Raw genomic sequence first — 57,671 nt, forward strand, 5'->3', positions numbered from 1 at the left:
TTCATATGCGCTGGTGGGTGTGGTACTCATACTCCTTGTAAAGAAGCTTTGCACGATTCCGCATGAATATCGTTTGCAGTACAGCAGTGTCATTCTGGGACTCTCTGTGCTCGTTGGGATAAATGCAGTATTTCTCTATGTTCCGGGTGCTGAGGTGTACAAGCTCCTGGATTATTCCATCTGCGGCTACAGTCTTACATCATATATTCTGTACTGGAGCTGCTTTAATTATTCAACCCACGGAATGCTCAACAAACTAAAGACGAATATATTCGAGAATATAGGTCAGGGAATAGTTTTGTTTGATTATGACAATCATTTGATCCTGCACAATGACAGAGCGGATGATTTTCTTGGAAAGGAGTTCCTCTGCAGATGTGAGAATCTTCAGCAGTTTCTTGAGACGTACGATCTGTCCGTTGATCTTGCAGCTGATGATGACAGTTTTTCTCTGCAGTGTTATATAAAAGGTGATGATGGAGACAGACCTTTAAGGTGTGATATCAGAAGGCTTGACAACAAGGAAGGCCGCAGACTTGGTCAGATGTTTGTATTTTCTGATATATCTCTGGAGACGGATATGCTTACAGGATTTCAGAAATGGGATAGCTTTCAGAGACTTGCCATGGAAGAGGTGGACCATTTTACGTTTCCGGTTGGAGTGGCAATATGCGATATCAACGGATTGTCTGTGATCAACAGCACCCTGGGTAATCAGGCGGGTGACCAGAGGATAAATGCACTTGCGGGCATCATGAGAAAGAACTTTCCAGAGAGAACATATTATGTCAGGGGTATTGATGCGCACCTGATAGCACTTTGCAGTCACAGCAGTGAGGAAGAGATGGCGGCATGTGTCGAAAAGGTCAAAGAACAGTATGATGGAAGTATACAGTATGCAGTGGGGGTGGCTGCGGATGAGGGACAGAGCATCGTCGCTGCAATCACTGATGCGGCAACAGCCATGAAGACAAAAAAGCTTGTGGACAGTGAATCATCGCACTCAGATATGCTGACATCGCTTATAAGGGCTCTTGAGGAGTGCGACAGCGATACGGAACAGCATGTGCGTCGTACACAGGAGCTGGGGGCTGAGCTTGGCAGACGAATAGAGCTGTCAGATAGCCAGCAGAGCAAGCTGGCGCTGCTCTGTCTGCTCCATGACATAGGAAAGGTAGGAGTTCCTATGGAGATACTTAACAAACCGGGAAAACTCACGGATGAGGAATGGAAGATCATGCGTTCCCACGTTGAGAAGGGTTATGAGATCGCCATGAGCAACACAGAACTCAGACAGATCGCGGAGGAGATAAGGCATCATCATGAGAGATGGGATGGAAATGGATATCCGGATGGACTGAGCCGTGAAAGCATACCGGTTCTGTCACGTGTGATCGCGGTGGTCGATGCATTTGACGCAATGATCAATGACAGACCTTACAGAAAGGGCATGCCGATATCAAAAGCGATAGAAGAATTAAAGAGCTGCGCGGGCAGCCAGTTTGATCCATATATAGTTTCGGAGTTTATAAGGCTTGTATCAGAGAAGTATGCAGATTCGCTGGCAGCTGACTCAAAGCAAGGGGCTGCTGATGGTGGTGTCGGTGCAGATGGTAATGGAGAGAATGTTGGTGATCGAACTGCCCCAGGAGATGGTCTGGCGGACGCTGATGGTGATGGCGCCAGCACAGACGACGAACAGACAGAGATCCGGATTATGGCGCGCAGACAGATGGTGGATTCTACTGAATATGGCAAGGATGCGTTTCGTGTACATACAGTCAAATATAGCAGATATCTGGTGGATGAAAACTGGAGGATCATATCTGTAGACGATAATTTTGAGGAGCTTACGGGTTACAGCAAGGAGGACATAGAGAATAATATCATAACCCAGATCGACCTTATACCGGACGAGGATAAAACAGAATATCTCTGTCAGGTAAATGCGAATCTGGCAAAGAGCACATTTGTATTTCAGGAACACAAGATACACCGGAAGGATGGCAGGGATATATATGTATTATGTACTGGAAGAATGTTTTATGATTCGGCACTTCAGAAAGACAGAGGAGAAATAGTAATAGTGGATGTATCAAGTACATATGCTTTGAAGATGCTGACAGATGCGGAGCAGAATAAGGCGGATGTGAGACTCAGAAACTGGGAGAATACCTATCGTACAGATCCCCTCACAGGACTTTTGAACCATGCGGCATTTAGAAGTGACATGGAGCAGAGACTTCTTGAGTGTACGCACACAGCGGTGATGATCATGATGGATGTGGACAAATTCAAGCAGTACAACGACACTTACGGACATCACAACGGTGACAAATATCTTGTCCTTGTGGCACAGGCACTGCAGGCAGCACTTCGCGGTGATGACCATGCATGCCGTATGGGCGGTGATGAATTTGCAGCTATGCTGTTCTTCAACAAGAGTGTGTCTGATGATGTGATAAGGGAACGTGCCCAGCAGATATTTGACAAGGTGAACCTGACTGTGAAGGCCACAGAGGGAGGAACAGGAATCTCCATGGGTGCGGTGATCGCAAGAACTGAACTGACATTCAACGAGATGTATGAGGAGGCGGATAACGCCCTCTATGATGTTAAGGAGAGTGGAAGAGGCAGGATTGAGGTGAAGAGGCATGGGGAGTAGATTTAAGGGTGCATGATTTGTGAAAGTGACGAGGTATTGCTTATGATAAAACGAAAATTTGCAACATTTATGTTGACATTAATACTGGTGATGACAGGTGTATCGACGATTCGTGTGATAGGCTATGCGCAGGAAGAATCTTCTGGTTCATCAACAAATCCCCAAGATGGAGTTACAGAATATAAGTACAGTGCTGAAAGTGATTCTCAAAAAGGTGTCGCATTAAAGGTTGAATGGAACGAACCCAAATTAGGAGAGGATACAACATTCCACGTTTCGGCGGATGGTGGCAGTGGCCGGTATTTGTTTAGAATGGATGCACCGAGTTATTCCAACCCGGGTGAGTATAGTTTTGAATCCGTGGCGGATCCAAGCCGCGGAGCGTGGATTCAATACACAGATGAGTGCGAATCTCACGACTTTGAATTCACAATGGCTGCTTCGGGAGTCTATAACTTCAGGTTTTATGTAATGGATAAAACCTCAGGGGTCTATTATATGCGTGTGAGCACAAATATACAGGTATCTGACAGGGCTTATCCGAGCGTGGGTGACATCGTGAATGCTGCGGTAAAAAAGTGCAGCAAGGAGACTGATGGTTCAGACTATGAAAAGGCATTGTGGCTGCATGACTGGCTGTTGCAGCAGCTTGATTACGATCATTCCCTGAAATGGTCTTCGGCAGAGAGCGCACTGACACGAAAGCTGGGGACATGTCAAGCCTATGAGAGTGCCTATTCAAAACTGCTTACTGCAGCCGGCATAACAAATGCTGAGACAAGGGATACCTATGATGGACATACCTGGAATGCCATGAAGCTGGATGGCAAATGGTATCAGGTGGACTGTACATGGGATGATACAAAAGACAATTATTATAACTTTGATCCTACGCATTTGTATTTTGGACTGACGGATGAACTCATGGCGTTGGCACACAACGGTCATAATAAGATTTATATGGCAAGCGGTTATGGTACACGTTCTACAAGCCTGGCAGACAACTACTTTGTCAGAAACGGAGATGCCGCAAAGTGGGCGCGGGCCTACGCTGACAGGATTCAGAAAAATCTCAATGCAGGTAAAACCAAATTCGAAGTTAGCACTGACAATGCGTCATATCCGCCGAGCATTTCGGGTATTCAAAATGGGATTATCGCATATGCCTTAAATCAGATGACGTGGAAGGCGGGAAGTAAAAAAGTTACATTGCGTGTGGCGGGAGCATCCACCAAGCTTTCTTTTACTGCAAAATATACGGACACAGTAAAGCGCGTGAGAATAGCATTTGCTCCAAATGGAGGGCGTGTGAGTTCTGGAAGTAAGACAGTCATTTGTGGAAAAACTTACGGAGCACTGCCGGCACCGACCAGAAGGGGATATACATTTGCAGGCTGGTACACAGCAAAGAGTGGCGGCAGCAGGATCGGCAGCAGCTCGGTTGTGAGGACCACCAGGAATCAGACATTATACGCAAGATGGAAGCTGGTAAAGTATAAGATCCAGTACAGGCTTGGCAAGGGGACAAACAGCCGGTCCAATCCAGCCGGTTATACCGTCAGATCTAGGACTATAGTCTTGAAGAAGCCGGTCAGAAAGGGTTATACATTCAAGGGGTGGTACAGCGATCCAAAATTCAAGAAAAAGGTTACGAAGATTGCAGCCGGCAGCACCGGCAGCAGGAAACTCTATGCCAGGTGGGTGAGAAAATAAATTCGTATAAATCGATGCAAAACGAAGAATAGCCCCTTTGTTGTCGAATTGTGAAAAATATGCGATAATGAGTGCTGGAGAAAATATTTGGCGCCAAGGAGGCATAAAGGGGATTATGGCAAAGATTGCGTTTTGTGATGATGATGTTTCTGTGCTTGCTGAGATGCAAAGGCTTATGGAACAGTATTGTGCGGAGAGAGACTGCAAAATAGAATACAGTATTTTTAATCATCCTTTTGACCTGGTGGCGGAAATAGAGAAGGGAAACAGATATGATATCCTGTTTATGGATGTCTTGATGCCGGGAGAGAATGGAATTGAAGCGGCAACGGAGATACGAAAATACGATAAAAACGTCAAGATCATATTTGTCACTTCGTCCTCTGAGTTTGCGGTGCAGTCTTACGTTATAGGTGCATACTATTATCAATTAAAGCCCATCTGGGCAGAGAGCTTTTTCCGTTTGCTTGATTCTGTGCTTGCAGCCTGTAAAAAGGAGGCGGAGACCAGCCTCATTCTGCGATGTAAGAGTGGAATCACCCGTATAGATATAAAAGCCCTGGAATATTGCGAAGTCATTCACCGCACCCTTATATTTCACCTGAATACAGGAAAAGTACTGGAAAGCGCCGGCAGCATGGATGAGCTTGTAAAGCAGCTTTCCACGTATCCTTTTTTTCACAGACCTCACCGTTCTTATCTGGTAAATCTGGAATATGTGCAAAACATAACATTTAGGGGGATTACCATGTCTAGTCTTGCAGAAATACCGGTTCCACGGGGAAAATACAATGAAGTAAAGGATGCATTCCTTGAATATGCGTTCCAGAACAGGCAGGTAATGATATGAGCCTATATATTTCGCTTCTTAACAATATGGCTGTGAGCTTTTTTGGGGGAATATTATCAGCGTCTTTTTGTAATGCGCTGTCCACCAGGAAAAGAAAACTCATTTTCATAGGATGCATGGTTTTACTCCCGCTGATACAGAGCATATTATATTTCAGCAAGGGCGCTGATTTTGTAAGACATATTTATCCGTTGGCGGTGCATCTTCCATTGGTCATTGTTCTCTGGATGTTGACGGGAAAATTGCTGTGGTCTGTTTTTTCTGTACAGGCGGCATACTTGTGCTGTGAACTTAGAAGATGGGTTGCACTTGCCACAGTTGCTGCATTTTCGGGAAGGCAGATGATGCAGGATATTACCGAACTTGTGGTTACAATCCCTGCATTGCTGCTTCTGCTTCATTTTGTGTCACCTGCAGTCAGAGGATTGTCAGATAAAAGTCTCAGGGAGCAATGGCAGTTTGGAATCATACCGGCGCTATATTATGTATTTGACTATTTTACAATAGTGTATACGAACCTTCTTTTGAGTGGTAGTTACGTTGTAGCGGAATTTATGCCTTTTGTATGCTGTGTTGCATATCTGGCCTTTCTCTTATATAACTCCAAAAAGGAACAGATGCAGAATGAGATGAAGCTGATCCGGAATAATCTGGATCTGCAGTTAAGTCAGGCGGTGAGGGAAATCAGCAGTCTGCGTGAGTCGCAGACATTGACCAGACAGTATCGCCATGATATGCGTCATCACCTGCAGTATGTGTCTACATGTATAGAAAATGGTGAAGTTGAACAGGCGCAGGCTTATATATCGGGAATATGTAAGGAGATTGAGGCGCAGAAGGTCCAAATATACTGTGAAAATGAGGCAGTGAATCTGATCCTATCTTCATTTGCGGGTAGAGCCAGGAAGAAAGAAATTGAAATAAAGATACAATGTGCAATTCCCGCAGATCTTACGGTGTCGGAAAGTGATCTGTGTGTGCTCTTATCTAATGCCTTGGAAAATGCCTTGCATGCATGTGTGCCTTTGGCTGCAGAGGGAAGATCATGCGAGATTGATGTGAATTTTTATGAAAGAAATAAACACCTTTTTTTACAGGTGGTAAATGACTGTAAAGCTCCCATAAAGTTTCAAAATGGAATACCTGTGTCTGATATGGAAGGACATGGTATAGGCGTTCAGAGCATATGTGCGATCGTGCAGCGTTACGGCGGGGTTTTCAGCTTTGCAGAAAATGATGGCAAGTTTACGCTCAGACTGTCATTGTAAAAGAGTGTCGATTCGATACATTTTTGGTACGATTCGTGCATTTAGACCTCACTGATTGCAAATACATAATAAAATATACTCAGATTATGTGATTGCAATAAAGAGGAGGAAATTATTATGAAAAAGACAATGAAAAAACTGATGGTTCTCATAATGACCATGATGATGGGAATGTCGCTGGTGGCGTGCGGCGGTGCAGATAAGCAGCCTGCGATTGATGCGTTCAATAAGACAAGTACATCTTTTAATGAGGTTGCAAACATTATCAACGAAAATCCACAGGCTTATGATCAGGATTTGGTTGATACAATGGTCGACATGGCCGGAGTGCTCAATGAGCATAAACAGATCTTAGAGAGCGATGATGATGTTGAGGAAGAAAAGCTTCAGGAAATGATCGACTGGTATGGTACGGTTGATGAGTGGGTTGCTCAGGTTAAGGAAGAAATTTCAAAATAGTTTATTATTAGATCATGTGGTGAAGACTGTATACCAGAGGGGCGGGCGCATTGGAGTGCCTGCCCTTTTTTAATAGCAAAAATTAAATTTCTCTTGCTATATTGCAAAAAGACGTATAAAATGCATGTGTATTTTTATGTTTTATATCTCAGTCTGGACTCTCTATCTTCGACGGAGATATACACTCCGTGAGTATTGCTGAGCCGCTGATATGATATATGTCAGCAGAGCTGACTGGCAGCTTGCGGCAAGATTCGCCAGCGAATCTTAAGAAGAAAGACATTCAAATAAGAATATGGCAAAGGAAATAGTGGAATTATGAAAAAGGTAGTAAAATTTGGCGGAAGTTCATTGGCAAGTGCAGAGCAGTTTAAAAAGGTTGGAGCAATCATCACATCAGATGAGAGCCGTGTATACGTTGTTCCTTCTGCACCTGGAAAGAGATTTTCAGATGATACAAAGGTAACAGATATGCTCCTTCATGTGTATGAAACTGCGAAGGCAGGGAATGATTTCACAGAGGAAGTGAAGGCGATCAAGGCCAGATATGATGAGATCATCACAGGCCTTGAGATTAAGGATTTTTCACTTGATAAGGATTTTGAGGAGATTACAAAGCAGTTGGAGGATCTTACCAATCCGGACCCAATGTGCACACTGGACTATGTGGCATCAAGAGGAGAGTTCCTCAATGGTAAGATTATGGCTGCATATCTTGGCTTTGAGTTTATAGATGCTGCAGAGGTTATCTTTTTCAATGCAGAGGGCAATCTCAATAGCTATAAGACGGAGAAGGTACTTGGTGAGAGACTTGCCAAGACACAGCATGCGGTTGTTCCAGGATTCTATGGACTTGGCAAGGATGGCAAGGTAAAGACATTTTCCAGAGGCGGTTCAGATGTAACGGGCTCGATAGTCGCACAGGCAAGCAGAGCCGATGTATATGAGAACTGGACAGATGTCTCAGGCTTCCTTGTAGCTGACCCACGTATTGTTCCAGATCCAAAGCCGATCAAATATATTACTTACAGAGAGCTTCGTGAGCTTTCATACATGGGTGCATCAGTTCTCCATGAGGATGCGATATTCCCTGTACGCCACTGTGGTATCCCAATCAATATCCGCAACACAAATGCGCCTGAGGACGCAGGAACATGGATCGTTGAGAGTACCTGCCAGAAGCAGGATTATGTTGTAACAGGTATTGCAGGTAAGAAGGATTTCTGTACAATATTTATTACGAAGGCTATGATGAATTCAGAGATAGGATTTGGAAGAAAGGTGCTTCAGGCATTTGAGGAGAATGATATCTCATTTGAGCATATGCCATCAGGTATTGACACGATGACTATCGTAGTTCATGCAGATGAATTCGTACACAAGGAGCAGAGAGTTATATCTGCCATCCATAGACTTGCAGAGCCGGATTCAGTTGAGATTGAGTCAGGACTTGCACTTATAGCTGTTGTAGGCCGTGGGATGAAGTCAGCAAGTGGTACAGCAGGCAAGTTGTTCAGTGCACTTGCAAAGGAAGGCATCAACATAAAGATGATAGACCAGGGTTCATCAGAGCTGAATATCATAATCGGAGTAAAGAACAGTGATTTTGAGACAGCCATAAAGGCAATATATAACACATTTATAACAGACAAGTAATAACAGATTGCTAAGCATCGTAGGGGTGGGCACGTATTGATAATGCATACCTTTGCAGAATGGGGCAGCACAGGGCAGAATATGGCGGAAAACCTCCAAACTGATGTAAGATAAAATTACTCAGTTTGGAGGTTATTTTTATGGCAATAAGAAAAAACAGCCCACAAAAAGCAGCAATGAGAGAAATGACGGTAGAACTGTTCACAAGTGTTATGGTATAATTTGAATGCAAATTGAGCAAAAAATCTGGGGAAACGTAATCATCAATGTGTAAAATGTGATAGTCATGAGGAAAAAACGAGAATTACCGAAAGGGTGTGGGAGGCATTGTGCGGGAAGAGGACCAAACAACTAGTAGCCTTGGCTGTATTATTTGTTCTAATGTTTATTGGTGGATGTTTTTTTGTGAAAGCCAATCAAGCAAAGGAATTTGAGAAAAACGATTATGGGGTGTTTTTAAATGCGGACGCCTCATCTTTGGAACGATTTAAAATGTATGAAACGATTGTAATTGATGCACAGTATTTTACAAAAAGGGATATTGAATTGCTCCATCAAAATGGAACAGTCGTATATACATATCTAAATATTGGGTCGATTGAAAACTTCAGGGAGTACTATACAACCTATGCGGAACTGGCAATCGGTGAGTATGAGCACTGGGAGGAAGAAGAATGGGTAGATGTAGCAAACCCAGACTGGCAGAAGTTTATAGGACAGCTTTCTCAGGAACTATATGAAAAAGGTGTTGACGGATTCTTTATAGATAATTGTGATGTATATTATTACGATCCGCACGAGAGTATTTTTGAAGGCATTACAGCGATTCTACAAAACATAATGACGTTTGGAAAAGCGGTCATCATCAACGGTGGAGATACTTATGTGGCGAAATATAGGGAACGCTATGGGGCGATTGATCAGATTATGACAGGTGCAAATCAGGAATCAGTATGGAGCAGTATTGATTTTGATAGCGGAACTTTTGGTGAACAAACGAGCGAGACGAGAGATTATTTCTGCAAATATTTGGAAACGTGCAAGGCGGATGGGGTGGAAGTGTATCTGTTGGAATATACAACTAATCAAAAACTGATTAAAAAAATAAAAGAATACTGCAAGGAGCAAGATTTCCATTTTTATATTTCCAGTTCCCTTGAACTTAGATAATGAGTGTTGAGAAATACGAAAAAGATGAGCAAATTAAAAAAGTTCGACCTATGAATACTAGCAGAGAAGGTGAAATTTGATTAGGCGACTGCGCTCAACTCTATCATCGAAGCGGGACGCCAAAGTGAGAATGCTGCTGTTGCTGAAGAAAAAATGTAAAGAAAAATAGTGACTGGGTATGCGATTGCTTTTCCTGGAACGGGATATTGATAAGGCACTGCGTAGAATGGCACTGGAAGAAGAGAAGCGCAGGACAGTCCGCTATCGCTTCTGCCGCCTACCGAGCCGGGGAGTGTTGCACCCGGCATTTCAGATGGCGGTGGATGATGACATTCTTGTAAAGAATCCATTCGGATTCCAGCTTGCCGGGGTATTGGTAAATGACGCAGTTACAAGAGAGGCAATCACAAAAGACCAGATGAGAATGTTCCTGAAGTTTGTGCATGACGATGTGGTGTACTGTAAATATTATGAAGTGGTGTACATACTCTTTCATACGGGAATGCGAATATCGGAATTTTGTGGACTGACGTTGAAGGACATTGATCTTGAGAACAGAACTGTAAATATTGACCACCAGTTGCAGAGAACATCAGATATGCGGTATATCATAGAAACCACAAAGACGGATGCCGGAACAAGAGTATTGCCAATCACAGAGGAGGTGGCACAAATGTTTCAGGCAATCATTGAGGACAGAAATGCACCGAAAGTGGAGAAATCCATAGACGGATATAGCGGATTCCTGTTTTACGATGATAATGGAATGCCACTTGTTGCGATGCATTGGCAACATCGATTCAATCATATGGTCGGCAGATACAATGACATCTACCGGGTGCAGATGCCAAATATTACACCTCATGTATGCCGACACACCTATTGTTCGAATATGGCAAAATCGGGAATGAATCCAAAGACATTACAATACCTCATGGGGCATTCGGATATTAGCGTTACCATGAATGTGTACACGCATATTGGGTTTGATGATGCAGAGGAAGAATTGAAACGGATGGAAGAGTTTAGAAAGGCACAGGCGGAGGTTGAAAAGAAGGACGAAAAACCGATGTCACAGAAGATGTTTAAGGTAGTTTAATATGGAAGTGGGATGACGCTCTGGCTTAGGCTGGGGCGTTTTTTCTATGGAAAAGAAGTGAAAATGACGATATAATATTTGAGATATTGTGATGGAGGCAGATGGATAATGAATATAAAGGATGTTAATGACAAGATTAAAAATATAGAGAATGAAATAGGAGCAATGGTTGAACAAAAGTTAAAGTTTTCAGATGCATCAATGGAACAGGTTGTGATTGTAGCAATTGTAAATGATAGCATAGATTTAATAGAAGATATACAACGAAATATATATGCATTTAATCTTTCGTATGAAAATTATAACAATGCCGTGTCGTTTAATCCTAATTATTATTTTGAAAATATTATTTTACAAGATGACATGATATGGGAACGAATAATCTTTCTTGTTGGTGTGCTTGATCAACTAAATGTGAATATTATTTTTGAACAGAAATCAGTAGAACCGTTGTATGATATGATAAAAAAGAAACATTCAACAGATGATGATATAATTGTGGATTTACGATGCATAAGAGGCGATTATAATAGCAAAAGAATTAAATGGAAACGAAACAACAACGAACATTTTGTTTCTACGCATTTAGATACAAAAGAAACTGAGAATGATATTGGAGAATTAATCTTTATAAATAATGATCAAATAAAAATGAATATGGAAAAATGTTTTCAGTTAACGGATAGAATTAATGAAATTGCTATGAAAGAATTGAAGGAGTGGATTCAACCGATTGAAAAGAAGCAAGGTATATATATAAGATTAATGAAGAAAATTATAAATGAGTTTTCCATTAAAAATAGGAGATGTTCTTTTAACTGCACAGAAAGATTGTCTTGCGAGACAGAGGTGCTTAATAAGAATATTGTTAATGATGTTGCAAAGTTAGAAAAAAGGTATGAAACATTACGAGAAGAATACAGAAACGTAATAAATCAAATAAATGAGTGGTGCATTGATATGGGTGATGAGGCTAGTAATATTCGAAATACTCTTTTAATAGATGCAATTTTTCGTGCAAAAGAAATTGTAAGATCATTAAATTTATATTTTTGTTGTTTAAATTATGATATGGATAAAAAAATACTGTTTGCGTTTTCGGAAGAGGATTTTATTAAGTTTCTTTATAATGAAGTGATAACACCAAATATATATTGTTTTCATGCTATTATGAAAACTTATTCAGTATGTGAAAAAATAGCAAAATTTATATTGTGCAAATATGATTTTGAACATGAATATATTACATCAGAAAAATTTAAAAATATGTACATTGAAGATATAATTGCAAAGATAAATGAAAAACAGATAACTTCAGATATCATAGAGAAATTTATGGAAATAATGGAGGGGAAAGTATATTCACATTATGAAAAAATTCGTAATTTAGAGTATCATTGTCTTAGACAGGAATATTTGAATTGTCAGAGCGCACTAGAGATAAATCTAGGAAAAGTTTATGAAGTGTTTGTGCTATTAAATCAACTATTTGAATTGTTAGAATTATTAGTTGGAGAGGAAAAAGTAATATTATCTAAACGGATTAAAAAGAGGGAGATCGATCTTTAGTAGTAAAGTGATAAAAAACTTAGTAGTAAGCCTACCTCGTTTTACTACCAATTTTACTACTAACAGCCTGCAATAACTTGCTCCATCTTGCCCAATTTTGCCAAGATGTCAGCCAATACACACATTCACAAATCCCAGAAATCCCTCGCAAAACAGGACATTTCCGGGCAAATCAAGGAGAAACAAAACAATGATAAAAATACTTTTCATCTGCCACGGCAACATCTGCCGTTCCCCCATCTCTGAGTTCGTCCTCAAGGACATGGTAGAAAAACTCAGCATAGCAGATAAATTTGATATAGCTTCTGCGGCCACCAGCACTGAGGAGATCTGGGGCGGAAAAGGCAATCCGATATATCCACCGGCGCAGGAAGTGCTGAGGGCGCATGGCATAGGTAAGACGGCTTATACAGACTTTAGTGGCAAGCGGGCAAGACAGGTTACAAGGCGGGATTATGAATATTATGATTACCTGCTCTGCGCAGATACAGCAAATGTGAGGAACACAATGCGCATAACCGGTCCGGACTACCAGGACAAGATACATTTGCTGCTCGATTACGCGGGAAGACATGGACAGTCTATAGCTGATCCATGGTATACGGGACGATTTGATGAGACATACAGGGATGTGTGTCAGGGATGTGAGGGCTTTCTTGATCATCTCAGGCAAGGCAATAGGTTGTAGATATGTGTTTACACTCTCGAAGGCATGGTTTTATATTGGTTTTATATTGCTTGTTTTATATGGCAACACCACAAGAAACGTGATATGATTTACGCGTAAATGCATGAGAGAAAATATATAAACCACCAACGGAGGGCACACAAATGGAATTATACAAAGGCAGACCGGATACAAATGAAGGACGACTTGAGAGGGAGATCAGAGTTTATGATTTCCTTGATGATCACGGCATAGAGTATTGGCGCACAGATCATGCTCCAGCAGACACAATGGAAGTTTGCAGCGAGATAGATGCGGTGCTTGGGGCAACCATTTGTAAGAATCTGTTTCTGTGCAACAGGCAGAAGACACAGTTCTATCTGCTCATGATGCCGGGCGACAAGCCGTTCAAGACAAAGGAGATCACATCGCAGATAGGCAGCGCGAGACTTTCATTTGCATCGCCGGAGGATATGGAGAAGTATCTGGATATCAGACCGGGGGCGGTCAGCGTCATGGGTCTCATGAATGACCATGAGAATCATGTGCAGCTGCTTGTTGACGAGGATGTTATGAAGGGCGAGTATCTTGGATGCCATCCGTGTGTGAATACATCAAGTATGAAGGTCAGGACGGAGGATATATTTGGAAAGTTTCTTGAGGCGGTTCACCACGATATGATCAAGGTGACTCTCACTGGAGAATAGGAGCGATAAAAATGATGGCAGAGCGAAGAAACGGGGGCAAACCTCGCAGAGAAGAAAAAAATAAAACGAGTGGCAGCGTAAACGAAAGAAAAAGACAGACACATAGCAGAAAGTACGATGTAACAGGTGGAGAGAAACAAATAAAAACAGGAAGCAAAGGTAAAAATGTACAGGGAAAACCGCGACAGGCACACTCATCACAATATAAGCTCAACCCGAACAGTAAATGTCCTATATCCCACCTGTGCGGTGGCTGTCAGTATGTGGATATGCCATATGAGCAGCAGCTTGCTGAGAAACAGAAGTATATAGATGACCTGCTCAGCGTATTTGGTCCTGTGGACAAGATAATAGGCATGGAGAATCCGTATCACTACAGGAATAAGGTCACTGCGGCATTCAGGAGAATGAAGAGCGGAGAAATAATTTCCGGGGTGTACGAGGAGGGAACACACAATATACTTCCAGTCGAGAACTGTTATGTGGAGGATGAGAAGGCTGCGGCCATCATCAGGACATTTGCCGGACTGATAAAGTCGTTCAAGCTCAAGATATACAACGAGGATACAGGAACCGGACTTATCAGGCATTTGCAGATAAGAGTTGGAAGAAAGACCGGGCAGATCATGGTGATCATAGTTACAGCGTCGCCGGTATTTCCGTCCAAGAAGAATCTTGCAAATGCACTTGTGACAGCTCATCCGGAGATCACAACGGTTGTCCAGAATATCAACATGAAGGACACGAGCATGGTCATTGGAGACAGGAACCAGGTCATTTACGGCAAGGGGCATATAGAGGATATTCTGTGCGGAAAGCGTTTCCGTATATCGCCGGGCAGCTTCTATCAGGTCAATCCGGAGCAGACTGAGGTTCTATATGGAAAAGCTATCAAGTACGCGGATCTCAAGAAGAAGGAGACTGTGATAGATGCCTACTGCGGTATAGGAACCATAGGCATAGCTGCAAGCGACCGTGCAAAGAAGGTCATAGGCGTGGAGTTGAATGAAGCCGCTGTGCACGATGCCCGGGTGAATGTGAAGATGAACAAGATACAGAATGTTGATATTTACAGCAACGACGCCGGCAGATTTATGGTCGATGTCGCTGAGGAGGGTGACAGCATAGATGTGGTATTCATGGATCCTCCGAGATCTGGAAGTACAGAGGAGTTCATGTCATCGGTCATCACACTTGGACCTAAAAGGGTTGTGTATATATCCTGCGGACCGGAGAGTCTTGCCCGGGATCTGAAATATATGACAAAGCACGGCTATCAGGTAATCAAGATGACCCCTGTGGACATGTTCCCGCTCACCCGCGGGGTAGAGACCGTGGTGCTCCTCACAAGGGCGGGTACGGTACATCGTGGATAAAATTAACAAAAAGCCGGTTCTCTATGAGTGAGAACCGGCTCCGTTTATAAAAATGGAAGGTTTTATCGTAAATTAAATCACGTTACATATATTTGACAAGCTCATCGATGATAGGAGCGTAGTGTTCGCCTTCAAGACCATAGTCTTTTTCTTTGTAGTTCCATGCGGCGCGGCCTATTCCGTACTTTTCAAATACAGAATGGATATCTTTGTACCAGTTCAGAGTTCCGTCAAGTGGTGCCTGATCTATAACACCATATTCGCCGCAGTACATAAATCCGTCTCTTTCTTCAACAGCCTTGATGCCGTCGAGGAACATTCTTTCGAACAAATCAGGGCCGATGGAATTAAGTCCAAGGCTACTCTCGGTGATGGCCCCATGCATACACCCTTCGATCTGGCGGGATTTCTCCATGTAGTCATTGAAATCCCCCGGATATTCGATATGGAAATCTGAAGGCATACCTGTTACCCAGTAAGCAGACTGGTGGGTAAATACCATTGGCTCGTAACAGTGGAAATTGTAAACTATGTTCTCATCGTTGTGATGAGGGAGAAGTTTTATAGATGTAACAGCATTGTAGCCAACCCCACCGAGCAGGATCTTGGCAGTAGGTGCTTTAGCTCGGATGATCTCGATGAATTTGCTTGATATTTCGTTCCACTCGTTTACAACGGTTGGACTTACGACCTCGTTCAACGGCTCGAACATTATTATGTCTGCATCCTTTGCATATCTGTCTATAAGCTTTCTCCATATTCCATAGAATCTATCCTGAAGAGGTTTCTCATGGAAGAATTCAAGAAGATGAGCCTCGTCGTCAAATATATATCCATATGTCTTGTGCAGGTCAAGGACCATGTTGAGTTTGTACTTCCGGCACCACTCAATGCATGAATCGATGTAAGCGTAGCCGTATTCCTTATCACTTCCGTCCTCATTTTCAAAATTATCGTAATCGATAGGAAGACGAACATGGTCAAGTCCCCAAGATGCTATTCTTGCAATATCTTTTTCTGTGATAAATGTGTCAAGATGCTCCTTGTCAAGTGGTCCCTGTGAAAGCCATCCACCTAAGTTTACACCTTTTTTGAATCCGTCTAAAGTTCTCATAATCTTTAACCTCCTGTGAAATAGTAAAATATATATTGCACTCATTGTCTGTTTCGTTTTCTGTGAGTTTATAGTAGCATTTGCGTTGATAAGAGAATATAATAAATGTGTCAATTATATAATAAATGTGTTGTAGCAATGTAGTTAGGACAACAAATTACAAAAATGTAAATCGCAAATGAAAGTATATGATAAAAATGTGCGATGAAGGAACATGAATATCACAGAGGAAAGGCAGAAAGACAATGAAGATATCGAATGAGATAGTAAAACAGCAGTTTGTCCAGAGGGAATATGGACTGGCACATTCCACATACGACAATGAGCTTGATTTTTATCAGCTTGTGAGCAGCGGTGATGTGAAAGCTTTGTCTGGAATGTTGCTGACAGGTGATGAGGATGAGGCTGTTCTTGCGTCAAGAGGAATATTGTCAGATGACAAGGTTCGCAATAGGAGATATCACGAGATAGTGCTAGTGGCAATGATTTCCAGATTTTGCATAGAAGAGGGGATGGAGGAGATGGAGAGTTACAATCTCAGTGACTTCTATATTAATAAGCTGGACAAGGCGCAGACAGAACGGCAGATCATAGATGTACATAACCAACTGATTATGGACTATGCCAGGCGGATGAAAAAGGTGAAAAAGAAAGCTGCTATATCACCTCATTGTGTAAGGGCGATGGACTATGTGTATGATCATCTGCATGAAAGAATAGAAATTACAGAGATCTCAGAATTTGTGGGAGTGGAACGCTCATATCTGAGCAAACTATTTCATAAGGAGGTCGGTCAGACAATCTCAGATTACATCATGGAGAAGAAGCTTCAGACTGCCAGAAATATGCTTCTATATTCAGATTTTTCCTGTACGGAGATATCGCAGTATCTGGCATTTGCCAGCGGAAGCTATTTTGCAAAATGCTTCAAGACAAAATATGGATCGACTCCGAATTCATATCGCAGGATAAATTACAGGAAACACTGGAAAGAGGCGAAATCATAGTCTTGTTATGTGCTGGTATAATTGACAACATCTGTCAAAGGTTGTAGAATTACATGAGTTTTATTTGTATATATAAGGAGAATGAATAGCTATGTCATCTTTTAGATTTCATGTGGCTCTCGCAGCCGCAAAACTGAGCAAGGGACTCATCCAGCTCCTGGGTAGGAACGGTACGCATACACCTGGAGTTATCGCCCTGAAGATATGTCCGGATTTCCTGGCACAGGCGCCCAAGGCACCGCTTACGATATGTGTCACAGGAACAAATGGTAAGACCACCTGTAGTAACCTGATAACTGATGTTTTGGAGAAGGATGGAAGAAGAGTTGTCAGCAACAGAACAGGTTCCAATATCGTCCCTGGCTGTACGACAAATGTCATCAACAGCCTTACATTTACGGGAAAGGTCAGAGTGGATGCCACTGTATTTGAGGTGGACGAGCGTGCTTCAAGGCTGATACTTCCATATGTGAAGCCGGATTATCTTGTTGTAACAGGACTTTTCAGAGATTCACTCAAGAGAAATGCTCACCCTGACTATATTTTCAGTGTCATAGATACCTACTGCCCTGATTCTGCAAAGGTTATCCTGAATGCGGACGAGCTTTGCTCAAGCATGTTGAAGAAAGACAGCTACAGAGTGTTCTATGGAATCGGCAAGCAGCCTGATGACAAGACCGAGCCATACAACCTTATCGCGGATTACCAGATCTGCCCTAACTGCGGCGAGAAGCTGAAGTACAATTACCTCAGATATCATCACATCGGCGATGTGGTATGCCCGAAGTGTGGACTTCACTCCCCGGACAAGAAGTATCTGGCAACCGACATAGACAGAGAGAAGATGACAATTACTATACAGGAGGGAGACAAGAAGACAGTTTATCCACTGATCCACACAGCTCTCTTCAATATATATAATGAAGTTACTGTTATATCTGCACTGCGCGAGATCGGCCTCTCAGCTGAGAGAATCAAGGAACTCATGGGTCAGATCCATATACCGGATTCCCGCCACAACGAGACCACAGTGAATGGTGTTACAGTAATCCAGGCGCTCTCAAAGGGACAGAGTGCGGTTTCTTCATCCAGAACATTTGAGTATGTGGCAAATGAGGAGGGCAAGAAGGCTATCCTCCTTGCGATGGACGATCTTGAGGACAGACAGAAGAGTATAGAGTTCTCAGGCTGGATATACGATCTGGAGTATGAGCAGTTCAACAGGGATGATGTTGTACAGGTCGTCTGCACAGGACCTAGATGCTACGACCACAAGGTGAGATGCTTACTGGCTGGTATCCCTGAGGAGAAGATACTCACAAATCTCAGCGAGGTCGCTGCGGCAGACGATGTGACTATAGATGGTGTTGACAGAATATATATCCTGTACGACTGTGAGAATTACGGAATGTCATGTGAGATGAAGAAGAAGATAATCAAGAGACTGGAGGGTGACAAATAATGAAGATTGAGATTTTATATCCGGAAATATGTACACTCTACGGTGACAAAGGAAATACAATGTACCTGCAGAAATGTCTGCCGGATGCGGAATTTGTGACAACAGGACTTAATGAGAAGCCACTCTTCCTCAAAGAGAATATAGACATGGTGTATATGTGTTCCATGAGCGAGAAGAGCCAGGAGCTCGTGCTTGACAGACTGATGCAGTACAAGGACGAGATCGCAGCATGCATGAAGGATGGAAAGGCGCTTTTCCTTCTGGTTGGCAATTCCATGGAACTCCTTGGTGATTATATCAAGAGAGAGGATGGAACCAGAGTTACAGGACTTGGCGTTGTTCCGGGCATGTACTCAGTCCGCCAGGCTCCGAATCGTTTCAACACGCTCATCAAGGCGAAGTTCAACGATATGACACTCATCGGATACACAAGCCGATTTGCCCACACTTACGGAATACCTGATGATATGACATTCTGCAAGGTGGAGATCGGACAGGGCAGCAATCCTGATACCATGAATGAGGGAATCTGCAAGAACAGAGTAATTGCGACATACATTCATGGACCACTGCTCATTCAGAATCCTGATTTTGTACATTATCTGTTGGAAAAACTGGATGCTCCTATGAAAGAGATACCATTTGAGGCAGCTATGCGCAAGGCATATGATGTGAAGCTTGCTGAGTATGGCAAGCCTGATCTGGAGCTGTCATAATATAGAGAATTATAGTGATAATTAAGCCCCGGTGGCCTTTGATATGTACCTGAAATCCAGGACACATGTCAGTATGCTGCCGGGGATTTTATATGTAGTAATGTATAAAACTATACATTTTGTATAGTTATGTAAACCCATTGAAAAGAAAAAGATAATATGTCACAATACAGATGTTGCCACCCCTAGACAGGCTAGGAAAGGGGGGAGCGCAGTGACAGAACGGAGATAAGTAAGTGGTAATCAGCCCAAGGAGTACGTCGCCTTTAAAAGACGGAGAAAACCCCAGTAGCGCCAACTACTGGGGTTTTCGTTATGCTTTTGGGAAAGCATATGTCAGAATTTCTTGTTTCATTGTTGCTGACATTATATCATATGAATTTTACCTTCGCAACATTCATTTTCCTCACATATCTTAATGTTTTTTCAGATGTATCAACTCAAAAGAAAGTAGTATAATGATATCGCAAGAAGGAAAAAGCACGACGCGAAGCGGCATTTGTATTAGTAAATGCGAAGCGGCATTAGTTTCTGTAAATCGGGGTATATTATTCATAAAAACAAATGAAGAGACAATGTGAAAGGAGCAGTGGGTTACATGTTAAAGGACTGGAACAAGCCGGAGCGTCCATCGGATGAGGAGATAGGCGCGAGGTTGAAGATCGCCAGAGAGAATCTGACACGCAATCAGATCAAGGTAAAGGAAGGTAAGATACCTGTATTTGTCATATTTGAGGGCTGGGGAGCCGCAGGTAAGGGAAGTCTTGTGGGAAGGATCATAAAGAATATGGATCCGAGATTTTTCAACGTTGAGTCAGTGAAGTATTCCACAGATGAGGAAAAACGCAGACCATTCCTGTACAAGTATTTTACGAGAATACCGGAACAGGGGGAGTTTGTATTTCTGGATGGTGGATGGATGAGGGACATAGTAGGTGGCAAGATGTCTGGAGAATTGTCAGACAAGGAATACCGGAAGAGAGTTGACAGCACCAAGAGATTTGAGAGGACTCTGGCGGACAACGGATATCTGGTCATGAAATTTTTCTTCCAGATAGACAAGCATGAGCAGAAGAAGAGGCTTGAAACACTTCTTGAAGATGATACTACAAGCTGGAGAGTGTCTAAGCATGATCTGAAGCAGAACAAAAAGTATGACGAGTATCTTGAGGCATTTGACAGCTTTATGTATGACACCAATTTGTCAAATGCACCGTGGTACATGATAGATGCAAAGGAGAGAAAATGGGCAGAACTTCAGATACTCGATATCATCAATCAGGGAATAGATACTGCGCTGCTCAATCAGGGGCATGCTGTACCTATACTGCAGAATACATTTGCGCTCAAGAAGATCCCGAAACTTTCCGAGGTGTCTCTCGACAAGAAACTGACGGATGAGGAGTACAAGGAGGAACTTGACAAGCTGCAGAAGAAACTCGGCAGACTGCACAATGAGCTTTACCAGAAGAGGATACCTGTTATCATAGGCTACGAAGGTTGGGATGCGGCAGGCAAAGGTGGAAATATCAAGAGGATAGCGGAGGCACTTGATGCGAGAGGTTATGTGGTAAATCCTATAGCAAGTCCGGAGCCACACGAGAAGGCAAGGCATTTTCTGTGGAGATTTTGGACAAGACTTCCAAAGTCTGGGCATGTGGCTATATTTGACAGAACATGGTATGGCAGAGTCATGGTTGAGCGACTTGAGGGTTTCTGCTCGGAGAATGATTGGCAGCGGGCGTACAATGAGATAAATGAATTTGAGAAGGAACTCCACGACTGGGGTGCGATCGTCATCAAATTCTGGGTTCAGATCGACAAGGATACACAGCTTGAGAGATTCACACTCAGACAGAACACGCCTGAGAAACGCTGGAAGATCACAGATGAGGACTGGCGCAACCGTGACAAATGGGATGACTATGAGACTGCAGTGGATGAGATGCTGGAAAATACCAACACCAGCTTTGCGCCATGGCACATATTGGAGTCAAATGACAAGAAGTATGCCAGAATAAAAGCCCTCAAGATCGTTATCAAGGCGATAGAGGATAAGCTGGAGCAGGTTGAAAAGAACTAAAAATGCATATAGGACTGAGAGTCCATGCTGGAAATAGAACACATAAGGCGGTGATACACAACAGAAGTATCACCGCCTTTTTCAAAAAGGTTTAAGGAAGGAAAAAGTTATTATCAGATTTAATTATTTTCCTTGATGATGGATACTCCAAACGGAGCCAATTCCATTTTGCCATCAAATATATTCTTCGTCTGAATGTCGGTTCCGTGAACTTCAGATATTGTCTGAGGTTCGTTGGTGTTGTTCAGGAAAAATCCATATGCAGTTCCGTCATCTGCATATCTGCAGTGATACTGAACTCCGTCAGGGAGATCTTTTATGGCGATACCGGCGTTCACCATCATCTGCTCCATGATCTCACCGAGTTTACTGTAATCTATTCTTGCAGCCACGTAGTAGGCCTTGCCCTCGCCGTAGCTGTTCACTGTCACTGCTGCATTTCCGGCGTAGAAATCAGAATCGTAGGTTCCAAGTACATCCGCCGTTCCGACTCTCAGGATCTCAGCATAGTCACGGAGTTCACATGAACTTCCATCTGTGAAAGTTACGCTGTTTCTGTCGGATGGATACAGAGTATCGATCTCCTCACTGATGATTCCGAATACATCTGCAAGCCCATTTCCCGGGAATCCCCCAAGGATGCAGAGCTGATCCTTGTCTACATAGCCCGTAAAGTAAGTGGATAGAAGCTGTCCGCCCCTCTTTACAAATGCGGCAAGAGACTCGGCTGCGCCATCTCTCAGCATGTAGAGCATAGGTGCAACAACCACATCGTAATCGTCGAGTGGTTCATCGGATGCAATGACGTCCACGTCAACGCCGCGCTTTGTCAGCTCTTTGTATACAGACATACAGGTCTCAGGATATTTTTTGGACTCCTGACCTAATGCCTTGACATCATCTATAGCCCACATATTGTCCCAGTCGAACAGCAGTGCCACTTTTGATCTGATAAGCGTTCCGGTTATCTCGGAGAGCCCGGCAAGTTCGCTGCCAAGAGCGGCAACCTCCTTAAATATCCTGGTGTCATTTGTTCCGAGATGGTCGACAACGGCACCGTGATACTGTTCAAATGAGCCCCTGCCCTTTCGCCACTGGAAGTACTGAACAGTGTCAGAACCGCAGGCTATAGCGTTGTATGAGAACAGCTTGTGGATGCCCGGTCTTTTGAGTTTGTTATATGGATGCCAATTTACAAGCCCCGGAGCACTCTCCATAAGCATGAAAGGCTTATCCTTCTTCATGGATCTCATGACTGCGTGGTCAAATGTGTTCTGCCCCATGACATCCGCAAGGCTTTCATAGTCGTTGTGGAATCTAGGGTATGAATCCCATGAGATCACATCAAGTTCCTTTGCCATTGGTCTGTAGTCAAGACCATCGTAGAGCTGCATAAAGTTGGTTGTTATAGGTATTTCAGGGGTGAGTTCACGGAGGAGTGTTATCTCTGATTTCATGTAATCGTTCATGTTCCATGTGGTAAATCTCTTCCATTCGAGGTTCAGCCCCATGATACTGAAATCACCATTTTTGTATGGCGGCTCAATCTGTGAGAAGCTGTTGTATGAGTGACTCCAGAAGGCGGTCCACCATGCTTTGTTCAGCTTGTTTATGTCGTGGTCGAACTTCTCTGCGAGGTAATTCTGAAATCTCTTCACACAGATACGACAGTAGCACTCCCCGCCAAGCTCATTTGACACATGCCACATGATGAGTCCCGGATGGTTTCCCACATGGGCGTGGAGCTGACGGATGATATTGGCAACTTTTTCTCTGTATACAGGTGAGCTCATGCAGTGGTTCTCACGGACGCCCTGATGTTCTCTGACGTCATATGAATCCACACGCCTGATCTCAGGATACTTCTGTGCCATCCATGCCGGTTTGCCGCCCGATGGCGTGGCAAGAACGGTGTAAATGCCTGCATTATACAGGTTGTCCATAACATCCTTCAGCCAGTCAAAATGGTATTCGCCCTCAACAGGCTCATATGCTGACCATGAAAATACACCAAGTGTAGCGGAAGTCATTCCTGCCTCCTTCATCATCTCGATATCCTTTGCCAGAATATCAGGGCGGTCGAGCCACTGTTCAGCATTGTAATCACCGCCGTGTAGTATTCCGTTTATCTGCGGAAAAAGCTTGTTTTTGTTCATTTATCTGTCATCTCCTATAAATAAAGGTAATGTGCTCTATGTTATATGTTTTTAGTGTAAAATATATGCGCAAGCGGTTGCACAGCTTGCTATCTAAAGGTAGCACAAATAGACAAATAATTCAATTGTAATTTGATAATACATTCTAATTTGTGCAAAATACACAAAATATATACATTGCCATTCATCAGGGCAATATTGTATATAATTAAGAAAAACGGCTTGGAATAAGAGATATAATTGCTTATGATTAAGATATCATGAATTGCTCAAAGTTGCGCAATTTGTCAATTCCTACAAGATGTACAAAAGTGAGGTAAAAAGCTATCGAACAGTGTCAAAAATCTATATAATAAAAGTATTGAGGGATGAACAGAAATATAAGGTTGGAACGTATCGTTTAAGGAGGAGTTTTATGATAAAAAAGAGGAAATCATATAGAGTGGTGGCAGGCAGTATAAAGTCTGAGTTGTTAAGGGGGCTGAGCAGAAAAATCTGTATCGGTGCCTTGGCATTTTCAGCGGCGGTTGTGCTATTGACAGGCGGTAAAGTGGGAGCATATGCATCTGATCAGACACGGGTAAGTTCAGATGAGAGTCAGGTTACGGTAGGGTATGATGATCTGGACGACACTTTGCAGAAAGGCGGACTTGGCGTTGTCGTTGAGCAGCAGGATGGTGCGGCTTCACTGGCATCTACATATGATGCAACAGCACTTGAGAAGCTTATTGTTGAAGGAATCAAGGCGGGGCAGACGAGTATAGATGTATCGGAACTTGGCCTTACGAGAGACGATATTAATAACGGGGCAGTAAGATCTATTATCAATTCTCATCCCGAGTTTATCAGTCTATCGGGAGGCTATACATATTGGACTTCTGGCTCTTCAATCACCAAAATAGCATTTACATATTTGACAAATGCAAAGGAGGAGCAGCAGGAGCTTGATGCTGCACTTCAGGAAGTTAAGAGTAAGATAGATACCAGTGGAATGAGCGATGAAGAGATAGTACTTGCATATCATGAGTATCTCACATCCACAGTTGCATATGCATATGAGGATTATTTCAATGGAACGATTGCTGCAAATCACGGGTACGATATGTATGGAGCTTTGGTTAAACATAGTTGTGTGTGTCAGGGATATGCCGAGACTATGTTTTATCTGCTAAGAGAGGCTGGTCTTTCATGTGCAATCGCATCAAGTGAAAATATCAATCACGCATGGAACATAGTTAAGATCCGTGGCAACTGGTATCACATAGATGCGACATGGGATGATCCGGTGTGGGATATGCCTGGAAGATCATATCATGATTATTTCCTTGTCAGCTTTGATACAATGAATAAGAATACACTCATCAACCATACTAAGGACAGAACGGATATGGTTGTCAGCGCACAGTGGGGAGATACATATACGACAGCGGTGGACACCACTTATGAGAGTGGTAAGTTCTGGAATGGTATTGAGAAAGCTATTTTTTATAAAGACGGTTATTGGTACAGCATAAGTGAGGGCAGTTCGAAAACATCATTTAACATAAATAAGTACCAGTATTCGACTAACATAAACAAGGTTTTGTATTCGGGCACTGCAAAATGGACAACTCCGAGTGGTGGGTATTATCCTGGTGTTTATAGTTCAATATATCTCCGAGGTGATAATTTATATTTTACTACTCCGGATAGCTTGAACAAGATAGATATAACATCAACAAATGTAACTCCTACAGAGCTTATAAATATACGAACACAGTATAATAGTTCAACAGGAAATAATTTATATGCGTTTGGAGAACAGTATGGTAAGCTGGTGTATTTTATTACAGATTCTCCTAATATAAAGAAAACTAAGGATTCAAGCAATTCAAGCAAGTATAACAAGGAGTATGCCGAGTATACATTCGAGATGTGCATAAGCCACAAGTGGGATGCTGGAGTGGTGACAAAGGAGCCGACCTACACAAGTACAGGAACCAAGAAGTACACCTGTACAAACTGCGGTGAGACCAAGATCGAAACGATAGCCAAACTTGTATGTACGAGCCACGTGTGGGATAGCGGCAAGGTTGTGACAGCGCCGACATACAAGACAGAGGGAATCAAGAAGTATACGTGTAAGAATTGCGGAACAACCAAGACCGAAACGATAGCCAAGCTGGTATGTACAAAGCATGCATGGGATGCCGGAGTAGTGACAAAACAGCCGACATACAAGACAGAGGGAACCAAGAAGTATACGTGTAAGAATTGCGGAACAACCAAGACCGAAACGATAGCCAAGCTTGTATGTACGACCCATGCATGGGATAATGGAACGGTTACTAAGAAAGCTACATATACAGCTACAGGAGTCAGGAAATATACGTGCAAGACATGTGGCGCAGCAAAGCAGGTCACAATTGCAAGGCTGAAGCTTGCGAAGGTAACCGTAAAGTCTGCACAGCAGGCCGGCGCGATAAAGCTTACCTGGAATAAAGCGTCAGGGGCATCTGGTTACAAGATATACAGGAGAACCGCCAAGGGAAGATATGTATGTATCAAGACAGTCAAGTCGGGAACGACAAGCTATGTAGACAAGACAGTCAAGTCAGGAAACAGGTATTACTACTGTGTAAAGGCATATAATGGAAATGTACTCAGTGGATATACAGAGGCAAGTATTCTCTACATCAAGGCTCCTGTTGTCACGGTCAGGAAGTCAGCACAGGGAGTGAAACTTTCCTGGAAAAAGTCTGCCGGTGCAAAAAAATACATTGTGTATAGAAAGACACCAACAGGCAAATACAGGGCAGTCAAGACTGTAACAGCGAAAACTCTCAGTTGGACAGACAAAACGGCAAAGAAAGGTCAGACTTATTATTACATTGTGAAGGCAGTGAATAATAAGACATACAGTGCAGCGTCACCGCAGAAGAGAATAAAAAGGTAGATGCTTACTGCGTAATTATAAGGGAGAAAAAGAATGAAATATGAAAATGTAAGACTCACAGAAGCTGTGCGGCGTATCAGGATGATATTTGTGGTGGGCGTCATCGCTGCGTGTGTGCTGTACGGCGGAAAAATACCAGCATTTGCGGAAGATACTCAGGAACAGTATGACTCATCACAGAGCAGCTATGGTCAGTTGCTTGAGCAGGAGGGCGATACTTCAGGTATCCTGCAATTTGGCGGACAGATAATAGAAGATGAAGCATCGGATTCATCGGAAGCGTCACTGGCAGCGGCAAATTCAAAGAAATATGAGAGTGCCATTGTCGGCGCTGTGGAGAAATTTTCACCGAGACTCAATGTAAAGAGCTGGGGATTGACCACACGAAATGTTGCAAATGTAGTCACAACCGCAATGAATGCGCATCCCGAGGTCGTGTATGTGGCAAGATACAGTTATCTGTATGACCAGACCACAGGAAAGGTCGTGTATCTGAAGTTCTCATACAAGCCAAATGCCCGAACCGAAAAGAAGCAGTTGGATGCAGCCATAGCGGAAGTGAACAAGCAGATAAATACAAAGAACATGAAGCCGGCAGAGATCGTGCTTGCATATCATGAGTTCCTGACATCCACAGTTGCATATGACACCAGCGGGGCTAAGGAATTTGATCCAACAACCGGAAGAGACCACATGTATGATATGTATGGTGTATTGGTTAAGAGGAGCAGCGTGTGTCAGGGATATGCGGAGACCATGTGGTATTTCCTCAGGAAAGCCGGGGTTCCGAGTGGAGTTGCCACAAGCCAGTATGTAAACCATGCGTGGAATGTTGTAAATATAGGTGGAAAGTGGTATCACGTTGACGCAACCTGGGATGATCCCGCAAGTGATATACCGGGAAGGTCGATGCATGATTATTTCCTTGTAAGCTTTGACACCTTGAACAGTAAGACTAAGGCCGCAAGCAGCGATTATTATCTTGGCAGATATGACACAAAGGTGGGAAATGTATGGAAGGGAACATACAGCAATGCCACGGATAAGCGATATGAAAAAGGTCAGTTCTGGAATGGCGTTGAGAAGGTCATCTTTTATAGAAAGGGCTACTGGTACAGCATAAAGCAGGGCAGCCAGTCATCATACTATCAGATAAACAAGTACAGCTTCAGCAACGGTGTAAATACAACGATATTTACCGGGCAGGATGAATGGCTGGATACAGATGGTACGACACTTAACAAACAGTATGGAACACTGTTCCTTGCACAGGAAAAGCTCTATTTCTGCACATCGAGATATGTTGCATGGATAGATCTTGAGGTAAATGAGCGCAAGGCGTGGGCTATATATGACATAAGACAGAAGTATGTATCAGGTGTAAACATATATGGAATGGGATATTACGGAAATGATGTTGTGATCTGGGTTTCCGACACTCCATCCTGTACAAGAAAGGACGCTTACTATCTCGGAGCATGTATGAGCCACAAATGGCAGGCGGGAGAGGTTACAAAACAGCCGACATTCACATCCCAGGGATCGCAGAAGTACAAATGCAGCAACTGCGGATATACCAAGAATGTCACACTCGACAAATTGAAGCTTGCGACGGTGACGGTCAAAACGAAGAATACAGGTAAGGGAATAAGCCTCACCTGGAATACCGATTCAAAAGCCACCGGTTATAAGGTATACAGACGCACAGGCAAGGGTGCATACAGACTTATAAAGACAGTGAAGGGAAGCTCTGTGAGATCAATGGTAGACAGATCTGTTGTAGGAGGAAAGACCTACACATACAGAGTATCGGCATACAACAGCTATACAAAGGGCGGCTCCAAGGCAAAGAGCCAGTATTATATAGGCTGCACGACCGCAAGAGCAAAGAATACCTCACAGGGAGTAAGAGTCTCCTGGAAGAAGACAAAGGGAGCCGCCGGCTATAAGATATACAAAAAGACAGGCAGCGGCAGATTTAAATGTGTGAAGGTTGTGAAAGCAAAGACCAGAACATATCTTGACCGCCGTGTGAAGTCAGGAACAAAGTACACATACTTTGTAAAACCATACAAAGGAAAGACGGCAGGAACCTACAAGAAGGCTAGTGTCAAGTACAGATAAAAAGTAAATAGAGCGCGTAAAAAATACCATGTACAGCATTTCGCCTGTACATGGTATTTTTGCTTTTGTTATATGCTTAGAATGATATTATTTTTCATTCTTGTGTTCTGTTATGTCCCTGTGGGAATTGTCGAACAGATCTGTGTCGGCCACATCTGATGAATCATTTCGATTCAGCGTCTCGCCTATGCGGGCCTTTGCCTCAGTTCCGGCAGCCTTGATACCCTCGGTGATCACCTCGCTCTTTTCCTTGAGATTTTCACTTATCACAGCGCTTTTTTCCTTTACGTTCTCTGTAAGCTCCTCAGCCTTCAGTTTGATCTTCTTTGTTATGGAGAAGCTTTCAGGGTTATTCTCAAATGCTCGTTTGATCGATGCTGTATCGTGAAGAGAGAGAAGGAAGCTTGGCTTCTCCTTGAACTTCTCACGATCCAGAGCCAGTCGGGACTTGAGTTCCTCAACACGGACAATAAGATCATTCTCTTTCGCAAATTTCTTCACCTTGCTCATCAGGTTGAATGATACAACACAGTCGATCACGAATACCCCGTAGAAGAAACCGATGAAGAAGGAGAATGTCAGGTGATCCGCCAGCCAGTACACAGCGTTCAGTATGTGTGGATGGAGGAAGAAATAGTACAGTGCCGCGATCACACCCCAGAAGAATGAGAACAGCGGACATATGATGCCCTGTATATTGCCCCACTCATCTGAGTAGTCCCACAGCTTGATGTTCATTCCTATTATAAATATACGTCCGGCAATGTATTCCACAACGGTCATGGCGATGGCCATGATCAGTACCACCAGAACCTTTTGCAAAACAGGATGGGCGTCAACAGCATCTATATGGATCAGGGACAGGAGATACAGCACCACCAGGCCTGAACCGTAGAGAGGCAGGTAAGGTCCGATGAGGAATCCCGGGTTGATCCATTTGTGGCTTGGGTTGCTCTTGGATAAGAACTTTCTGAATATGACTTCAATGCACCAGCCCATGACGCATCCTATGAAAAATAAAAATAATATTACCAGAATACTTTTGATATTGAAATTATCCATACATGGAATCTCCTTTGTATATATGACTTTGCCAATAGTAATAAGATAGTATATAGAAGGAAAAAAAGCAACCTTACAAAATGTCACAAGTGTAAGATAGCTTGTTGATACTTATTGAGAAAAAAAGTCATTTAAATTGCGAATGTTATATTGGACTAACGCTGGGGGCAGTGCTATACTTACAGCAAATAAAAAGCCACGAAACAGATGCAGACTCTTTCTACAGTACGAAGATCGAGAATGCATTTTTTACGTTAAGGAGAGTTTGATTGAACAAACCGTGATTAGAAAAATCGAATCACGGCGAAGCCTGTCATATAATCTATCATGCGTATAAGTGGTCATATCATTAATCAGAATAAATATATAATCAAGGAGGACAAAATCATGATGAAGGCATTAAAGAAGGTAAACTGGAAGAAGCTTGGAATATTTGCAGGTGGAGTATTATTTGGAACAGCTGGTATCAAGGTTCTCTCAAGCAAGGATGCAAAGAACGTATATACACATTGTACAGCTGGTGTTCTTAGAGCAAAGGACTGTGTCATGAAGACAGCAAATACTATCCAGGAGAACTGTGGTGATATCTACGCAGGAGCAAAGGATATCAACGAGGCAAGAGCACAGAAGGCAGCAGAGGCTGACTTTGAGGATGCTGAGTGCACAGAGGCTGAGAGCGCTGACGCAGCAGAGACTGTAGAAGAGTAATCAGTATAAGACAAAACATAAGAAAGAGGCGAAGATCTTGAAGTTTTCTATTTTAAATGAAACAAAGAATCGTCTGCGTATACACATGGCACAGAGCCGTATGACCATGGCACAGGCCGACATACTTCAGTATTATCTGGAGAACTGTGAGGCAGTGGAAGAGGTCAAGGTGCACGACAGAACCTGTGACGCGATCATCATATATGATGGTGACCGTGCAGCGGTGATAGATGCGCTGAGACAGTTTGGATATGACAGGGTGGAGGTTCCGGCGGATCTCACAGAGACATCAGGCAGAGTCATGAACAGACAGTATGAGGACAAGCTGTTTTGGAAGACCGCCTGGTACATGACCAAGAAATGGATCATGCCAATGCCGCTTCGGTATTGTCTGACATCCGTCAAAGCTCTCAAGTATATAGGCAAGGGGCTCAAGTGTCTTGCGAACAGGAAGCTTGAGGTGCCGGTTCTCGATGCAACAGCCATAACAGCATCCATTCTGACAAATGATTTCGCGACAGCGGGATCAGTCATGTTCCTTCTGGAGATCGGTGAGATCCTTGAGGAGTGGACACATAAGAAGTCGGTGGATGGACTGGCAAGAAGCATGTCACTCAATATCAATAAGGTATGGGTGCGTGTGGATAATTGTGATGTACTTATGGACAGTGCGAAGATCGCAAAGGATGATTTGGTAGTGGTTCATATGGGCAATGTCATTCCATTTGACGGTGTTGTGGATCAGGGCGAGGGCATGGTCAATCAGGCATCCCTCACCGGAGAGTCAGTACCGGTCCATAAGGGACACGGAGACAGTGCATATGCAGGTACAGTTGTTGAGGAAGGTGAGCTGGTAGTCAGAGTTGTAAAGACTGGTAAGACCAGCAGATATGATAAAGTTGTTGCGATGATAGAGGAGTCTGAGAAGCTTAAGTCAGGACTTGAGAGCAAGGCAGAGCATCTTGCAGATGGTCTTGTGCCATGGACTCTCGGTGGAACTATCCTCACATACCTTTTAACAAGGAATATCACCAAGACACTTGCGGTGCTCATGGTCGACTATTCATGTGCACTGAAGATGTCCATGCCTATAGCGGTATTGTCTGCTATACAGGAGGCAAACAAGCATCACCTCACAGTCAAGGGCGGCAAATTCCTGGAAGCTGTAGCTGATGCAGACACGATAGTATTTGACAAGACAGGAACACTTACAAAGGCATCACCTACGCTTGTACGCGTCGTATCATTTGACGGAAGAGATCCTGATGAACTGCTCAGGATAGCTGCATGTCTGGAGGAGCATTTCCCTCATTCCATGGCAAGAGCGGTTGTGGCAGGAGCTGCAGCCAAGGGGCTGGAGCATGAGGAGATGCACTCCAAGGTTGAGTATGTTGTGGCTCACGGTATCTCATCAAGCATAGACGGCAAGAAGGTTGTCATAGGAAGCTATCATTTCGTATTTGAGGATGAGGGCTGTGTGATACCTGAGGATAAGATAGAGCTGTACGAGTCGTTGTCCAAGACTCATTCACATCTGTTCATGGGAATCGATGGCAGGCTGGCAGCAGTCATATCCATCAAGGATCCGGTCAGACCTGAGTCGGCTGAGGTTGTTTCAAGGCTCAAGAAGCTGGGAATCAAGAAGGTTGTCATGATGACAGGAGACAGTGACAGAACGGCCAAGGCTATTGCAGAGCAGGTAGGGGTGGATGAGTATTACTCAGAGGTCCTTCCTGAGGACAAGGCAAAGTTTGTCGAGGCTGAGAAGACTGCGGGTCGAAAGGTCATCATGGTGGGAGATGGAATCAATGACTCACCTGCACTGTCGGCATCCGATGCTGGAATTGCCGTAAGTGATGGCGCGGAGATTGCCAGAGAGATCGCAGATATAACTGTCAGTGCGGACAATCTGTACGAGCTCGTAACACTTAAGGAACTCAGTAATAAGCTGATGAGCAGGATCAACAGGAACTATCGCAAGATAGTGACCATCAACACAGGACTTATCATCCTGGGCGTGATGGGAGTTATCCAGCCAACCACATCAGCACTGCTTCACAATTCATCGACGCTTCTCATAAGTCTTGACAGTATGAAGAAGCTGCTGGATTGATGATCGGAGCATAGAATTATATTGATGATCGAAGCGTAGAATCATATAGAATATAAAATAAAGCTGCCCTCTTCACTGTGATGAGTACCCGGGATTCCGGAACATTAGTGAGGAGGGCAGTTTTGTAGTTAAAAGATGATTTTAAATAATAAAAATAATCTGTAAGAATTGTTGACCGGGCCGACAGAATATGACAAAATGTACGTATAAATCATGAGTAGATAGCTGAACATAAGGGCAGAATATTAGCAGATATTATCTGGAATGTTTATGAAATGAAAATATACAGATGTGTGTGGAGCACAGCGTGATGCGTGTGTTCATCACAATAGAATGGAGGATGATCAGTATGGTAAAAACGGTAAAAGGCGATAATTTTGAAGATATAAAGGCATGCGGTGTGGCGGTTGCGGATTTCTCAGCAACATGGTGCGGACCATGCAAGATGATGGCACCGGTATTTCACACGGTTGCAGATGAACTGAATGGTGAAGTGGATTTCTTCAGTGTGGACGTGGATGAGAATCCCGGACTTGCGGCTGCCAATAAGGTGTTCAGTGTTCCGACATTGATACTGTACAAGAATGGTGTTGAGGCATCGAGGAGTGTCGGAGCTATATCCAAGTATGATCTTCTCGATTTCATTGAGAAGATCAAATAATTGTCTGTGATATGTATCCCGGATATTTTAATTGGGATCTGAATTGAAGTGGGGATACAAACTAGAAACAGGAAAAACATAAAGCCCTGTCAGACTTAACATTCATATGGGTCTCATATTATGGATACATATGAATGTTAAGTCTGACAGGGCTTTAAGATTATTGAAAACACATTGACTATCTGGCGTCTCTGTCTACATATTCTCTATACTTAACCAGACTCTTATATGCCGGTCTGATGATCTTGTCTGTAGTGACAAGCTCCTCGATTCTGTGAGCGCTCCATCCAACTATACGTGCCACTGCAAAGAGCGGTGTGTAGAGCTCCCTAGGAATTCCAAGCATCTCATACACGAATCCGCTGTAGAAGTCTACGTTAGGGCTGACACCCTTGTATATCTTGCGTTCCTTGGCGATGAGCTTTGGCGCGATCTTCTCAATGTTGTTGTACAGAGTCATATCCTCGTCCCTGCCCTTGGCAGCGGCAAGCTGTTCGACAAATGACTTGAAGACTTTTTCTCTTGGGTCTGACAGTGAGTAAACGGCATGGCCCATACCATAGATGAGCCCCTTGTGGTCGTAGGCTTGCTTGTTCAGCAGCTTATCCAGATATGCCTCTATGGCCTCTTCGTCATGGTAATCCTTTATGTGCTCCTTTATATCATCCATCATGTTCATAACCTGCAGGTTGGCACCACCATGCTTCCTTCCCTTGAGGGATGAAAGGGCGGCGGCAATGGCAGAGTATGTGTCAGAGCCGGATGACGTTACAACTCTTGTGGTGAATGTGGAATTGTTACCACCGCCGTGCTCCATGTGAAGCAGAAGTGCTATGTCAAGAACTCTTGCTTCAAGCTCGGTATACTTCATGTCAGGCCTGAGCATCCTGAGGATGTTTTCAGCCACGGAAGCATCCTTGTCAGGTCTGTGAATGTACATACTTCCGTCGTTCTCATAATGGTTGTATGCGTGATAACCATACACAGCCATCATAGGAAATGTTCCGATGAGACCGATACACTGTCTGAGAACATTGTCTATATCCAGGTTGGTAGCCTGATTATCGTATGAAGCCAGAGTCAGCACACTTCTTGTCATGGAGTTCATTATATCCACACTAGGTGCTTTCATGATGACATCACGGGTAAAGTTGGTCGGCAGGTTCATGGACTCGGCGATGACACTGCTGAATTCTGAGAGCTGAGCCTCGGTAGGCAGTTCTCCGAAGAGAAGAAGATAAGCAGCTTCCTCAAATATATGGCGTTTTCCTTTGCCGCCTTTTACGAGATCCTGTACATCATAGCCTCTGTACAATAACTGTCCGTCACACGGAACCTTCTGGCCATCCACATCCTTAAATGCTATGATCTGTGATATATTGGTAAGACCGGTCAGAACTCCCTGTCCATTCTCATCACGCAGTCCTCTTTTTACTCCGTATCTGGCATAGAGCTCTTTGTCTATCACATCATGCTGCTGACAGAGAGAAGCCTGCTTCTCCACGTATTCTGTCAGATTCTCCATATACTCCATATAAGTAACTCCTTTCCGTTTGTATGATAAATCAGATGATCTTTTTGCATATGTCGCTTAGACAACATGCGTCGCAATGTGGCTTCGTTCTGGCTGTGCACACGGATCTGCCGTGATCCACCAGCCTGTGACAGAAGTCATTGCTCTCATCTGGAGGTACAAGCTTCCACAGTTCCATCTCAACCTTCTTCGGATCTTTTATCCCGTCAACCAGTCCCATTCGGTTGACAAGGCGTATACAGTGGGTATCTGTTACAATGGCAGGTTTGCCGTAGATATCACCCATGATGAGGTTTGCGCTCTTGCGGCCTACGCCGGGGAGCTTAAGCAGCTCATCTAGACTGTCAGGAACCTGGCAATCATAGGAATCAACAAGCATATTCATACATGCACTAATATCTCTGGCCTTGCTCTTCCCCAGTCCGCAAGGTCTCACAATGGCCTCGATGTCACTGACATCGGCAGCAGCCAGTTCTTTTACTCCCGGATATTTGGCAAATAAATCCTGGACTACCACATTCACCCTTGCATCAGTGCACTGCGCCGCCAGGCGGACACTGACAAGAAGCTGCCATGCGTGTGAAGTATCGAGGGTGCATACTGTGTCAGGATATTCCTTCTTCAGCCTCTCGATAATGTCCAGTGTTCTCTGTTTTTTCGTATATCTCTTCTGTGATTCCATAAAAAAGACCTCCAGTCTCTATATGATAACATGAAAGGCCTGCAAATGGATATCGAAAAAGAATTCTTAATAAAAATGTTAGAAGTGTGAAAATGTTGGGAAGAGAAGACATGCCGCAGCCCAGTATATGTGCTGGGCTGCGGCATGTCTATGCTGGTATAAATATCATGTCTGAAAGATCTTACTTTGTTCCGAAGATTCTGTCGCCGGCATCGCCAAGTCCTGGGCAGATGTAAGCGTTCTCGTTCAGCTCGCGGTCAACATGACCAACGTATAGCTGGATGTCAGGATGAGCCTTGAGAAGTCTCTCAATTCCCTGCGGTGCAGCGATGATCGACATGAACTTGATATGCTTACCGCCGTGCTGCTTGATGAAATCAACGGCAGCAACAGCTGATCCTCCGGTTGCAAGCATAGGATCCGTGACAACTATAAGTCTCTCATCGATAGGATCAGGGAGCTTGCAGTAGTACTCATGAGGTTCATGAGTCTCCTCGTCTCTGTACAGACCGATGTGTCCGATCTTGGCTGTAGGAACCAGAGCCTGAAGTCCACTGACCATTCCAAGTCCTGCACGGAGAATAGGTACGATCGCAAGATTTCTTCCTGCGATGACCGGAGTCATGCATTCCTCGATAGGAGTCTCTATACATACATCCTCGGTAGGAAGATCTTTCAGAGCCTCATATCCCATGAGCATGGCGATCTCTTCAACAAGTGCACGGAATTCGGCAGTTCCGGTGTTCTTATCTCTGAGCTTTGAAATCTTATGCTGAATAAGTGGATGTGTCATAACTGTGTAATCTGTCATATTGTGTAACCTCCTAATAAATAATATACAGATAATTATTATGCCTCAATGTCAGAGTTCTGTGGATTCATTCCAAGTCCGCGGCTTACATCACCTTTGGTGTTCTCACCAAATGTATAGTCGTTACCAGGCAGTATAGCGTTCAGCAGGATGCCGAATATAGCTGCGAGGGCAAGTCCTGTAAGAGTGATAGTTGTGCCTCCGATCGTGAATGTAAGGCCTTTTGAGAAACCAAGTCCACATACCATGATAACGGCAGCGATGATCAGGTTTCTTGACTTCGTGAAGTCTACGTGGTTCTCAACCACATTTCTTACACCTATGGCTGAGATCATTCCGTAGAGGATGAAGCTTATACCGCCGATGATGGCAAGTGGCATAGAGCTGATGACTGCAGCAACCTTAGGTATGAAACCGAGGATGACTGCAAATAAAGCAGCAAGTCTGATAACTCTTGGATCGTGTACACGGCTGAGCTCGAGAACTCCTGTGTTCTCTCCGTAAGTCGTATTTGCAGGACCGCCGAAGAGAGCTGACAGTGATGTTGCAAGACCGTCACCGATAAGTGTTCTGTGAAGACCCGGATCCTCAAGGAAATTCTGGTCAACTGTAGCTGATATGGCACAGATATCACCGATGTGCTCCATCATGGAAGCGATGGCGATAGGAGCCATAACGAGTATAGCAGTGATGTCGAATTTACAGATCTGGAAAGGTGGAAGTCCGAGTGCACTTGCATCTGAAACTGTTGAGAAGTCCAGAATAGCAGTTCCACCAGGATTTGTCACACCGCACAAATGAAGGATGAGTGCCACTGCATATGAGATGAGAACACCCATAAGTATAGGAATGATCTTGAACATTCCCTTGCCCCAGATGTTGAAAACGATGACAACAGCCAGTGCGATAAATGCAAGCAGCCAGTTGCTGGATGCATTTGAGATAGCTGAAGGTGCAAGGCTCAGACCGATGCAGATGATGATAGGCCCGGTAACAACAGGTGGAAGGAATCTCATGACACGCTTCACACCGACAAGCTTTACGATAAGTGCGAGTATCAGATACAGAAGTCCTGCAACCACAATACCGCCACATGCGTAAGGAAGCTTTTCACCCATTGTCATGTCCTTGAATATGCCTGTTTTAAGGTTTGCAACTGTGGAGAAACCTCCAAGAAATGCAAATGAAGAACCGAGGAAAGCAGGTACCTTAAGCTTAGTGCATAAGTGGAAGAACAGTGTTCCAAGACCGGCACATGCAAGAGTTACCTGAATTGAGAGTCCCTGACCCTCGAAGTATCCGTTTACGAGGAGCGGAACAAGAATTGTTGCACCAAACATGGCAAACATATGCTGGAATCCAAGTAAAAGCATCTTTGGAATTCCGAGCTTACGTGCATCGCGGATGGCATCTTTTTGATTATCCATAAGTAATAATCCTCCCATATTTTTTCTTAATTAAATATTATAAAGTTTATTTACACTAAGGTCAATTTGAATAGTGAAATTTCCAAAATAAACTTAAGATATGTAATATATGTCAGCACTTGACAAAATGTTACAGAATTGTTACAATTCTGCTTGGATTGAGTAAAGGGGAGAAAAATAAAGATACAGGTCGAAGGAGACTACAGATATTATGATTGAATTAGAGAACGTGAGTATGACATATCCTGGGGGCAATCAGGCACTCAAGAATGTCAATATTAATATAGAGAAAGGCGAGTTCGTATTTATCGTTGGAAGCAGTGGTTCGGGCAAGACCACTCTGTTCAGGCTTCTGCTCAAGGAGCTCGATCCTACGGAGGGCAATATCACTGTTGCCGGATACGACTACGGCAAGATCAAGAGGAAGGATATACCGAAGGTCAGAAGAAGGATTGGAGTCGTATTCCAGAACTTCAGACTTCTCAAGGACAGGACTATATACGAGAATGTCGCATTTGCACAGAGAGTCATCCAGACCCCGGCGAGATATATCAGAAGACGAGTTCCGGCCATGCTGACGCTGGTTGGACTTGCAGACAAATACAAATCATACCCGAAGGAGCTCTCAGGTGGTGAGCAGCAGAGAGTTGCCATGGCGAGAGCACTGGTCAACAATCCGGACATCATACTGGCGGACGAGCCTACAGGAAACCTTGATCCTAAGAACTCACTGGATATCATGAACCTCCTTGAGGATATTAACAAGAGAGGAACCACAGTTGTTGTGGTAACCCACAACAAGGATATCGTCAATGAGATGAAGAAGAGAGTTATCACCTTGAAGAAGGGCGTTATAATCAGTGATGAGAAGGAAGGAGGCTACATAGATGAAGATTAGTACATTTTTCTATGTCCTCAGACAGGGCTTTGCGAATATAAGAAGAAACATACTGTTCTCACTTGCATCACTGGGAACCATCATATCATGTCTGTTCCTTTTCGGAATCATATATGCGGTGGTTGTAAACTTCCAGTCAGGTATGCAGGAGCTTGAGAAGACAGTCACCATATCTGTATTCTTCGACGAGGATGCGTCAGATGAGACCATACAGCTCATAGGTGAACAGATAAGAACGGTCGATTATGTTGAGACGATGGATTTCATCTCAGCCGATGAGGCATGGGACAAGTTTGCAGATCAGAACTACGATGATCCACAGGTTGCAAAGAATGCATTTGGCGGAGATAACCCGTTAAAGAATGCTGCGTCATATGAGATCACACTCAAGGATGTATCAAGACAGCCGGAGTTCGTGGCATTTGCCCAGGGCCTTTCAGGAGTCAGAAAGGTAAAGAGTTCTGACGTGACTGCGGACAGCATCACGACACTGTCATCCCTTGTGGGATATGCATCCATAGGAATAGTTGTGATACTGATGCTGGTATCAATATTCCTTATAAGTAACACGATCACCATAGGTATCACAGTGCGAAAGGAAGAGATAGGGATCATGAAGCTGATCGGTGCGACAAATGTATTTGTAAGAGCACCGTTCATCATAGAGGGTGTGATCATAGGCGCGGTCGGTTCGGCTATACCTCTGGTCCTTCTGTACTACATGTACGATAAGATACTGACATACGTTGCCGGAAGGTTCAAGGTTGTCACAACGCTGTTCGCATTTGTGAGCCAGCAGGATCTGTTCAGGACTATGGTACCGGTCGGACTTGTGCTCGGTATCGGTGTTGGTCTGGTAGGAAGTATTCTTACCACAAGAAAGCACCTGAGAGTGTAGTGTTAAATGCGGTCAGAGCAATGCACAAAAAATTCACAAATTGTTATTACTTTTTTAGGAACAATATGTGTTATAATGCTGATAAGTAGGGCAAAAAGATAATAACATTATGAAATGCGATTAGGAGGCATGAATGATGAGAATAGATTTATACAAGATAAAGAAGAAAGGTATGCAGGTGGCAGTGGTTACTACAGGAGCACTGCTCATGTCGTTTACATCCATATTTGCGGCTCCTGTGTTCAGCGTGCATGCTGAGGAGACCAAGGAGGATGTTGAGCAGCAGAAGGAAGAGGCTCAGCAGGCTCAGGAAGAGGCGAATGCAAACGCAGAGAAGTATCAGAAGAAGGTAGACAAGCTTACAGCGGCTGTAAATGAGCTCGATAAGCAGGCCACAGATATAAGCACACAGATCGTGGAGAAGAAACAGCAGGCTGAGGATCTTCAGAATGAGATAGATGAGACTCAGACAAAGCTTGCAGAGGCTCAGGTCAGTGAGGATAATCAGTATGAGGCGATGAAGAAGAGGATACAGTACCTCTACGAGGAGGGCGATGTTGCTTACATAGATGCACTTATGTCATCGGCTTCATTTGAGGATAGTCTTAACAAGTCTGAGTATGTTGATCAGCTCAGCACATATGACCAGAAGCAGCTCAACAAGCTGGTAAAGACTAAGAATGACATAGCAGAGTATCAGCAGACACTCAAGGATGATCTGGCGGATGTAGAGAAGGTAAAGGCAGACCTGGAGACCAAGCAGGCAGACCTCGATGATGTTATAAGCCAGAAGAATGCGGAGATCAACAAGTACAGTGATGATGTTGAGATGCAGAAAGCTCTTGCGGCTGAATACGCAAAGCAGGAGTCAGAGCTGGATGACAAGCTGGCAGAGCTTGCGCGTCAGGAACAGCAGAGACTGGAGGAGGAGCGTAAGCAGAGAGAAGCTGAACAACAGCAGCAGGATAACAACGGTGGAAGCGATAACTCAGGCAGTGACAGCGACAACAGTGGAAGTAACAATGGCGGTTCAACAACCGGTTCAGGTCAGTTCATATGGCCTGTATCAGGACCTATCACAGACTACTTCGGACCTAGAGAGTCACCGACAGCAGGAGCAAGCTCCAATCATATGGGTATAGATATAGGATGTTCATACGGAGTGCCTATCGCAGCGGCTGATGCAGGTGTTGTAACGGTAGCCGAGTGGGGCGAGAGTGGTGGTAACTACGTTATGATAGATCACGGTAATGGATTTGTGACGATGTACCTTCACAACTCATCACTTGCAGTAAGCGTTGGCGATGTGGTTTCACAGGGACAGACCATTGCGTACGCAGGTTCAACAGGATATTCAACAGGTACACATTGCCACTTCTCAGTATTCCTGAATGGCTCATATGTCAACCCACTTGATTATCTGTAAGATGAGGTTGAGACATGGCATAGGGATATGTGTCATATCATAAGATCTTAATATGATCATATATAGAATAGAGAAAAAATGCGTGATTCATGAAATATGGATCACGCATTTTTTATGTTAATAGGGGCGTGGATATGGGCGAAGTACCATATGTTGTGGTGGTGAGAAAATATGTCGAAAACAATAGTTTTTTTAAGAAAAAATAGGATTAGTGTCGGTTGACATAAGTGGTAAAAGTATTTATACTCACACTGGACTGAGTATTTATTTAAGGAGTATATTATGGTTTTTTCGAGCATGGAGTTCTTATTTAGATTCCTGCCTTTATTTTTGCTTATCTATTTTGTGACAAAGCCGAAGTACAGGAATGTTGTACTGCTTTTAGGCAGCCTTGTGTTCTACGCGTATGGCGAACCCATATACGTGTTCTTGATGATGTTTTCTATTATATTTAACTATTCGGTGGCAAGACGAATCAAGCGTTTTTATGATATAGAAGTATATTCGGAGATCGACTGTTCATTTGAGAGAAACTGCTGGCTGGCGGTGGCTATGGTGTTTAATTTTGGAATGTTGTTCATATTCAAATATATCAACTTCTTTATAGAGATAATAAACACTGCAGCGGGAACAAAGATATTTGATAGCGTGGCAATCACACTGCCGCTTGGAATAAGCTTCTATACGTTCCAGATAACATCGTATATATTTGACGTGTACAGGCTCAAGTATCAGGCGGACAAGAGTATAATCAAGTTCGGAACATATGTGAGCATGTTCCCTCAGCTCATAGCCGGCCCTATAGTCAACTACGATGAGGTGAAGCCTGAGCTGGATCACAGAGAGGTCAAGGCGGACGATATAGAGCGCGGTGCGACACTGTTCGTATTGGGACTTGCGTACAAGGTGCTTCTGGCAAATAAGATAGCCAGTCTGTGGAACGATGTGCAGACGGTTGGCCCTTATGGAATAAACACTGTGACCGCATGGCTTGGTTCATGGGGATATTCATTCCAGCTCCTGTTTGATTTCATGGGTTATTCCGTGATGGCAATAGGAATTGGCCTTATACTTGGCTTCAGGATACCGGAGAACTTTGTCGATCCTTATATGGCACATTCCCTCACAGATTTTTGGAGACGCTGGCATGTTACACTCGGACGCTGGTTCAGAGAGTATGTGTACATACCGATGGGCGGCAACCGAAAGGGAAAGCTCAGAATGATACTTGCCATGTTCACTGTGTGGATGTTTACCGGATTGTGGCATGGTGCGGACTGGAATTTCCTGATATGGGGCTTGTTCCTGTTCGTGTTCCTTCTCATGGAGAAGCTGTTCCTTGGCAAGGTATTTGACAAGGTGAAGGTTCTTGGCCATGTGTACATGTTCTTCCTGATACCGATATCATGGACAATATTTAACATATCTGATCTGAAGCTTCTGGGACTGTACCTGAAGAGAATGTTTGGCATGAACATAGAGGGATCAGTCACCACACATGCCATGGACAAGCTGATCATGCTGGGACACACATACTGGTGGCTGCTGCTGATCTGCGTGATCTTCTGTACACCGTGGCCTAGAAAGCTCATAGAGAAATTCTACAAGAACTGGGTATGCAAGCTTATAATGCTCGCACTGTTCTGGTTCTGTGTATATCAGATAGCAAAGGGTGGCTCCAATCCATTCCTTTATTTTAGATTTTAGGAGGTGGGCAGATGAAGAAATTATGGCAAATGATAAAAGGCTGTCCACTGTTCTCGATACTCATAATATCCGGCGTGATAGTTACCGCAGGCGGTTATGTGGGAGCTGCGCTTGGCGTGTACAAATGGGATGTCAGCTTTCATCATCCTATGGCCCAGACTGTGCTGCTTGATGAGAGGGTGGCAACCGGAACTGACGCAACAAGCACGGATGCTCCGGGAAAGAGCGAGCTGACGTCGGAGTCCACGGGCAGTGAGGCTGCAGAGGAGCAGACAACGGAGGTGAAATCCACGGAGAAGCAGACTTCTGAGAATGCATCCACGGAGAAGACAACAGAGAAATCTACAGAGAAAGCGACCACCGAAAAGGCAACTACGGAAAAAGCAACCATAGATACAGGCGGTTCGGCTGCTCCGGTGACAAGACAGACTCAATACAAGAAGGTTAAGAAGAGAAAGGCAAGAAATAGCTGCTACAGAGATCTCACACAGATCGCTCTTGAGACCCAGTACCCATATATAAAGGTTGACAAGTCTTATTTTGACGATGCTCTGTTCATAGGTGATTCCAGAGTGGAAGGACTGGCGTTGTATTCCGGACTGGACAATGCAGAATTTGCATATATGGAGGGCCTTACTTCATTTGGACTGATGGGGGAGAAGATAGCCGCAAATGGAACCAAGACACTCACGGAATTGCTGCAAAGCAAACAATTCAGGAAGATCTACATCATGCTTGGTATAAATGAGGCTGGATATGATACGGAGACATACGCATCCACATATATCGATGCGGTGGCCCAGATACAGGCGCTTCAGCCGGACGCAGTGATCTTTATGATGGGCTGCATGCATGTATCCAGCGACTATTCGGCAAGCCACGATATTGTGAACAATGACAATATCGATGACAAGAATGGGGCCATAGCTGCATATGCTGATGGAATAAAGCTTTTCTATCTGGATATGAATACGGTTGTGGACGATGGCAAGGGTGGTCTTGTAAAGGACTATACCTGGGATGACATACATTTGCAGGCGCAGTATTACAGTCTGTGGGAGCAGTATCTGTATGAGCATGGGCTCAAGGATGATGCTTTTAAATAGATAAAGTGCTGCGGGACCTGGCGGCATTTTATCATTATCGGGAGTTGATCAAATGGCAAAAAGACTGGTAATAAAAGATAAATACAAGGGAATCCTGTTCATAATCATGGCAGGGTTCTTTTTCTCACTGATGACCTTCTTCGTGAGACTGTCTGGAGATCTGCCAACTATGCAGAAGGCATTTTTCAGAAATGCAGTGGCCGCTGTTGTGGCCATTGCCATGCTCATGAGGACTGAGGAGAAATTCAAGATAAAGAAGAGCAGCTGGCCGGGAATCGCGGCGAGAAGTATTTGTGGAACGACAGGACTTATCTGCAATTTTTATGCAATCGACAAGCTCAACATAGCGGATGCAAATATCCTCAACAAGCTGTCTCCGTTTTTTGCGATCATAGCATCGTACTTTGTGCTCAAGGAGAAGGCAAATAAGATAGAGTGGGCATCCGTGGCATTGGCATTTACAGGTGCTTTGTTCGTTGTGAAGCCTTCGTTTCATATGGATTTTCTGTATGCCATGGTTGGTGTGGCGGGCGGCCTTGGAGCCGGAATCGCCTACACTTACGTGAGAAAGCTCGGCAAACAGGGGGAGCGCGGACCGGTCATAGTCATGTGTTTCTCTGTATTCTCATGTCTGGTGACGCTTCCATTTATCATATTGGACCACGCACCTATGACATGGCAGCAGATTGTGTGCCTGCTCTGTGCCGGACTTGCGGCGGCTGGTGGACAGTTCAGTATAACCGCAGCATACCAGAAGGCTCCAGCCAGGGAGATATCGGTATTTGACTACAGTCAGGTCATATTTGCGGCTATACTGGGATTTGTATTCCTGGATCAGATCCCTGACATGCTGAGCATTATAGGATATGTGATCATCATTGGAAGTGCAGTTTTCAAATGGTGGTACACCATGAGACAGGACCGCACTTAGCATGATTGGCAGGGCTGAGAGTGGCAGTGCCTTGTACAAATACTTGTAGAATAATTGATATATACAAAAAGACGGATGTCAGAAATGGAAAATGGGTAAAAGTTTCATTGTCTGATATCCGTCTTTTTTATAAAAGTTATAAAGGAAGGTTTTAGGTGTTGTGACCGGACTTGTGAGGTATCCGGCCTCCCATCTATATAAATTGGATTGTTGATAGTTTGAGTGACGGCAGATACGCTGGTGCTGCCTGGGCATGTCGCACATCTGCTGTCCTCATCAATCTGTATATATAATAAGATGGTACTGTGTACATTCTGTGTATCGGATGTTAAAGAAATATGTTCATAAAAGAAATAATATATAAAGCGTAAATAAATGTTCTATAAATGGTAAAGCTTCTGAATATAGTGAGTATAAGGTTGTGGGTATAGTTGCTGACATGTTAAAATGAAACACACATATGATCATAATTGGTGGATATATAAGATGACAATATTGGATAGAGCAGCTTTATTATGGAATAGTAAGGGGGATTAATATATGGATAAAGAAAAGGTTATACAGGAGCTTCAGGAGAGAACAGAGGAGATAAAGGAAAAGGCCGGGGAGCTTCATAAGGCGATAGAGGAGACTATATCGCAGAAGAAGCAGATACATTACACGGAACTGGGCGGTCAGGACGGGCAGCCGGATGTGCCGGTTAAGGAAGGATACGGTCTGGTGCTCGGTGGCGGTGGTGGCCGTGGCTCCTATGAGATCGGAGTGTGGAAGGCTCTTGAGGAGTACAGAGATGTGATCGATATAAAGGCGGTATCAGGAAGCTCGGTAGGCGCACTGAATGCGGCATTGTACGCTTGCGGCGATCTGGATAAGGCTACACAGATGTGGTACGACATAACTAACGACAGGATACTGTCTAACAAGGATATAGACGAGGACAACAGGAACAAATGGTTTGAGTCCATCAAGGAGAAGCTCACGACCATAGACAATCCAGTCATACAGAGTGCAATAGAGTGCATAGGACTGGATGCTGTGGCAAAAGGCATGAGGATAAAGGATGGCTTCTTCTCCAGAGAAGGACTTATGGACATACTGGAGAATTCACCAGTACTTGATGGTGTGTCGAACAGTGACATGAGCTGTTATGCTACATGTCTCAATGTGGAGGGCAAGCCTACTCCTGAGAGATTCCAGCTGTCAGGCATGGAACCGGAGGAGATAGAACGTATACTTCTTGCTTCTTCAGCCATACCGGTCATATTCCCTATGGAGACGATAGACAAGACAAAGTATTATGATGGAGGCTTCTTCCTTGGGGGAGATAATGTGCCAATACAGCCTCTCTATGATGAGGGCTACAGAAAATTTGTCGTGGTGCATCTCGATGAGAGGAAGACCGACAGATACGATGATGCGGAGATGATACATATATATCCGTCCATTCCTCTTGGTGGTGCCATAGATGGCATGCTTGACTTTTCGCCTGAAGGTGTTGAGAAGAGGATAACACAGGGATATGACGATGCAAAGGCGGTGCTTGTTGAAAAGTTTGGCCCAAGACTGTTCTTCACCCGCCATGGGCAGACCGTGTGGAATGTGGAAAACAAGATATGTGGAGCCACGGATATTGAACTCACAGAGCTTGGACATCAGCAGGCGGAGCAGCTTGGTGAGATGATAAAGAATGGAGATTATCACATAGATGAGATCCTGTATTCGCCTCTGGTCAGGGCTTCGGAGACGGCAAGACATATATCCGAGATAACAGGAATTCCTATGAGAGCCGAGGAGAGACTCCGTGAGCAGTGTTTTGGCAAATACGAGGGAACAGCCAGAAACGGCGCTATATTCGCCAAGGCGAAGACGCATTTTTTGGATCACTATGAGGGCGGAGAGACCATGGTTCATCTGTGTCAGAGGGTGTACAATCTGTTAGATGAGCTTAAGGCTGAGTCGGAAGATTCCGGGAAGACATATCTTCTGGTTGCCCACAATGGAATATCAAGAATAGTACAGTCGTATTTCAATGATATGACAAATGAGGAATTCGCAGCATTTGGCATAAAGAACTGTGAGATAAGAGAATATAGATTCTGATCGCCACATGTGTGGAATCAGATGTAAAAAAGAGAAAACAGCAGGCAGATCAATATGATGTGAATGTGGTTTTCTCTTTTTTTCTGGGATATCCCTGAATGCTCCTGTAAATGTGTATAAAAGAATAATTGATATTATTTATCACTAATATAGTTGACACAGAGCCTACATATGTGCTAATAAATATATGAACATATAATCATGCGTTTAAATATTGGCGTACGGCATGAGAGCTATGCGATGCGTTTATGGAGAATATAAAATGTGGAAAAGGAGAGAATCATGGGAGACAACAGTTTTTTAAAGATCAGTGGGATAAAGAAAAGCTTCGGTTCAGGGGAGAACCGAACTGAGGTACTTAGAGGAATTGATTTTGAGGTCGCAAAGGGCGAGTTCTGTGTGCTGCTTGGCCCATCGGGGTCTGGCAAGTCAACTCTGCTCAATATCATAGGTGGGATCGACAGCCCGGATTCCGGTTATATCTCCATAGATGGAGAGAAGACAGGGGATATGGATGAGAAGACACTGACCAGATACAGAAGAAAGCATCTCGGTTATGTATTCCAGATGTATAATCTCATACCTAATCTCAATGTAAAGGAGAATGTGGAGGTTGGAGCATACCTTAGCGATAACCCTCTTGATGTGGATGATCTGTTAAAGACTCTGGGGCTTTATGAGCACAGACATAAGCTCCCAAATCAGCTGTCGGGTGGACAGCAGCAGAGGACCTCAATTGGAAGGGCAATCGTGAAGAATCCTGATATACTTCTCTGTGATGAGCCGACAGGTGCCCTTGACTACAACACTTCCAAGGAGATACTTAAGCTCATAGAGGATGTGAACCAGAAGTATGGCAACACAATAATCATGGTCACACACAATGATGCCATCAAGAATATGGCGGACCGGACTGTGAAGCTCAGGGACGGCATGATAAGACGCAACATTGTAAATGAGAACAAGATATCCGCTGTAGAGCTTGACTGGTAATTGGGCAGACAGGGTAGACGTTCAATAGGAAAGGGGATCTGTTATGAGAAATCCATTGTGGAGAAGAATTCCAAAGGAACTGAAGGGAGAGCTTGGAAAATATATGGTCATATTCCTGTTCATGGTCATAACGACGGGAATGGTGTCGGGCTTCATGGTTGCAGGTGAGAGCATGAAGAAAACCTACGACAATACATTTGACAAATACAACGTGGAGGATGGACATTTTGATCTGTCGGATGAGGCGTCAGACGATATGAAGAGCAATATAGAGGATGAGGGCGTGAAGCTCTATGATATGTCGTATTATGAACTGCCTATGAGTAAGATCGGATCAGACTCTGATGGCAATAGTGGTAATGTGGAAGGCAATGCAGAGACAAAAGATGATACGGAGGACTCTGAAAATGATGCTGCAGATGATGCTGCAGATGATGGGGGAAGGACACTGAGGATATTCGCACCAAGACACGATGTAAATAAAATGTGCCTGATGGATGGTGAATTTCCTGCAGGAACTGATGAGATCGCCATTGACAGAATGTATGCGGTGAACAACGATATAGAGATCGGGGATGATATAAAAGCGGGTGACAAGGTATACAGCGTGTGCGGATTTGTGGCACTCTCCGACTACAGTACCATGTTCCAGAACAACAATGACACCATGTTTGATGCCACGATATTCGGAATTGCGGTTGTGTCAAATGAGGAATTTGATGATCTTCCGGAGAAAAATAAGACCTGGTCGTATTCATGGATGTACGATGATGGAATGCCGGATGAGGAGAACGATGAGAAAAAGCTGGCGGATGACCTTCTTGAGATTGTGTATACACAGGCGGTCATGAACGGCATTATGGTGGAGAACTACATTCCAAGGTATCAGAACCAGGCGATCAACTTTGCAGGGGATGATATTGGCAGTGATACAAATATGATGAAATGGTTTGAATACATCGTCATAGTTATACTTGCATTTATATTTGCGGTAACCATCGGCAACACGCTGACAAAGGAGGCGTCGGTCATCGGAACCCTGAGAGCCTCGGGATACACAAAGGGAGAGCTTCTTATTCATTACATATCACTTCCTGTCATAGTTACTTTTGTGGCATCGGTGGTGGGAAACGTGCTTGGCTATTCGGTGTTCAAGGATATGGGGGCACAGCTTTACTATGCAAGCTATTCCCTCACTAAGTATGTGACGTATTGGAATGCCGATGCATTTGTGCTTACAACAGTCATACCTCTTATAATCATGATCGCTGTGAACCTGTTAGTGGTAAATAGCAAATTGAAGCTCTCACCACTGAGGTTCCTGAGGCATGACCTCAGCAGGTCAAAGAGAAAGAAGGCGGTGAAGCTGCCTCACTGGAAGTTCATGACAAGGTTCAAGACCCGTGTCATACTTCAGAACATTCCGGGATATGTGGTCATGCTTGTTGGAATTTACTTCGCACAGGTTCTGCTGATGTTCGGTCTTATGTTGAATCCTATGCTGAAGCACTATCAGAATGACATATTGGATAATATGATAGCTGACCACCAGTATGTTCTGGATTCACAGGTGGAGACGGCAAATAATAATGCGGAAACCTACTGTGTGAAGACGCTAAGGACGACTGGAGATATAGATGATGAGATCATGGTGTATGGAATACACTCTGACAGTAAATATTTCCCGGTTAAGCTGGACGACGGAGATGTGCTGGTATCTGACAGCTACGCAGACAAATATGAGATAGTTGACGGCGACAAACTTAAGCTCAAGGAGAGCTATACTGATGACACATATGATCTCAAGGTGACGGGGTCTGTGGTGTATCCGGCAGCCCTTGCGGTGTTCGTGACAGAGGGTGATTTCAGAGAAATATTTGACAAGGACGAGGATTACTTCACCGGCTATTTCTCGAATGACAAGCTGACCGATATAGAGGATCATGTAGTGTCAGAGATCACAAAGGATGACATGATAAAGGTGTCCAGACAGCTCACCAAGTCCATGGGGGGTATGTTCTACATAGTGGTTGTATTTTCACTTGTTATGTTCATGCTTCTCGTATATCTGCTCACAAAACTAATAGTGGAGAAGAACACGGTGTCCATATCCATGGTTAAGATACTGGGATATGACACAAAGGAGATCAGTAAGCTGTATCTGTCATCCACAACTGTCATGGTTGCGGTGGTGACGCTGCTCGATATACTGCTCAGTTACCTGTCGATCAAGGTGATATACAGGGCAATGCTGATAGATATGCTAAGCGGATGGATGCCGATATACATGGCGCCATGGATATTCCCACTCATGTTCGTGCTCAGCTTTACCTGCTATCTGGTGATCTCACTGTTGCAGATGAAGAGGATAAAGAAGATTCCTATGGACGAGGCGCTCAAGAATGTGGAGTGATGTGTCAAGCTGTGTTCAGGTATTATATTGAAAAAAAGAGAAAATTTTGTGCTGTAAATCCCCCGAATCCCTGAAAAGGATACATGGATTAGAAGTCGTGTATCTTTTCAGTGGGAATCTGGGAGTTTGAGCACAAAATTTTCTTTTTTTGCTATTTTGTGGGAAATGTTCCCAAAGCTGTCAGGTTGTCGACCCGGACAGGCTCATGCCAGCTAGATGGTTCCTGTGACAGTCACGGTTGCCGTTCCCGGAGTTGTGGTGATGACTCCCGTGGCTGTATTCTGTGTGAATGTTGCCGCTGGAACAGTGATCTGTCCGGCAACTGTTGCGAACTCGCCTGTTGCTTCATTGTAGGTGTAGTTGTCCGGTGCTGTCCATGCATTTCCATTGTAGGTCACAGTGATTCCGTTGAGAATCGGATTGAAGGTATCTGTGATGATGACGTTGTCACCTGCGGATGCCTCGGTGTTGCCGTAGTTCTCTATAAGGAAGGTGTAAGTGATCTGACCATTCTCTGCAACTATGCTAGGACTCACAGACTTTGTGATGGCGAGATCGGGAGCTGCAACAGGGGAAACCGACTCAGTTGCAGTGACTGCGTTGGTAAGTCCTGCGCCGGTTACTGTAACAGTGTTGGTCACGGAATCCTCATTGCCTCTAGGTGTAAATTCATTTGTTGTTGTCTCATATATAATAGTAGCATTTCCGCCCGCTGGAACGGAGATTCCAGTGAGTGTCAGCGGAGCTGCAGCACCGACAGCCGGAGCGGCTACCAGAGTTCCATTGGTGTAGTATCTGATGGAATCCGGAATATATGTGAGAGGATATACTGTTGTATTTCCCACTGCATATGCTCCCAGATTATCCGTGAGAGACAGACCTGTGAGTGTGGTAGTTCCGGAGTTGATGAGACTTATCACATAAGTGATCTTATCCGGTGTTCTGTAGGTGTCCACCACAGCCGTCTTGGAGACTGTGAGGACTTCAATGATTTCTCCAGTTATGATATTGGAATTGGTGGATCCTCCGTTGTAGGACAGAGTTGCCTGATTAGTGAATGTTGCCATTACTTTACCTCCGTATTGTGTTGTCAGAGGTTTATATACCTCTGATATAAAATATGTGCTGTGGAGGCTTTGGGTTACAGATATTACTCACCATCTGCGGCACATTTATGTTATACTAAAAGATAACTATGTGGTTTAAAGAGCTGTTTTTATATACAGGAGGAATATAGGTGAGAAGGAAAAGGTGGTCGTACCTGATTGCCTGTGTGGTGCTGGCAGGTGGGCTGGCAGCGCCTGGCACATATACCAAGGTGTACGCGCAGGATTATGAAAATGTAGAATACGTAACCAGTGTGTCAGAGCTTAGAGATTCCATGGACGAAGCTGATGTGGTAAACTCTGCCGATGTGATGGATAGAGGAGCGGATGTCGACGCAGCGGCAATGTACAGCTGTGAGTCAGCCGACATATACAGTCTTCGCAGGATCATATTGTATACAGATGAAGTGCCGGAGACCTATGGCGCGACAACAGTCATCTGTTATGACAAATACGATTACTATGTGCTTGGCTACGATACCGAGGAAGCGACGAAACAGGCATACGAAAAGCTTCAGGAAGAGTACGAGCCTGACAAATGTATGCTTGATCAGGTCATATATTCAGAAGATGTGCTGGCGGATTCAGATTTGGATTCAAATTCGTATGCTGCACAGCGGAACGTTGATGTCATGCTTGCCGCATCGGAGACATATAAGGCTGTAAGCTGGGGCACAAGGTACATGGGAATGGACAGGCTGAAGGCAGAGGTGTCGGAGTACAAGCTGGATGCTAAGGTAAATGTGGCGGTCATAGATACCGGAGTTAATTCCTCGGATACTCTGTTTGAAGGCAGGATAAATGAGGAAGGAAGTATGAACTGCTGTGAGGGCGAAGACCGGAGCGACTACGGAGACAACATGGGACATGGAAGTCATGTGGCGGGTATAATAGCGGATGCGACACCGGACAATGTCCAGCTCACGATCATCAAATGTTTCACAAGCCGGGGAGCAACCACAGTGTCAACGGTACAGCAGGGAATCATGGCTGCGCTTGACAGCGGTGCGGACGTGATCAATATGAGCTTCTGCTTCTATGGTAAAAATGCAAGTGACAACACCAGGTCGAAGCTTGACGAATTGTTAAAAAGTGCAAAAGAAGATGGCGTCATCATGTGTGTGGCAGCAGGCAATACGAATAGCACTGTGAACAACTGGGAGATCAGCGACGTGGAAGGTGTGTCATATCCTGCGGACAGCAGTGATGTGATAACAGTGTCGGGGCTTATGCAGAAGGCTGGAACGGAGGAGACAGCAGACAGGATCGCTGCAGATACGGTGGAGTTTGACGATGCATATTCCTACTATGGTGATGCAGTGGATTTCTCTGCTCCAGGAACTTATATAACATCGGCGTGGAAGACCGGAACGAATCACGGACATGTCAGTACAGGAACATCCATGGCGGCACCTCACATATCGGCTGCAGCAGCCTATGTGAAGCTGGCTGAGCCGGGGCTTGACAGTGACCAGTTGAAGAATAGACTTATCTCATATTCCGTGGATCTGGGAACAGCGGGAAAGGATAAATACTACGGTTACGGTTGTCCATACATGGCGGATTATTTTGCTAATACATTTGGCGGAAAACATCCGGAGACAAAGGTCGGAACCTGTGCGGTGGAAAGTCTTGGAAATGCGAAGGATGGACTGAGACTGTCGTGGACTTCGGCAGATAATGCAAGTGGGTATAAGATATACAGGAAAACTGCGACAAGCGCATACAAATGTATAGCTGAGATAAAAGGTTCAGGAGTCAGAACATACACTGACAAGACTGCGGCGGCTGGAATCAGATACAGATATGCGGTGAGGGGCGTGAACGGCACGGCCGAGGGACAGCCGGCGGCTACAAAGGCACTGGTCAGACTTATCCAGCCGAAGTACAACGTGAAGAATGCATATTCCGGCGTGAAGGTATCCTGGAACAAAGTAAAGGGCGCGAGTGGATACAAAATATACCGCAAGGCACCGGGGCAGAACGGATGGAAGCAGTACAAGGTGCTGTCAGCGGGAACGCTCACATTTGTCGATAAGAATGTGACTAATTACAGAAACTATACATACACGGTCAAGGCGTTCAAGGGTACTTCTGCAAGTTCGTATGATACTGCGGGGGTCAGGTTGTACAGGATGCCGGGATGCAAGGCGAAAACGGTCAGATCAAATTCCAGAAAGACGATGGATGTAACATGGAACAAGGTCAGGTATGTCAGCGGGTATCAGATCCAGTACAGTACATCGTCGAAATTTGACAGATATAAGATGGCAACGATAAATAAGTCCACAAAACTCAGACGCAGGATAAGCTCCCTGTTCTCAGGAAAATATTATTATGTGAGGATGAGAACCTACAGAAGAGTTGGCGGCAAGACCATTTATGGCGGCTGGAGCAGTGTACAGCGCGTAAAGGTAAAATAGTGAAAGGCAGATAAGATGGCAGAAAATAAGAATTTGGAAAAATACAAGATCTCCACGATGGAGGATGAAGAGGATTATTTTGACAATGTGGAGATGGAGCTCGACTACAGCATCAGTATAACTGAGGGCTCCATGGAGCTTGGAAAGGACAATATAAAGGAACAGAAGAAGTACATGCGTGACAGCCATGGAGACATGGACGACGAGGAGTTCCTGCAGAACATGCAGTCGGTGAACAATGATGAGGCATTCCTCAGAAGAGCTGCGAAGCGCCTGGAGGTGTATGAGCACCAGAAGAAGGTGCCGTACTTTGGCAAATTTGTATTCAAATATAAAGATGACGAAGAGTATCTCCCGGTATATGTGGGTATGAGCGGTTATCAGTCAGATATGAATGGGCAGCAGCTTGTGTACGACTGGAGAGCACCTGTATCCTCTATGTATTATGCTTATGAAAAGGGACCGGCATCCTACAATGTCCATGTGGATGACATGGAAGATGATGAGTTTTCTGGAGACATAGTGGAGAAGAAACAGTTTCTGGTGTCAAATGGCAGACTTAAAGACGCGGTGGATACTGACTCCAACATCAACGACGCCATATTGCTGGAGGCCCTTGGCGGCAACAGTGGTGTTAAGATGAAAAATGTGGTGGCTACCATACAGAAGGAGCAGGATGCGATCATAAGAAACCGCACGGCGTATAACCTTATAGTGGACGGCCGCGCCGGAAGCGGTAAGACGGTCATAGCCATGCACAGACTGGCGTGGCTGTTGTACAACTACAAGACACTTGAGAGTGACAATGTCATGATACTGTCTCCAAACAGTATATTTGGCGATTATATATCAGAGGTTCTCCCGGAGCTCGAGGAGAACAGTGTGCCTGAGAAGGAATTTGACAGTCTGCTTGAGGAGCTTCTTTTCATAGAGGAGGAATATGAGAGCAAGCTGGATCAGTCGGAGTTCATTATAGACAGCGGCGATCAGGACAACCAGAGGATGAGAAATATCAAGGTCAAGTCGTCCATCTCTTTCTACGACAGTTTCAATGAGTATCTGGACAGGTATGTGTCAGGTATAAAGTTCAGAAATTTCCACTATCAGAAGGTGGAGTATACAGGCGAGGATATAGCTGCCATGTTCAATGGAAGATTTGCAAGAAAACCTGTGTATGAGAGATTCGAGAACATAGCATACTTCATAGTGGACAGAGTGGAGGATAATTCACCAAAGGAGTTCCCGGACGAGAAGAAGCGTAATCTGGCAAGGCAGATACAGAAGCAGATGGTAAATTTATTTGCAGAGAGGAATCTGGTTGAGTTGTATGTTGGATTCCTGGTGGAGATGGAGAAGAAATATCCGGGTATATCGGAGTACAGAAATGAATATGGAAAGATATGCTATGAGGATATCCTTCCTATACTTTACCTGCAGGTGTATTTCTACGGATGTCATTCCTACAACAATATCAAGCACCTCGTCATAGATGAGATGCAGGATTACAATATATTCCAGTATGCGGTGATAGACAGGGTGTTTGGCTGCAAGAAGACTATCCTCGGCGACAGGTATCAGGTGCTCTTCTATGATCCTGAGGAGACTGTTGTGGATGTTCTGACGAAGATATTTGCAAAGAGGAACGGACAGGGCGGCTATGAGCTCAAGGAGCTGTTCGCGTCGTACAGATCCACGGCGGAGATCACCGAGTTCTGCAACGGTATACTTGGCGGAGAGGGCGTAGGCGGCAACACTGTGGAGAGACACGGCAGGGTGCCTGAGGAGATACAGTGTGAGTCACTGGATGAAGCTGAGGAGTTCATAAATGACAAGCTGAGCTACGGAGACATGGACGCCTACGACAACATAGCTATCCTGACAAATGACGAGGCAGACGCCTACGAAGTGTACAAACAGCTTTCCGAGTACACCGAGGTGACGCTCATCACCAATCAGTCGGTTGTCTATGCGGGCGGTGTGGTCGTACTTCCAAAGTTCCTTGCAAAGGGAATGGAGTTCGATGCAGTGTACGTCATGACGGACGGAACCTACGACGGAAGCATGGTCACAAGACATGCGCACTATATAGCCTGTACGAGAGCACTCCATGAGCTGTATGTGCTTGATGTGGAGCAGCCATAGGAGTGATACAAAGACAGAAATATTATATCTAGAAATATTTTTGGGAAAATCGCGATTCCAACTGAGCATATATGATGTACTATACGGCATTTCCGCTTTGGGAGATGCCGTATTTTTTATTATTGCAATATCTACAAAGAAATGTTATCATTAAGGAAACTGGAAAACTAAAAATAGTTTCCGAGTTTCCTGAGCGGGAAGTATGTACAGGAAGCTGACAGACACGGATGGACAGGAGGGAGTTATGGACGGAGAAGCACAGCAGCAGCTTAAATTGAGGATATATGAGGCGACCATAGAGGAGTTCCGGGAGAAAGGGTTCAAATTCACCATGGACGATATGGCAAGACGACTTGGAGTGAGCAAGAAAACCATATATCAGGTCGTCAGGGACAAGGAATCATTGTTCTTTGACACGGCGACATATATATACGAGCAGATCAAGAGAAGTGAACAGGCGGTCATGGATGACGACCGCCTGACCACGGTGGAGAAGATAAAGGCGATTCTCATAGCCATGCCGGACAGCTACAGCGAGCTGGATTGGCGGCAGATATACCAGTTGGAGAATTCATATCCACGGATATTTGCCCGGGTGAGAGTAATGATGGAGCAGCAGTGGGATAATACCATAGAGCTTCTGAAGCGCGGAATTGCCGAGGGTGTTATAAGGAATATTCCGATTCCGGTCATCAAGACGATGTTCGAGGCCACGCTTGAGAAATACATGGAGACTACAGTCCTGATAGACGCGGGACTTACATTTGACGAGGCGGTGCAGTATACACTTGATGTACTTATGGATGGCATATCCTGTAAGGAGTAGGAACCGCTATGAATGAAATGATTATATGGAATTGATGCCCGCGGCCGGTTTCATTCACCGGGGCGAGGTGGGCAGTATATATTAAAGACAGGAGGATGTGCTATGGGCAAGAGATCTGAGGTTATATTTGGCAACAGGATGAGCAGTCAGGTCGTCAAAAAGGCGGAGAACTCCAAAGAGAGATTTGTAAAAAGATTCGGTGATGACAGTGACGTGGATTATCCTCTTGCAGTTGTGAAGAATCCGTATATTGGAGATACTCTCGGTGTCTCCAATATTGTGATCGACGGCGGAGTCAGTGATGATATACCGGATGGCGGCCGGGAGGAATTTGACAGGGACAAAGGAATCATAGTTGGCAATATCAGGATGGGGTTCGGACATTACAGAATATCCATGGCGATAGCATCAGCGGCCAATCATCTGGGATACAAGCCGTACTGGATGGATCTCAATTCCTACAGTGAGACCACGGGAGGAAAGGTTATTGAGGCACAGAATAAGCTCTATTCCCTGGGATCCAGGATATCGGGAAAGAGCAAGGTTTTCAACAAAGCGGTGTGGGAGCCGATGAACTATGAGGGTTTCAGGAAGCTGTCATACAATGCCTCGGATCAGATGAATGCGGAGCTTATGACACCGGTGTTTAGGAATGTTCCAAAGGATATCCCACTTGTGGCTACACATGTGTGGCCGGCTCAGGCGGCGGTTCATGCAGGAATGAAACATGTGGTGAATGCAATCCCTGACAACTGGCCTATGGCGCTCCACCTTGCGGAGGGAAGCCTTCACACGGTTCAGACCAGATCGGCATACCTCGGATACAGGACCCTGAACGGCATGCAGGGCGACGAGGTGCTTAAGCCTATGCCCGGTGATTCAATCAGATACGTTGGACACTATATAGA

Annotated in this window: 41 protein-coding genes and 2 pseudogenes (2 of these 43 cut by a window edge); 35 read left to right on the forward strand and 8 right to left on the reverse strand. The window is 44.3% G+C overall.

Features of this window, described 5'->3' with window-relative positions:
• The 12 genes and pseudogenes from DXB91_RS06370 to rlmD all read left to right on the forward strand — a co-directional run.
• Positions 1 to 2,665 carry the 3' portion of a diguanylate cyclase domain-containing protein gene (locus DXB91_RS06370; RefSeq protein WP_118017139.1) on the forward strand. The gene continues 455 nt to the left of window position 1, outside the view, so 2,665 of the gene's 3,120 nt are visible here — the last part of the coding sequence; its start codon lies off the left edge, out of view; the stop codon is at positions 2,663 to 2,665.
• Positions 2,666 to 2,707: 42 nt separating this feature from the next.
• Positions 2,708 to 4,378, forward strand: a complete 1,671-nt coding sequence (locus DXB91_RS06375; protein WP_243003534.1) for an InlB B-repeat-containing protein — start codon at positions 2,708 to 2,710, stop codon at positions 4,376 to 4,378.
• A gap of 115 nt (positions 4,379 to 4,493) precedes the next feature.
• Positions 4,494 to 5,228, forward strand: a complete 735-nt coding sequence (locus tag DXB91_RS06380; RefSeq protein WP_117874485.1) for a LytR/AlgR family response regulator transcription factor — start codon at positions 4,494 to 4,496, stop codon at positions 5,226 to 5,228.
• Between the two features lie 116 nt (positions 5,229 to 5,344).
• Positions 5,345 to 6,496, forward strand: a complete 1,152-nt coding sequence (locus DXB91_RS06385) for a sensor histidine kinase (protein WP_199413798.1) — start codon at positions 5,345 to 5,347, stop codon at positions 6,494 to 6,496.
• Between the two features lie 117 nt (positions 6,497 to 6,613).
• Positions 6,614 to 6,955, forward strand: a complete 342-nt coding sequence (locus DXB91_RS06390) for a hypothetical protein (RefSeq protein WP_022216291.1) — start codon at positions 6,614 to 6,616, stop codon at positions 6,953 to 6,955.
• A gap of 318 nt (positions 6,956 to 7,273) precedes the next feature.
• The gene (locus DXB91_RS06395; protein ID WP_117550958.1) at positions 7,274 to 8,611 is read left to right on the forward strand and encodes an aspartate kinase; all 1,338 of its coding nucleotides are present in this window, start codon (positions 7,274 to 7,276) and stop codon (positions 8,609 to 8,611) included.
• A 405-nt stretch (positions 8,612 to 9,016) separates the two neighbouring features.
• On the forward strand, positions 9,017 to 9,781 hold the full coding sequence (locus DXB91_RS06400) for an endo alpha-1,4 polygalactosaminidase (protein WP_243003535.1): 765 nt from the start codon (positions 9,017 to 9,019) through the stop codon (positions 9,779 to 9,781).
• A gap of 286 nt (positions 9,782 to 10,067) precedes the next feature.
• Positions 10,068 to 10,880 (forward strand): annotated as a pseudogene (locus DXB91_RS06405) (site-specific integrase); the annotation flags it as partial.
• 108 nt (positions 10,881 to 10,988) lie between these two features.
• Complete coding sequence (locus DXB91_RS06410) at positions 10,989 to 12,449, forward strand: hypothetical protein (protein ID WP_118017145.1); 1,461 nt, start codon at positions 10,989 to 10,991, stop codon at positions 12,447 to 12,449.
• A gap of 190 nt (positions 12,450 to 12,639) precedes the next feature.
• Positions 12,640 to 13,137 (forward strand): low molecular weight protein-tyrosine-phosphatase, encoded by a 498-nt coding sequence (locus DXB91_RS06415; RefSeq protein ID WP_118017147.1) that lies wholly within the window; start codon positions 12,640 to 12,642, stop codon positions 13,135 to 13,137.
• A gap of 143 nt (positions 13,138 to 13,280) precedes the next feature.
• On the forward strand, positions 13,281 to 13,823 hold the full coding sequence (locus DXB91_RS06420) for a prolyl-tRNA synthetase associated domain-containing protein (protein ID WP_055147481.1): 543 nt from the start codon (positions 13,281 to 13,283) through the stop codon (positions 13,821 to 13,823).
• 11 nt (positions 13,824 to 13,834) lie between these two features.
• Entirely contained in the window at positions 13,835 to 15,199 is a 1,365-nt protein-coding gene (gene rlmD, locus DXB91_RS06425) for a 23S rRNA (uracil(1939)-C(5))-methyltransferase RlmD (RefSeq protein WP_118017149.1), read from the forward strand.
• An 82-nt stretch (positions 15,200 to 15,281) separates the two neighbouring features.
• Here the strand turns inward: rlmD and DXB91_RS06430 are convergent, their stop codons facing one another.
• Positions 15,282 to 16,313 carry a glycoside hydrolase family 5 protein gene (locus DXB91_RS06430; protein WP_118017151.1) on the reverse strand — a complete coding sequence of 344 codons (1,032 nt, stop codon included), beginning with the start codon at positions 16,311 to 16,313 and terminating at the stop codon, positions 15,282 to 15,284.
• A 245-nt stretch (positions 16,314 to 16,558) separates the two neighbouring features.
• Here DXB91_RS06430 and DXB91_RS06435 point away from each other — a divergent pair, with 245 nt between their 5' ends.
• The 4 genes from DXB91_RS06435 to pap all read left to right on the forward strand — a co-directional run bounded on the left by DXB91_RS06435 (position 16,559) and on the right by pap (position 21,581).
• Positions 16,559 to 17,320 carry a helix-turn-helix transcriptional regulator gene (locus tag DXB91_RS06435; RefSeq protein ID WP_118017153.1) on the forward strand — a complete coding sequence of 254 codons (762 nt, stop codon included), beginning with the start codon at positions 16,559 to 16,561 and terminating at the stop codon, positions 17,318 to 17,320.
• 91 nt (positions 17,321 to 17,411) lie between these two features.
• Positions 17,412 to 18,782, forward strand: a complete 1,371-nt coding sequence (locus tag DXB91_RS06440) for a Mur ligase family protein (RefSeq protein WP_117874498.1) — start codon at positions 17,412 to 17,414, stop codon at positions 18,780 to 18,782.
• Positions 18,782 to 19,498 carry a Predicted glutamine amidotransferase gene (locus DXB91_RS06445; protein WP_015533666.1) on the forward strand — a complete coding sequence of 239 codons (717 nt, stop codon included), beginning with the start codon at positions 18,782 to 18,784 and terminating at the stop codon, positions 19,496 to 19,498. The genes DXB91_RS06440 and DXB91_RS06445 overlap by 1 nt, the downstream gene beginning before the upstream one ends.
• A 598-nt stretch (positions 19,499 to 20,096) precedes the next feature.
• A complete protein-coding gene (gene pap, locus DXB91_RS06450; protein ID WP_118017155.1) occupies positions 20,097 to 21,581 on the forward strand; it encodes a polyphosphate:AMP phosphotransferase in 1,485 nt (494 codons plus the stop codon).
• 119 nt (positions 21,582 to 21,700) lie between these two features.
• Here the strand turns inward: pap and DXB91_RS06455 are convergent, their stop codons facing one another.
• Complete coding sequence (locus DXB91_RS06455) at positions 21,701 to 23,737, reverse strand: beta-galactosidase (protein ID WP_118017157.1); 2,037 nt, start codon at positions 23,735 to 23,737, stop codon at positions 21,701 to 21,703.
• A 415-nt stretch (positions 23,738 to 24,152) separates the two neighbouring features.
• Between DXB91_RS06455 and DXB91_RS06460 the strand changes: the two genes are divergently transcribed.
• Both DXB91_RS06460 and DXB91_RS06465 read left to right on the forward strand, forming a co-directional pair.
• Positions 24,153 to 26,672 (forward strand): transglutaminase domain-containing protein, encoded by a 2,520-nt coding sequence (locus DXB91_RS06460; RefSeq protein WP_118017159.1) that lies wholly within the window; start codon positions 24,153 to 24,155, stop codon positions 26,670 to 26,672.
• A 33-nt stretch (positions 26,673 to 26,705) separates the two neighbouring features.
• Positions 26,706 to 28,796 carry a fibronectin type III domain-containing protein gene (locus DXB91_RS06465; protein WP_118017161.1) on the forward strand — a complete coding sequence of 697 codons (2,091 nt, stop codon included), beginning with the start codon at positions 26,706 to 26,708 and terminating at the stop codon, positions 28,794 to 28,796.
• An 87-nt stretch (positions 28,797 to 28,883) separates the two neighbouring features.
• Here the strand turns inward: DXB91_RS06465 and DXB91_RS06470 are convergent, their stop codons facing one another.
• Positions 28,884 to 29,858, reverse strand: coding sequence for a putative ABC transporter permease (locus DXB91_RS06470; RefSeq protein ID WP_055273183.1), 975 nt, complete (start codon positions 29,856 to 29,858; stop codon positions 28,884 to 28,886).
• Positions 29,859 to 30,245: 387 nt separating this feature from the next.
• Here DXB91_RS06470 and DXB91_RS06475 point away from each other — a divergent pair, with 387 nt between their 5' ends.
• The 3 genes from DXB91_RS06475 to trxA all read left to right on the forward strand — a co-directional run bounded on the left by DXB91_RS06475 (position 30,246) and on the right by trxA (position 33,340).
• On the forward strand, positions 30,246 to 30,566 hold the full coding sequence (locus tag DXB91_RS06475) for a DUF6110 family protein (RefSeq protein ID WP_055223026.1): 321 nt from the start codon (positions 30,246 to 30,248) through the stop codon (positions 30,564 to 30,566).
• Positions 30,567 to 30,603: 37 nt separating this feature from the next.
• Positions 30,604 to 32,679, forward strand: a complete 2,076-nt coding sequence (locus DXB91_RS06480) for a heavy metal translocating P-type ATPase (protein WP_022217251.1) — start codon at positions 30,604 to 30,606, stop codon at positions 32,677 to 32,679.
• 349 nt (positions 32,680 to 33,028) lie between these two features.
• On the forward strand, positions 33,029 to 33,340 hold the full coding sequence (gene trxA / locus DXB91_RS06485) for a thioredoxin (RefSeq protein ID WP_022217252.1): 312 nt from the start codon (positions 33,029 to 33,031) through the stop codon (positions 33,338 to 33,340).
• 178 nt (positions 33,341 to 33,518) lie between these two features.
• Here the strand turns inward: trxA and DXB91_RS06490 are convergent, their stop codons facing one another.
• The 4 genes from DXB91_RS06490 to DXB91_RS06505 all read right to left on the reverse strand — a co-directional run bounded on the left by DXB91_RS06490 (position 33,519) and on the right by DXB91_RS06505 (position 37,794).
• Positions 33,519 to 34,865, reverse strand: a complete 1,347-nt coding sequence (locus DXB91_RS06490; RefSeq protein WP_055146778.1) for a citrate/2-methylcitrate synthase — start codon at positions 34,863 to 34,865, stop codon at positions 33,519 to 33,521.
• A gap of 40 nt (positions 34,866 to 34,905) precedes the next feature.
• On the reverse strand, positions 34,906 to 35,556 hold the full coding sequence (locus tag DXB91_RS06495; protein WP_015533674.1) for an endonuclease III domain-containing protein: 651 nt from the start codon (positions 35,554 to 35,556) through the stop codon (positions 34,906 to 34,908).
• A gap of 181 nt (positions 35,557 to 35,737) precedes the next feature.
• Positions 35,738 to 36,367, reverse strand: a complete 630-nt coding sequence (upp, locus tag DXB91_RS06500) for a uracil phosphoribosyltransferase (protein ID WP_015533675.1) — start codon at positions 36,365 to 36,367, stop codon at positions 35,738 to 35,740.
• 38 nt (positions 36,368 to 36,405) lie between these two features.
• Positions 36,406 to 37,794: a uracil-xanthine permease family protein gene (locus tag DXB91_RS06505; RefSeq protein ID WP_118017163.1), complete on the reverse strand. Its 1,389-nt coding sequence runs from the start codon at positions 37,792 to 37,794 to the stop codon at positions 36,406 to 36,408.
• Positions 37,795 to 38,005: 211 nt separating this feature from the next.
• Here DXB91_RS06505 and ftsE point away from each other — a divergent pair, with 211 nt between their 5' ends.
• The 10 genes and pseudogenes from ftsE to DXB91_RS06550 all read left to right on the forward strand — a co-directional run bounded on the left by ftsE (position 38,006) and on the right by DXB91_RS06550 (position 50,266).
• Positions 38,006 to 38,692: a cell division ATP-binding protein FtsE gene (gene ftsE / locus DXB91_RS06510; protein WP_022216898.1), complete on the forward strand. Its 687-nt coding sequence runs from the start codon at positions 38,006 to 38,008 to the stop codon at positions 38,690 to 38,692.
• Positions 38,682 to 39,590, forward strand: coding sequence for a permease-like cell division protein FtsX (gene ftsX, locus DXB91_RS06515; protein WP_015533677.1), 909 nt, complete (start codon positions 38,682 to 38,684; stop codon positions 39,588 to 39,590). Before ftsE ends, ftsX begins: the two co-directional genes overlap by 11 nt.
• A 136-nt stretch (positions 39,591 to 39,726) precedes the next feature.
• On the forward strand, positions 39,727 to 41,016 hold the full coding sequence (locus DXB91_RS06520) for a murein hydrolase activator EnvC family protein (RefSeq protein WP_015533678.1): 1,290 nt from the start codon (positions 39,727 to 39,729) through the stop codon (positions 41,014 to 41,016).
• Positions 41,017 to 41,298: 282 nt separating this feature from the next.
• A complete protein-coding gene (locus DXB91_RS06525) occupies positions 41,299 to 42,723 on the forward strand; it encodes an MBOAT family O-acyltransferase (RefSeq protein ID WP_015533679.1) in 1,425 nt (474 codons plus the stop codon).
• A gap of 11 nt (positions 42,724 to 42,734) precedes the next feature.
• Positions 42,735 to 43,829 carry a GDSL-type esterase/lipase family protein gene (locus DXB91_RS06530; protein WP_117550909.1) on the forward strand — a complete coding sequence of 365 codons (1,095 nt, stop codon included), beginning with the start codon at positions 42,735 to 42,737 and terminating at the stop codon, positions 43,827 to 43,829.
• 52 nt (positions 43,830 to 43,881) lie between these two features.
• Positions 43,882 to 44,760, forward strand: a complete 879-nt coding sequence (locus DXB91_RS06535) for a DMT family transporter (RefSeq protein WP_117874504.1) — start codon at positions 43,882 to 43,884, stop codon at positions 44,758 to 44,760.
• Positions 44,761 to 45,300: 540 nt separating this feature from the next.
• Positions 45,301 to 46,095: pseudogene (locus DXB91_RS14745) on the forward strand (patatin-like phospholipase family protein); the annotation flags it as partial.
• Between the two features lie 201 nt (positions 46,096 to 46,296).
• Positions 46,297 to 46,860, forward strand: a complete 564-nt coding sequence (locus DXB91_RS14750; RefSeq protein ID WP_334290611.1) for a histidine phosphatase family protein — start codon at positions 46,297 to 46,299, stop codon at positions 46,858 to 46,860.
• A 282-nt stretch (positions 46,861 to 47,142) separates the two neighbouring features.
• Positions 47,143 to 47,853, forward strand: coding sequence for an ABC transporter ATP-binding protein (locus tag DXB91_RS06545; RefSeq protein ID WP_117551058.1), 711 nt, complete (start codon positions 47,143 to 47,145; stop codon positions 47,851 to 47,853).
• Positions 47,854 to 47,896: 43 nt separating this feature from the next.
• Positions 47,897 to 50,266 (forward strand): ABC transporter permease, encoded by a 2,370-nt coding sequence (locus DXB91_RS06550; protein WP_118017167.1) that lies wholly within the window; start codon positions 47,897 to 47,899, stop codon positions 50,264 to 50,266.
• A gap of 212 nt (positions 50,267 to 50,478) precedes the next feature.
• On the opposite strand, the gene DXB91_RS06555 is transcribed toward DXB91_RS06550, so the two are convergent.
• Positions 50,479 to 51,333 carry a hypothetical protein gene (locus DXB91_RS06555; RefSeq protein WP_118017169.1) on the reverse strand — a complete coding sequence of 285 codons (855 nt, stop codon included), beginning with the start codon at positions 51,331 to 51,333 and terminating at the stop codon, positions 50,479 to 50,481.
• Between the two features lie 170 nt (positions 51,334 to 51,503).
• On the opposite strand from DXB91_RS06555, the gene DXB91_RS06560 reads away from it, so the two are divergent.
• The 4 genes from DXB91_RS06560 to DXB91_RS06575 all read left to right on the forward strand — a co-directional run.
• Positions 51,504 to 53,795 (forward strand): S8 family serine peptidase, encoded by a 2,292-nt coding sequence (locus DXB91_RS06560; protein ID WP_118017171.1) that lies wholly within the window; start codon positions 51,504 to 51,506, stop codon positions 53,793 to 53,795.
• Positions 53,796 to 53,810: 15 nt separating this feature from the next.
• Positions 53,811 to 55,937, forward strand: coding sequence for a HelD family protein (locus DXB91_RS06565; RefSeq protein WP_118017173.1), 2,127 nt, complete (start codon positions 53,811 to 53,813; stop codon positions 55,935 to 55,937).
• A 244-nt stretch (positions 55,938 to 56,181) separates the two neighbouring features.
• The gene (locus DXB91_RS06570) at positions 56,182 to 56,763 is read left to right on the forward strand and encodes a TetR/AcrR family transcriptional regulator (RefSeq protein ID WP_242992701.1); all 582 of its coding nucleotides are present in this window, start codon (positions 56,182 to 56,184) and stop codon (positions 56,761 to 56,763) included.
• A gap of 102 nt (positions 56,764 to 56,865) precedes the next feature.
• On the forward strand, positions 56,866 to 57,671 hold the 5' portion of the coding sequence (locus DXB91_RS06575) for a DUF6937 domain-containing protein (RefSeq protein WP_118017175.1). The gene runs 679 nt beyond the window's last position; the window shows 806 of its 1,485 coding nt (coding positions 1-806); its start codon is at positions 56,866 to 56,868; its stop codon lies off the right edge, out of view.

Source organism: Coprococcus sp. OM06-34AC, from assembly GCF_003462545.1.
Lineage (GTDB): Bacteria > Bacillota > Clostridia > Lachnospirales > Lachnospiraceae > Coprococcus > Coprococcus aceti.

Excerpts from the sequence above, each read along its gene's own strand:
- DXB91_RS06550 (WP_118017167.1), top strand. The coding sequence starts at position 47,897 with ATGAGAAATCCATTGTGGAGAAGAATTCCAAAGGAACTGAAGGGAGAG.
- DXB91_RS06415 (WP_118017147.1), top strand. The coding sequence starts at position 12,640 with ATGATAAAAATACTTTTCATCTGCCACGGCAACATCTGCCGTTCCCCC.
- DXB91_RS06570 (WP_242992701.1), top strand. The coding sequence starts at position 56,182 with ATGGACGGAGAAGCACAGCAGCAGCTTAAATTGAGGATATATGAGGCG.
- trxA (WP_022217252.1), top strand. The coding sequence starts at position 33,029 with ATGGTAAAAACGGTAAAAGGCGATAATTTTGAAGATATAAAGGCATGC.
- DXB91_RS06505 (WP_118017163.1), bottom strand. The coding sequence starts at position 37,794 with ATGGATAATCAAAAAGATGCCATCCGCGATGCACGTAAGCTCGGAATT.
- ftsX (WP_015533677.1), top strand. The coding sequence starts at position 38,682 with ATGAAGATTAGTACATTTTTCTATGTCCTCAGACAGGGCTTTGCGAAT.
- DXB91_RS06420 (WP_055147481.1), top strand. The coding sequence starts at position 13,281 with ATGGAATTATACAAAGGCAGACCGGATACAAATGAAGGACGACTTGAG.
- upp (WP_015533675.1), bottom strand. The coding sequence starts at position 36,367 with ATGACAGATTACACAGTTATGACACATCCACTTATTCAGCATAAGATT.
- DXB91_RS06385 (WP_199413798.1), top strand. The coding sequence starts at position 5,345 with ATGGTTTTACTCCCGCTGATACAGAGCATATTATATTTCAGCAAGGGC.
- DXB91_RS06530 (WP_117550909.1), top strand. The coding sequence starts at position 42,735 with ATGAAGAAATTATGGCAAATGATAAAAGGCTGTCCACTGTTCTCGATA.
- DXB91_RS06520 (WP_015533678.1), top strand. The coding sequence starts at position 39,727 with ATGAGAATAGATTTATACAAGATAAAGAAGAAAGGTATGCAGGTGGCA.
- DXB91_RS06460 (WP_118017159.1), top strand. The coding sequence starts at position 24,153 with ATGATAAAAAAGAGGAAATCATATAGAGTGGTGGCAGGCAGTATAAAG.
- DXB91_RS06535 (WP_117874504.1), top strand. The coding sequence starts at position 43,882 with ATGGCAAAAAGACTGGTAATAAAAGATAAATACAAGGGAATCCTGTTC.
- DXB91_RS06490 (WP_055146778.1), bottom strand. The coding sequence starts at position 34,865 with ATGGAGAATCTGACAGAATACGTGGAGAAGCAGGCTTCTCTCTGTCAG.
- DXB91_RS06375 (WP_243003534.1), top strand. The coding sequence starts at position 2,708 with ATGATAAAACGAAAATTTGCAACATTTATGTTGACATTAATACTGGTG.
- DXB91_RS06395 (WP_117550958.1), top strand. The coding sequence starts at position 7,274 with ATGAAAAAGGTAGTAAAATTTGGCGGAAGTTCATTGGCAAGTGCAGAG.
- DXB91_RS06465 (WP_118017161.1), top strand. The coding sequence starts at position 26,706 with ATGAAATATGAAAATGTAAGACTCACAGAAGCTGTGCGGCGTATCAGG.
- DXB91_RS06390 (WP_022216291.1), top strand. The coding sequence starts at position 6,614 with ATGAAAAAGACAATGAAAAAACTGATGGTTCTCATAATGACCATGATG.
- DXB91_RS06410 (WP_118017145.1), top strand. The coding sequence starts at position 10,989 with ATGAATATAAAGGATGTTAATGACAAGATTAAAAATATAGAGAATGAA.
- DXB91_RS06525 (WP_015533679.1), top strand. The coding sequence starts at position 41,299 with ATGGTTTTTTCGAGCATGGAGTTCTTATTTAGATTCCTGCCTTTATTT.
- rlmD (WP_118017149.1), top strand. The coding sequence starts at position 13,835 with ATGATGGCAGAGCGAAGAAACGGGGGCAAACCTCGCAGAGAAGAAAAA.
- DXB91_RS06555 (WP_118017169.1), bottom strand. The coding sequence starts at position 51,333 with ATGGCAACATTCACTAATCAGGCAACTCTGTCCTACAACGGAGGATCC.
- DXB91_RS06545 (WP_117551058.1), top strand. The coding sequence starts at position 47,143 with ATGGGAGACAACAGTTTTTTAAAGATCAGTGGGATAAAGAAAAGCTTC.
- ftsE (WP_022216898.1), top strand. The coding sequence starts at position 38,006 with ATGATTGAATTAGAGAACGTGAGTATGACATATCCTGGGGGCAATCAG.
- DXB91_RS06470 (WP_055273183.1), bottom strand. The coding sequence starts at position 29,858 with ATGGATAATTTCAATATCAAAAGTATTCTGGTAATATTATTTTTATTT.
- DXB91_RS06440 (WP_117874498.1), top strand. The coding sequence starts at position 17,412 with ATGTCATCTTTTAGATTTCATGTGGCTCTCGCAGCCGCAAAACTGAGC.
- DXB91_RS06430 (WP_118017151.1), bottom strand. The coding sequence starts at position 16,313 with ATGAGAACTTTAGACGGATTCAAAAAAGGTGTAAACTTAGGTGGATGG.
- DXB91_RS06475 (WP_055223026.1), top strand. The coding sequence starts at position 30,246 with ATGATGAAGGCATTAAAGAAGGTAAACTGGAAGAAGCTTGGAATATTT.
- DXB91_RS06445 (WP_015533666.1), top strand. The coding sequence starts at position 18,782 with ATGAAGATTGAGATTTTATATCCGGAAATATGTACACTCTACGGTGAC.
- pap (WP_118017155.1), top strand. The coding sequence starts at position 20,097 with ATGTTAAAGGACTGGAACAAGCCGGAGCGTCCATCGGATGAGGAGATA.
- DXB91_RS06455 (WP_118017157.1), bottom strand. The coding sequence starts at position 23,737 with ATGAACAAAAACAAGCTTTTTCCGCAGATAAACGGAATACTACACGGC.
- DXB91_RS06435 (WP_118017153.1), top strand. The coding sequence starts at position 16,559 with ATGAAGATATCGAATGAGATAGTAAAACAGCAGTTTGTCCAGAGGGAA.
- DXB91_RS06495 (WP_015533674.1), bottom strand. The coding sequence starts at position 35,556 with ATGGAATCACAGAAGAGATATACGAAAAAACAGAGAACACTGGACATT.
- DXB91_RS06380 (WP_117874485.1), top strand. The coding sequence starts at position 4,494 with ATGGCAAAGATTGCGTTTTGTGATGATGATGTTTCTGTGCTTGCTGAG.
- DXB91_RS06565 (WP_118017173.1), top strand. The coding sequence starts at position 53,811 with ATGGCAGAAAATAAGAATTTGGAAAAATACAAGATCTCCACGATGGAG.